General features: G+C 42.3%; 54 protein-coding genes (2 of these 54 cut by a window edge). 32 read left to right on the plus strand and 22 right to left on the minus strand.

Going from position 1 to position 57,671, the window contains the following annotated elements:
- The 3 genes from AC0KVP_RS05280 to AC0KVP_RS05290 form a co-directional block, all read left to right on the plus strand.
- On the plus strand, window positions 1-603 hold the 3' end of the coding sequence (locus AC0KVP_RS05280) for an NCS2 family permease (RefSeq protein ID WP_004696144.1). The gene continues 720 nt to the left of window position 1, outside the view; the window shows 603 of its 1,323 coding nt (coding positions 721-1,323); its start codon lies beyond the left edge, outside the window; the stop codon is at window positions 601-603.
- 67 nt (window positions 604-670) lie between these two features.
- Window positions 671-1,672: an adenosine deaminase gene (locus AC0KVP_RS05285; RefSeq protein WP_178927684.1), complete on the plus strand. Its 1,002-nt coding sequence runs from the start codon at window positions 671-673 to the stop codon at window positions 1,670-1,672.
- A gap of 54 nt (window positions 1,673-1,726) precedes the next feature.
- Entirely contained in the window at window positions 1,727-2,089 is a 363-nt protein-coding gene (locus AC0KVP_RS05290; RefSeq protein WP_005400570.1) for a hypothetical protein, read from the plus strand.
- Window positions 2,090-2,115: 26 nt separating this feature from the next.
- Here the strand turns inward: AC0KVP_RS05290 and AC0KVP_RS05295 are convergent, their stop codons facing one another.
- Window positions 2,116-2,670, minus strand: a complete 555-nt coding sequence (locus AC0KVP_RS05295; protein ID WP_159152877.1) for a cytochrome b — start codon at window positions 2,668-2,670, stop codon at window positions 2,116-2,118.
- Between the two features lie 236 nt (window positions 2,671-2,906).
- Between AC0KVP_RS05295 and AC0KVP_RS05300 the strand changes: the two genes are divergently transcribed.
- The 3 genes from AC0KVP_RS05300 to rnhB all read left to right on the plus strand — a co-directional run bounded on the left by AC0KVP_RS05300 (window position 2,907) and on the right by rnhB (window position 4,431).
- Window positions 2,907-3,287: a hypothetical protein gene (locus tag AC0KVP_RS05300; RefSeq protein ID WP_473339472.1), complete on the plus strand. Its 381-nt coding sequence runs from the start codon at window positions 2,907-2,909 to the stop codon at window positions 3,285-3,287.
- Window positions 3,288-3,426: 139 nt separating this feature from the next.
- Complete coding sequence (locus AC0KVP_RS05305) at window positions 3,427-3,789, plus strand: hypothetical protein (protein ID WP_004696154.1); 363 nt, start codon at window positions 3,427-3,429, stop codon at window positions 3,787-3,789.
- A gap of 63 nt (window positions 3,790-3,852) precedes the next feature.
- Complete coding sequence (gene rnhB / locus AC0KVP_RS05310) at window positions 3,853-4,431, plus strand: ribonuclease HII (RefSeq protein ID WP_473339474.1); 579 nt, start codon at window positions 3,853-3,855, stop codon at window positions 4,429-4,431.
- A gap of 57 nt (window positions 4,432-4,488) precedes the next feature.
- Here rnhB and csrA read toward each other — a convergent pair whose 3' ends face one another.
- The 3 genes from csrA to alaS all read right to left on the minus strand — a co-directional run bounded on the left by csrA (window position 4,489) and on the right by alaS (window position 9,057).
- Entirely contained in the window at window positions 4,489-4,743 is a 255-nt protein-coding gene (gene csrA, locus AC0KVP_RS05315) for a carbon storage regulator CsrA (protein ID WP_004982340.1), read from the minus strand.
- A gap of 273 nt (window positions 4,744-5,016) precedes the next feature.
- Window positions 5,017-6,297 (minus strand): aspartate kinase, encoded by a 1,281-nt coding sequence (locus AC0KVP_RS05320; RefSeq protein WP_005400573.1) that lies wholly within the window; start codon window positions 6,295-6,297, stop codon window positions 5,017-5,019.
- 66 nt (window positions 6,298-6,363) lie between these two features.
- A complete protein-coding gene (gene alaS / locus AC0KVP_RS05325) occupies window positions 6,364-9,057 on the minus strand; it encodes an alanine--tRNA ligase (protein WP_473339478.1) in 2,694 nt (897 codons plus the stop codon).
- 391 nt (window positions 9,058-9,448) lie between these two features.
- Here alaS and gap point away from each other — a divergent pair, with 391 nt between their 5' ends.
- Both gap and AC0KVP_RS05335 read left to right on the plus strand, forming a co-directional pair.
- Window positions 9,449-10,483, plus strand: a complete 1,035-nt coding sequence (gene gap, locus AC0KVP_RS05330; RefSeq protein WP_473339480.1) for a type I glyceraldehyde-3-phosphate dehydrogenase — start codon at window positions 9,449-9,451, stop codon at window positions 10,481-10,483.
- Between the two features lie 113 nt (window positions 10,484-10,596).
- Complete coding sequence (locus AC0KVP_RS05335) at window positions 10,597-10,902, plus strand: hypothetical protein (protein ID WP_126037229.1); 306 nt, start codon at window positions 10,597-10,599, stop codon at window positions 10,900-10,902.
- Between the two features lie 9 nt (window positions 10,903-10,911).
- Here the strand turns inward: AC0KVP_RS05335 and AC0KVP_RS05340 are convergent, their stop codons facing one another.
- Window positions 10,912-11,211 (minus strand): AzlD family protein, encoded by a 300-nt coding sequence (locus tag AC0KVP_RS05340; RefSeq protein ID WP_005400577.1) that lies wholly within the window; start codon window positions 11,209-11,211, stop codon window positions 10,912-10,914.
- Window positions 11,208-11,954 carry an AzlC family ABC transporter permease gene (locus AC0KVP_RS05345; RefSeq protein WP_473339483.1) on the minus strand — a complete coding sequence of 249 codons (747 nt, stop codon included), beginning with the start codon at window positions 11,952-11,954 and terminating at the stop codon, window positions 11,208-11,210. Before AC0KVP_RS05345 ends, AC0KVP_RS05340 begins: the two co-directional genes overlap by 4 nt.
- A gap of 163 nt (window positions 11,955-12,117) precedes the next feature.
- Here AC0KVP_RS05345 and AC0KVP_RS05350 point away from each other — a divergent pair, with 163 nt between their 5' ends.
- On the plus strand, window positions 12,118-12,573 hold the full coding sequence (locus tag AC0KVP_RS05350) for an Lrp/AsnC family transcriptional regulator (RefSeq protein ID WP_473339486.1): 456 nt from the start codon (window positions 12,118-12,120) through the stop codon (window positions 12,571-12,573).
- 87 nt (window positions 12,574-12,660) lie between these two features.
- On the opposite strand, the gene AC0KVP_RS05355 is transcribed toward AC0KVP_RS05350, so the two are convergent.
- Window positions 12,661-13,173 carry a hypothetical protein gene (locus AC0KVP_RS05355; RefSeq protein ID WP_201702871.1) on the minus strand — a complete coding sequence of 171 codons (513 nt, stop codon included), beginning with the start codon at window positions 13,171-13,173 and terminating at the stop codon, window positions 12,661-12,663.
- 429 nt (window positions 13,174-13,602) lie between these two features.
- Here AC0KVP_RS05355 and AC0KVP_RS05360 point away from each other — a divergent pair, with 429 nt between their 5' ends.
- The 4 genes from AC0KVP_RS05360 (at window position 13,603) to AC0KVP_RS05375 (ending at window position 17,624) form a co-directional block, all read left to right on the plus strand.
- A complete protein-coding gene (locus AC0KVP_RS05360; RefSeq protein WP_473339488.1) occupies window positions 13,603-14,769 on the plus strand; it encodes an ATP phosphoribosyltransferase regulatory subunit in 1,167 nt (388 codons plus the stop codon).
- Window positions 14,770-14,838: 69 nt separating this feature from the next.
- Window positions 14,839-16,158, plus strand: a complete 1,320-nt coding sequence (locus tag AC0KVP_RS05365) for an adenylosuccinate synthase (protein ID WP_004696178.1) — start codon at window positions 14,839-14,841, stop codon at window positions 16,156-16,158.
- Window positions 16,159-16,358: 200 nt separating this feature from the next.
- Complete coding sequence (locus tag AC0KVP_RS05370) at window positions 16,359-16,664, plus strand: hypothetical protein (protein ID WP_473339492.1); 306 nt, start codon at window positions 16,359-16,361, stop codon at window positions 16,662-16,664.
- A 186-nt stretch (window positions 16,665-16,850) separates the two neighbouring features.
- The gene (locus AC0KVP_RS05375) at window positions 16,851-17,624 is read left to right on the plus strand and encodes a M48 family metallopeptidase (protein WP_004982314.1); all 774 of its coding nucleotides are present in this window, start codon (window positions 16,851-16,853) and stop codon (window positions 17,622-17,624) included.
- A gap of 110 nt (window positions 17,625-17,734) precedes the next feature.
- Here AC0KVP_RS05375 and AC0KVP_RS05380 read toward each other — a convergent pair whose 3' ends face one another.
- Window positions 17,735-18,784, minus strand: a complete 1,050-nt coding sequence (locus tag AC0KVP_RS05380) for an NADP(H)-dependent aldo-keto reductase (RefSeq protein ID WP_473339498.1) — start codon at window positions 18,782-18,784, stop codon at window positions 17,735-17,737.
- Window positions 18,785-18,971: 187 nt separating this feature from the next.
- A complete protein-coding gene (crp, locus tag AC0KVP_RS05385) occupies window positions 18,972-19,679 on the minus strand; it encodes a cAMP-activated global transcriptional regulator CRP (RefSeq protein WP_332476898.1) in 708 nt (235 codons plus the stop codon).
- 147 nt (window positions 19,680-19,826) lie between these two features.
- On the opposite strand from crp, the gene AC0KVP_RS05390 reads away from it, so the two are divergent.
- The 3 genes from AC0KVP_RS05390 to AC0KVP_RS05400 all read left to right on the plus strand — a co-directional run bounded on the left by AC0KVP_RS05390 (window position 19,827) and on the right by AC0KVP_RS05400 (window position 24,733).
- Window positions 19,827-20,249 carry an OsmC family protein gene (locus AC0KVP_RS05390; protein WP_473339503.1) on the plus strand — a complete coding sequence of 141 codons (423 nt, stop codon included), beginning with the start codon at window positions 19,827-19,829 and terminating at the stop codon, window positions 20,247-20,249.
- Window positions 20,250-20,638: 389 nt separating this feature from the next.
- The gene (gene clpB / locus AC0KVP_RS05395; protein ID WP_473339507.1) at window positions 20,639-23,218 is read left to right on the plus strand and encodes an ATP-dependent chaperone ClpB; all 2,580 of its coding nucleotides are present in this window, start codon (window positions 20,639-20,641) and stop codon (window positions 23,216-23,218) included.
- A gap of 228 nt (window positions 23,219-23,446) precedes the next feature.
- Complete coding sequence (locus AC0KVP_RS05400) at window positions 23,447-24,733, plus strand: DUF945 family protein (protein WP_473339509.1); 1,287 nt, start codon at window positions 23,447-23,449, stop codon at window positions 24,731-24,733.
- A 123-nt stretch (window positions 24,734-24,856) separates the two neighbouring features.
- On the opposite strand, the gene rlmKL is transcribed toward AC0KVP_RS05400, so the two are convergent.
- Window positions 24,857-27,061 (minus strand): bifunctional 23S rRNA (guanine(2069)-N(7))-methyltransferase RlmK/23S rRNA (guanine(2445)-N(2))-methyltransferase RlmL, encoded by a 2,205-nt coding sequence (gene rlmKL / locus AC0KVP_RS05405; RefSeq protein ID WP_168158935.1) that lies wholly within the window; start codon window positions 27,059-27,061, stop codon window positions 24,857-24,859.
- A 231-nt stretch (window positions 27,062-27,292) separates the two neighbouring features.
- Between rlmKL and AC0KVP_RS05410 the strand changes: the two genes are divergently transcribed.
- The 5 genes from AC0KVP_RS05410 to AC0KVP_RS05430 all read left to right on the plus strand — a co-directional run bounded on the left by AC0KVP_RS05410 (window position 27,293) and on the right by AC0KVP_RS05430 (window position 32,950).
- On the plus strand, window positions 27,293-27,646 hold the full coding sequence (locus AC0KVP_RS05410; RefSeq protein WP_234964545.1) for a hypothetical protein: 354 nt from the start codon (window positions 27,293-27,295) through the stop codon (window positions 27,644-27,646).
- 286 nt (window positions 27,647-27,932) lie between these two features.
- Entirely contained in the window at window positions 27,933-28,949 is a 1,017-nt protein-coding gene (locus tag AC0KVP_RS05415; protein WP_148825756.1) for an aspartate carbamoyltransferase catalytic subunit, read from the plus strand.
- A 10-nt stretch (window positions 28,950-28,959) separates the two neighbouring features.
- Window positions 28,960-30,195, plus strand: a complete 1,236-nt coding sequence (locus tag AC0KVP_RS05420) for a dihydroorotase (RefSeq protein ID WP_279734849.1) — start codon at window positions 28,960-28,962, stop codon at window positions 30,193-30,195.
- Between the two features lie 160 nt (window positions 30,196-30,355).
- The gene (locus AC0KVP_RS05425) at window positions 30,356-31,813 is read left to right on the plus strand and encodes an OmpA family protein (protein WP_473339513.1); all 1,458 of its coding nucleotides are present in this window, start codon (window positions 30,356-30,358) and stop codon (window positions 31,811-31,813) included.
- Window positions 31,814-31,927: 114 nt separating this feature from the next.
- Complete coding sequence (locus AC0KVP_RS05430) at window positions 31,928-32,950, plus strand: DUF1311 domain-containing protein (protein ID WP_473340427.1); 1,023 nt, start codon at window positions 31,928-31,930, stop codon at window positions 32,948-32,950.
- 101 nt (window positions 32,951-33,051) lie between these two features.
- Here the strand turns inward: AC0KVP_RS05430 and AC0KVP_RS05435 are convergent, their stop codons facing one another.
- The 8 genes from AC0KVP_RS05435 to AC0KVP_RS05470 form a co-directional block, all read right to left on the minus strand.
- On the minus strand, window positions 33,052-34,461 hold the full coding sequence (locus AC0KVP_RS05435) for a short-chain fatty acid transporter (RefSeq protein WP_473339514.1): 1,410 nt from the start codon (window positions 34,459-34,461) through the stop codon (window positions 33,052-33,054).
- A gap of 133 nt (window positions 34,462-34,594) precedes the next feature.
- Entirely contained in the window at window positions 34,595-35,224 is a 630-nt protein-coding gene (locus AC0KVP_RS05440; protein ID WP_010327116.1) for a CoA transferase subunit B, read from the minus strand.
- A 3-nt stretch (window positions 35,225-35,227) separates the two neighbouring features.
- On the minus strand, window positions 35,228-35,932 hold the full coding sequence (locus AC0KVP_RS05445; protein WP_473339518.1) for a CoA transferase subunit A: 705 nt from the start codon (window positions 35,930-35,932) through the stop codon (window positions 35,228-35,230).
- 26 nt (window positions 35,933-35,958) lie between these two features.
- Window positions 35,959-36,861 carry a hydroxymethylglutaryl-CoA lyase gene (locus tag AC0KVP_RS05450; RefSeq protein WP_473339519.1) on the minus strand — a complete coding sequence of 301 codons (903 nt, stop codon included), beginning with the start codon at window positions 36,859-36,861 and terminating at the stop codon, window positions 35,959-35,961.
- Window positions 36,858-38,849, minus strand: coding sequence for an acetyl/propionyl/methylcrotonyl-CoA carboxylase subunit alpha (locus AC0KVP_RS05455; protein WP_473339521.1), 1,992 nt, complete (start codon window positions 38,847-38,849; stop codon window positions 36,858-36,860). Before AC0KVP_RS05455 ends, AC0KVP_RS05450 begins: the two co-directional genes overlap by 4 nt.
- Before the next feature lie 20 nt (window positions 38,850-38,869).
- Complete coding sequence (locus AC0KVP_RS05460) at window positions 38,870-39,664, minus strand: enoyl-CoA hydratase/isomerase family protein (protein WP_473339523.1); 795 nt, start codon at window positions 39,662-39,664, stop codon at window positions 38,870-38,872.
- 10 nt (window positions 39,665-39,674) lie between these two features.
- Window positions 39,675-41,276: a carboxyl transferase domain-containing protein gene (locus AC0KVP_RS05465; RefSeq protein WP_062033822.1), complete on the minus strand. Its 1,602-nt coding sequence runs from the start codon at window positions 41,274-41,276 to the stop codon at window positions 39,675-39,677.
- Window positions 41,277-41,312: 36 nt separating this feature from the next.
- Window positions 41,313-42,485: an isovaleryl-CoA dehydrogenase gene (locus AC0KVP_RS05470; protein ID WP_279677874.1), complete on the minus strand. Its 1,173-nt coding sequence runs from the start codon at window positions 42,483-42,485 to the stop codon at window positions 41,313-41,315.
- A gap of 148 nt (window positions 42,486-42,633) precedes the next feature.
- Here AC0KVP_RS05470 and AC0KVP_RS05475 point away from each other — a divergent pair, with 148 nt between their 5' ends.
- From AC0KVP_RS05475 to AC0KVP_RS05505, 7 genes are all read left to right on the plus strand, one after another.
- Window positions 42,634-43,260 (plus strand): TetR/AcrR family transcriptional regulator, encoded by a 627-nt coding sequence (locus AC0KVP_RS05475; protein WP_004982268.1) that lies wholly within the window; start codon window positions 42,634-42,636, stop codon window positions 43,258-43,260.
- 100 nt (window positions 43,261-43,360) lie between these two features.
- Window positions 43,361-45,049, plus strand: coding sequence for an AMP-binding protein (locus AC0KVP_RS05480; protein WP_005400597.1), 1,689 nt, complete (start codon window positions 43,361-43,363; stop codon window positions 45,047-45,049).
- A 74-nt stretch (window positions 45,050-45,123) separates the two neighbouring features.
- Complete coding sequence (gene bioB / locus AC0KVP_RS05485) at window positions 45,124-46,116, plus strand: biotin synthase BioB (protein ID WP_348924245.1); 993 nt, start codon at window positions 45,124-45,126, stop codon at window positions 46,114-46,116.
- A 70-nt stretch (window positions 46,117-46,186) separates the two neighbouring features.
- Complete coding sequence (locus AC0KVP_RS05490; protein ID WP_473339526.1) at window positions 46,187-46,861, plus strand: class I SAM-dependent methyltransferase; 675 nt, start codon at window positions 46,187-46,189, stop codon at window positions 46,859-46,861.
- A 53-nt stretch (window positions 46,862-46,914) separates the two neighbouring features.
- Window positions 46,915-47,712: a thioesterase family protein gene (locus AC0KVP_RS05495; RefSeq protein WP_087012169.1), complete on the plus strand. Its 798-nt coding sequence runs from the start codon at window positions 46,915-46,917 to the stop codon at window positions 47,710-47,712.
- 90 nt (window positions 47,713-47,802) lie between these two features.
- A complete protein-coding gene (locus AC0KVP_RS05500) occupies window positions 47,803-48,576 on the plus strand; it encodes a Rossmann-like and DUF2520 domain-containing protein (protein WP_473339527.1) in 774 nt (257 codons plus the stop codon).
- Window positions 48,577-48,703: 127 nt separating this feature from the next.
- Window positions 48,704-49,489 carry a fatty acid desaturase family protein gene (locus AC0KVP_RS05505; protein WP_473339528.1) on the plus strand — a complete coding sequence of 262 codons (786 nt, stop codon included), beginning with the start codon at window positions 48,704-48,706 and terminating at the stop codon, window positions 49,487-49,489.
- A 53-nt stretch (window positions 49,490-49,542) separates the two neighbouring features.
- On the opposite strand, the gene trmB is transcribed toward AC0KVP_RS05505, so the two are convergent.
- Window positions 49,543-50,259, minus strand: a complete 717-nt coding sequence (trmB, locus tag AC0KVP_RS05510; protein ID WP_473339529.1) for a tRNA (guanosine(46)-N7)-methyltransferase TrmB — start codon at window positions 50,257-50,259, stop codon at window positions 49,543-49,545.
- A gap of 192 nt (window positions 50,260-50,451) precedes the next feature.
- Between trmB and AC0KVP_RS05515 the strand changes: the two genes are divergently transcribed.
- Window positions 50,452-52,908: an ExeM/NucH family extracellular endonuclease gene (locus AC0KVP_RS05515; protein ID WP_473340429.1), complete on the plus strand. Its 2,457-nt coding sequence runs from the start codon at window positions 50,452-50,454 to the stop codon at window positions 52,906-52,908.
- A gap of 63 nt (window positions 52,909-52,971) precedes the next feature.
- On the opposite strand, the gene AC0KVP_RS05520 is transcribed toward AC0KVP_RS05515, so the two are convergent.
- On the minus strand, window positions 52,972-54,414 hold the full coding sequence (locus AC0KVP_RS05520) for a SulP family inorganic anion transporter (RefSeq protein WP_473339531.1): 1,443 nt from the start codon (window positions 54,412-54,414) through the stop codon (window positions 52,972-52,974).
- Between the two features lie 219 nt (window positions 54,415-54,633).
- Here AC0KVP_RS05520 and AC0KVP_RS05525 point away from each other — a divergent pair, with 219 nt between their 5' ends.
- The 3 genes from AC0KVP_RS05525 to AC0KVP_RS05535 all read left to right on the plus strand — a co-directional run bounded on the left by AC0KVP_RS05525 (window position 54,634) and on the right by AC0KVP_RS05535 (window position 56,310).
- Complete coding sequence (locus AC0KVP_RS05525) at window positions 54,634-55,245, plus strand: glutathione binding-like protein (protein ID WP_473339532.1); 612 nt, start codon at window positions 54,634-54,636, stop codon at window positions 55,243-55,245.
- A 156-nt stretch (window positions 55,246-55,401) separates the two neighbouring features.
- On the plus strand, window positions 55,402-55,983 hold the full coding sequence (locus AC0KVP_RS05530; RefSeq protein ID WP_473339534.1) for an NAD(P)H-dependent oxidoreductase: 582 nt from the start codon (window positions 55,402-55,404) through the stop codon (window positions 55,981-55,983).
- A 15-nt stretch (window positions 55,984-55,998) separates the two neighbouring features.
- Window positions 55,999-56,310, plus strand: a complete 312-nt coding sequence (locus AC0KVP_RS05535) for a putative quinol monooxygenase (protein ID WP_473339535.1) — start codon at window positions 55,999-56,001, stop codon at window positions 56,308-56,310.
- 40 nt (window positions 56,311-56,350) lie between these two features.
- Here AC0KVP_RS05535 and AC0KVP_RS05540 read toward each other — a convergent pair whose 3' ends face one another.
- Both AC0KVP_RS05540 and AC0KVP_RS05545 read right to left on the minus strand, forming a co-directional pair.
- Window positions 56,351-57,076, minus strand: coding sequence for a hypothetical protein (locus AC0KVP_RS05540; RefSeq protein WP_473339537.1), 726 nt, complete (start codon window positions 57,074-57,076; stop codon window positions 56,351-56,353).
- Between the two features lie 184 nt (window positions 57,077-57,260).
- On the minus strand, window positions 57,261-57,671 hold the 3' portion of the coding sequence (locus tag AC0KVP_RS05545; protein WP_005400610.1) for a thiazole synthase. The gene runs 375 nt beyond the window's last position; only the last 411 of its 786 coding nucleotides appear in the window; its start codon lies beyond the right edge, outside the window — the gene reads right to left on this strand; it ends in the stop codon at window positions 57,261-57,263.

Raw genomic sequence — 57,671 nt, forward strand, 5'->3', positions numbered from 1 at the left:
GACTTTGAAGGTCTATTTACGGCAAGCTTAGTGGGTGTCATCTTTGTATTTTTCTTGGTCGATTTATTTGACTCAACAGGTACATTGGTGGGTGTGTCACATCGTGCAGGCTTACTGAAAGATGGCAAGCTTCCACGTTTGAAAAAAGCATTATTTGCAGACTCAACCGCAATTGTTGCAGGTGCAGCATTAGGTACATCTTCGACGACACCATATATTGAGTCGTCTGCGGGTGTTGCTGCTGGTGGCCGTACAGGTTTAACCGCAGTTGTGGTCGGTGTATTATTTATCTTATGTTTGTTTTTAGCACCCTTAGCTCAATCTGTACCTGGTTTTGCAACAGCTCCAGCATTGTTATTTGTTGGCGTGTTAATGATTCAGGGGATTACCCATATTGATTGGGATGATATTACTGAAGCCGTTCCTGCGTTCTTAACCATTGTATTTATGCCATTTACCTATTCAATTGCAGATGGTATTGCGATGGGCTTTATTAGCTATGCATTGGTTAAATTGTTCACCGGTAAAGCGGCGACTGTACCGTACATGGTGTGGATTGTAGCTGTGCTTTGGGCATTAAAATTCGCGTTATTTGGTGGCTAATTCATCAAATAGTGATAAGGGTGTAAACTCAGTTTACACCCTTTTTTATTTTTAAAGAGGAAAAGATATGAGTCAATTGGAGCTCATTCGTGCTTTACCAAAAGCTGAATTGCATGTGCATATTGAAGGGACATTTGAGCCAGAACTCATGTTTGCAATCGCACAGCGTAATCAAATAGACATTCCTTATAAGTCGGTTGAAGAAGTAAAACAGGCTTATAATTTTCACAATCTACAATCATTTTTAGACATCTATTATGCAGGCGCAAATGTACTGATTCATGAGCAAGATTTCTATGACTTGGCTTGGGCGTATTTTGAAAAATGTGCCGAAGACCGTGTAGTGCATACCGAAATGTTCTTTGATCCACAAACACATACAGACCGTGGTATTGCTTTTGAAACAGTGATTAATGGTCTGCAACGCGCATGTGATGATGCCAAGGCAAAATTCGGCATTAGCTCGCATTTGATTATGTGTTTCTTGCGTCATTTAAGTGAAGAAGCAGCCCTTGAAACTTTAGCACAGGCATTGCCTTATAAAGATCAAATCATTGGTGTGGGCTTGGACTCAAGCGAAGTTGGGCATCCTCCTTCAAAGTTTGAACGTGTCTTTGCTAAAGCGCGTGAAGCAGGCTTTTTAGTGGTTGCGCATGCGGGTGAAGAAGGTCCAGCAGAATATGTGTGGGAAGCTTTAGATTTGCTTAAAGTGAATCGTATTGACCATGGTGTGCGTTCTGAAGAAGATCCTGTATTAATGCAGCGTTTGATCGCGGAGAAAATGCCACTGACAGTTTGTCCACTCAGCAACTTAAAGCTATGTGTCGTTAACGATATGGCACAGCACAATATCCGCCGTTTGTTGCAACAAGGTGTGCAAGTGACGGTAAATTCAGATGATCCATCGTACTTTGGTGGTTATATGAATGATAACTTTATTGCCATTACAGATGCGTTAGACTTAACAGCAGCTGAGCTAAAACAATTGGCACTGAACTCTTTTGAGGCGTCGTTTATTTCGGCAGAAGAGAAGCAAAAATGGGCGGCTGAAATTGCAGCCATTGCTTAATCTAATGTCCTTTTAAAGACAGGGTTCGCTCTGTCTTTTTTATGTGAGATCAATATGAAAAAAATCATTGCATTGCTTGTGGTTATTTTTGTGCTCTTTGCAGTTTATTTGCTCAAAACGGATACAGGGTTAACTCAAAAACTATTAAAGCCAGTGGTGGTGTATCAGTGCGGTGTTGAGCTTGAAGCGACAAGGCTGTGGAAAGTCAGTACAGCATTGCTTGGTGAAGAGAAAAAGAATCAGCTCCAAACGCAAATCTGTGGTTGCGTGGGTGAAAATGCGTTAAAGGATATTCCAGCAACAACTTTGTTGCGCGCAGTGGTTGATGAACAAGTCAAAAAACAGGTGGTACAACAGGGTGTGTTGAATACGCTGAAAGGATGTGTGGTGGATGAAGTCCTAAAAGCAACAGATTGATGCTTTTAGGCTAATTAAACTTGGTCTTACTTTGCTTGTTTGGTCATGCTATTTAACACATTATCTTTATCAATAAAGTGGTGTTTCAGTGCTGCTGCAATATGCCCTACTAACAGCAATCCAGCTGCCCATGAAATCCAGATATGTAAAGGTTTTACGATCGCGAGTAATTCAGGGTTATCTTGTACTAAACGGGGAATTTCAAAAAGGTACAATACAGGCGCAGGGTGCCCAGCACTCCAGCTAAATAAACAGCCAGTAATTGGCAAAGCCAACAAAATGAAATATAAAGCCAAATGACCGAGGTGTGCCATTTTTTGCATGAACGGTGACATACTGTCTGGAAGTTTGGGTGCAGGGTGGGTATAACGCCAAAAGATACGAATCACTACCAGAAAGATAATCGTGGTTGCAATGTTCTTATGTAAGGTAATGACATCCCCTTTAAAGCTACCGTCAGCATCATAGCTGAGGAAGTTTCCGCTATAAAAACCAATCAACCAAGCAGCAATAAAGATAATTGCCATGAGCCAATGCAGGATTTGAGCAGTACGCGTGTAATGGGTATTTGCCGAGTTCATTAGATTCACATCCATTTTTATGTTGCGCTATTTTATAGAACTATAGATAGGTCAAAAATGTAGTAGATGCAACATAGCGTTGATATTCTGCAACGCTGCACAGACCAATGGCGCATGACTGATCTAAAACTGTGCAATAAGCGAAAGATATTAAAATGGCATGGAAATAGTGTTTCCGTAAATAGCAAAGATTCGGCAAAATACGCGCACTTTAACTGTTATAAATGGATAACTCCGTGAAAAAAATGATTGCAGTGCTTGCTCCTTTGGCTTTGATCCTTTCGGCTTGTACAACGACTGATATGGCAACGACCAATAATACGACGACCACCACGCAACAACTGGGTACAGCGGCGCTTAAAATTGCCATTAATGCAAAATGTACGACTGAGTTGAATAATCTACCAGCATGGAAAACAGCAACCAAATTTATGACGGCTGATCAAAAAACCGATATTCAAACCGAAATTTGTGGTTGTGTCAGTGAGAAAGCCCCACAAAATATTACCGCTGTCGATGTGGCAACAGCGGCCATTGACCCTGCAGCGCGTACAACCATTATTAGCAATGCTGTGACCAAAACCATCAATGCATGTGTGGCTGAAGCGGTGAATTAAGTTGTGATATATCAAAGAAGCGGGGGGACATGCCTCGCTTCTTTGCGGTTTTTTTGTACTTTTTGGTGTTTATCTTTTATATTGATGTGAATAATAACAATTGAAGCCTGATTTCTTTTACAACAAAGGGTGTATCTGTATGAAGAATGATAAGTTAATTCTCTGTTTGTTTGGCTCGCTTATGCTTTCCGCGTGTGTGTCGAATCCTTTATCTAGCTCAGATGATGATGGAATCTCGGCTATTAAAATGGCCTCACATGCAAAATGTATGGATGAAATCGAAACTAATCCGACATGGATCATGGGCAGTAAGCTGTTATCAGAAGACCAAAAACAAAAGAAAAAACGTGAAGTATGTAACTGTGTAGGTGATAACTCTCCCAAAGTATTGTCTAAAGAGCAGTTGGCTTTGGCGGCAATTGATCCCAAAGCAAAGGCAACCTATGGCGCTTTAGCCGCAACAAAAACAACAGCCACATGCGCCTCTGAAATGCTAAACTAAGCCGAATAAATTGTTAAGTTTTTAAAATGGCTGTTGATCAGCCATTTTTTATGAGAGTAGAAAATGCAAATTGCAGGTGCAGATGAGGCAGGGCGCGGCCCTTTAGTGGGTTCAGTGGTCGCTGCTGCGGTAATTCTAGACCCGAATAACCCGATACAAGGGTTGAATGATTCCAAAAAACTGACCGAAAAAAAACGTGAAAAACTTTTTGTCGAAATTAAGGAAAAAGCATTGGCATGGGCGATTGCTGAGGCGAGTGCTGCTGAAATTGATGAGATCAACATTTTACAAGCATCTTTGCTTGCGATGCGCCGCGCGGTTGAACAGCTTGCAATACAGCCCGAACATGTCTTGGTTGATGGTAATAAAATTCCACAAGGCTTAAGCATGAGTTGTGAGGCAATTGTGGGTGGTGATGCTTTGCATGCTGAAATCTCAGCAGCAAGTATTTTGGCCAAAGTGACACGTGACCATCAAATGATTGAGATGGATCGAAAATATCCTCAATTTGGTTTTGCCAAACACAAAGGTTATCCAACCAAAGCGCATTTTGAGGCGATTGCTGAACATGGGGTCATTGACGAGCATCGTCGTAGTTTTGGGCCTGTAAAGAAAGTGATTGAGGCACTTGAGCAAAAATAGACTGTATAAAAATTTAAAGCGGCCAATCGGGCCGCTTTATATCTGAATGTTTCAATCTTAACGATTGAAATTATTCTGCTGTGCACCTTCATCTTCAAATGCAGGCTGGTAATCCTGATCAAGATGTTGAAGATGTTCATGCATTGCACGTTCATGCTGAATGCGTTGATAAATCTCTTCACGATGTACAGATACTTCTTTGGGAGCATTGACACCAATACGAACTTGGTTGCCTTTGACACCAAGTACAGTAACACTTACTTGATCCCCAATCATTAATGTTTCACCGACGCGTCGGGTCAAAATCAGCATGTTTATCTCCTTGCAAAACGCTAAACCTGCAGTTGTACTAAAGTAAAATACATAATTTTTTGTATTTAAAAAAATTTAAACAAATGTTTAATACAACCGCATGACACTTGAATTTTTAGATATCTAGTGACATTAGGTATAACATTCATCTAAATTTAAGAAAGCCTCGGGCTTAATATAACAGAGCCACTATAGAAAAAACTATAGTGGCTTCTGATTTTTGTAGTCTTTTGCAAAAACTGTCAGACAATGACAAGTTTTTCGCAAGATTGCTTAAGCACGTGCGCTTGATTCACCATGTTCACGGTCTAAACCGAAAGCAGTGTGTAGAGAACGTACAGCAAGTTCTAGGTAGTTTTCTTCAATAATCACAGAAATTTTGATTTCTGAAGTTGAGATCATCAAAATGTTGATGCCTTCATCAGCTAGGGCAGTAAACATTTTACTTGCAACGCCTGCATGCGAGCGCATACCAACACCTACGATTGACACTTTAACAATGTCATCACGTGTAGCAACTTCGCGCGCACCAATGGCTTGAGCCGTTTCTTGAAGAATTTTTGTTGCTTTTGCAAGTTCGCCGCGGTTTACCGTGAAGGTGAAGTCAGTCGTACCATCTTCTTCAACATTTTGGATAATCATATCCACTTCAATGTTGGCATTACCAATAGGCGATAAAATTTTAGATGCAATACCTGGTTCATCAGGAACACCTAGAATCGTAAGTTTAGCTTCGTCACGGTTAAATGCGATACCAGAGATAATTGGTTGTTCCATGTTGTCTTCCGCCTCAGTGGTGATTAGTGTTCCGACGTTCTTTTTAAATTCTTCGTCGAATGCGCCATCATCGTCATTATCAAAACTTGATAATACGCGTAAAGGCACTTGGTATTTTCCTGCAAATTCAACCGAACGAATTTGTAGAACTTTTGAACCAAGTGATGCCATTTCCAGCATTTCTTCAAATGAAATACGGTCTACTTTTTTCGCTTTTGGTGCAACGCGTGGGTCAGTGGTATAAACGCCATCTACATCTGTATAGATTTGGCATTCATCTGCTTTTAATGCCGCAGCAAGTGCTACACCAGAAGTATCTGAACCGCCACGGCCGAGGGTGGTAGTGTTACCATCGGCATCGAAGCCTTGGAAACCAGCAACCACGATCACACGACCAGCATCTAAATGTGCAGTCATGGTATCAGTATCAATTGACTCGATACGTGCTTTGGTAAACGCATTGTCCGTTTTGATACCGACTTGGCGACCCGTAAGTGACTTAGCTTCAACGCCAATAGAATTGAGCGCCATTGCTAACATTGAAATCGTTACCTGTTCACCCGTAGAAACCATTTGGTCTAATTCTCGTGGGTCAGGGGTTTCGGTAATGGCTTTCGCTAAAGCAAGTAGACGATTGGTTTCGCCACTCATTGCTGATACAACCACTACAACCTTGTGGCCGTGGTCATGCCAACGCTTTACACGACGAGCAACATTTAAAATGCGCTCTGGAGTACCCATAGAGGTACCGCCATATTTTTGAACGATTAATGCCATAGTTGTTCCATATAAACCATGACCCTGAATGCATCATTCAGGGTCAGTTACACAAAAGGTGAAGTTTTATTTCGCTTCAAGCCAAGCAGTTAAATCTGCCATCACTGTTGCAAACTTCTCGTTTAGTGGCGCGCCACCTTGTGCTAAGTCAGGTTTGCCACCACCTTTACCACCGAGCTCAGTTGCTAGATGTTTGATGATGTCACCTGCTTTAATAGAAGCAGTAAAGTCTTTTGCTACAGAGGCGATCAGGCTAACTTTGTCACCTTCAACACCAGCAAGTACAATAACTGCATTTTCTAATTTTGATTTCACACCGTCATGTAGGTTGCGAAGTGATTTCGCATCCATGTTTTGAACAGTAGTGATCAGCGTTTGACGACCCGCAAGCGTTTGAACTTGGCTAAGCAGTTCAGCAGCTTGGAAGCTGGCAAGTTTTTGATTGAGTTGCTCAATCTGTTTTTGCAAGCTTGATGCTGTGTCGACTAAGGCTTCAACTTTTTCTAAAGTTTGGTCCTTTTGAGCTTTCAATAAACCATTGATGGTATTGATATCACGGTCGGCTTTTTGAGTAACTTCAATGGCTTTCGTACCTGTTACCGCTTCAATACGACGTACACCCGCAGCTACACCACCTTCAGAAGTGATTTTAAACAAGCCGATGTCGCCTGTACGTTTAACGTGAATACCACCGCACAGCTCGATTGAGAAGTTTTTCTCTTCAATGATTGAACCCATTGAAAGTACACGAACTTCATCGCCATATTTTTCACCGAACAACATCATCGCACCTTTTGCTTTCGCAGATTCGATGTCTAGAAGTTCAGTACTTACTGCTGTATTTGCAATCACTTCAGCATTGACCAAACGCTCAATTTCTTGAAGTTGTTCAAACGAAACAGGCTGATCGTTGGCAAAGTCAAAACGTAAGATGTCTGACGCAACCAATGAGCCTTTTTGTTGCACGTGTTCGCCTAAAATTTGACGTAGTGCAGCATGCAAAAGGTGAGTTGCAGAGTGGTTACGTGCAGTTGCAGCGCGGATGTCTGCTTTAACTGTTGCTTCAACATTTTGAGCAAGCTTAATGCTACCTACAGTGACGATACCTTGGTGAACAAAAGCGCCGCCCGATTTTTTGGTGTCTTGGACTTCAAAAATACCTGTGTCATTTTTGAAAATACCCGTGTCACCAATTTGACCGCCGCTTTCTGCATAGAACGGGGTTTGGTTCAGTACGATGAGGGCTTCATCACCTTCAACCACTTCATCAACTTGTTCGCCATCTTTATAGATCGCGATAATTTGACCTTCGCCAACCGTTGCATCATAGCCGTCAAACTGAGTTTCGCCTTCAACTTTAACAACAGAGTTGTAGTCAATTGCGAATTTACCAGCATCACGTGCACGTTGACGTTGCGCAGCCATTTCAACTTCAAAGCCTGCTTCATCAATGGTTAAATCGCGTTCACGTGCGATGTCAGCAGTCAGGTCAGTTGGGAAACCGTAAGTATCATACAGTTTAAACACCACTTCACCTGGAATCACAGAACCTTTCAGTTGAGCCAATTCACCTTCAAGCAATTTCAAACCTTGCTCTAGAGTTTTAGCAAATTGTTCTTCTTCTTTCAGTAATTGCGCTTCAATACGTACTTTCTGTGCTTCAAGTTCTGGGTAAGCTTGACCCATCACTTCAATTAAAGGTTGCAACATTTTATGGAAGAATGAGCCTGTTGCACCCAGTTTGTTACCATGACGAACTGCACGACGAATAATACGACGTAGTACATAACCACGGCCTTCATTTGATGGGTTTACACCATCAGCAATCAGGAATGAACATGAACGTGCGTGATCTGCAACCACTTTAAGTGATGCAGGATATTGAACTGGTGTACCTTTTTCGCGAGCTTCTGCTTCAAGTGCAGCGGTATCTAAACCAATAATTTCAGCGGCTGCTTTGAGTAAGTGTTGGAACAGGTCAATTTCGTAGTTTGAGTTAACGTGTTGTAAAACTGCAGAAATACGCTCTAAGCCCATGCCAGTATCAACAGAAGGTGCTGGAAGAGGGTGTAATACGCCATCCGCAGTACGGTTGAACTGCATGAAAACGTTGTTCCAAATTTCAATGAAACGGTCACCATCTTCTTCAGGTGTGCCTGGTAAGCCGCCCCAAATATGGTCGCCATGGTCAAAGAAGATTTCAGAACATGGGCCACAAGGACCTGTATCACCCATTGCCCAGAAATTATCTGATGCGTATTGGCCACCTTTGTTGTCGCCAATACGGATAATACGGCTAGCATCTAAACCAATTTCTTTGTTCCAGATGTCAAATGCTTCGTCGTCAGTGTGGTAAACCGTTGCATAGAGTTTGTCTTTAGGCAGAGCTAACCAAGCTTCACCAGTGAGAAAATCCCATGCAAATTTGATTGCATCACGTTTGAAGTAGTCGCCAAATGAGAAGTTACCTAACATTTCAAAGAAGGTATGGTGACGTGCGGTATAACCGACATTGTCTAAGTCGTTGTGTTTACCACCTGCACGGACACACTTTTGTGAAGACACTGCACGTACATAATCACGTTTTTCTAGGCCTAAGAAACAATCTTTAAATTGGTTCATACCCGCGTTGGTAAACAACAAAGTAGGGTCGTTGGCGGGAACTAGAGAACTCGACGCGACACGTGTATGCCCTTGCGATTCAAAGTAGCTTAAAAAAGCTTCGCGAATTTCAGCTGATGTCATAAAACGAGTACTCACAACCAAGTCACTCCATAATTTCGATTTGGCTAATAGTAGCTGAAGAAAGTCTTATTCTAAATACGCTGACTTCAGATACTGGCTTAAAAATTTTAAAACGCCAAATTATAACGGAAAAAGGATGTTGCACCAATCACTTTAAGGCGAATTGATGACATTTCTATGTATTCGATAGTTCTAAGATTTTGCTTGTTATTGTTGGATATTTATATCATTTCGTGGAAATGAGTTGATTAGTGCGAGGTGGTCAGGCTGGTCAATTTATGACTTAAGGGTTCATATTCATCATCTTCACTGATGGGTCATAGAAAAAGAAAGCTTAACCAAATCTGTATAAATCCATTAATATAAGCCTGCTTATCTTTCATCATTTTATAAATAAGGGCAAGTCATGCAACGAGTGGCGATAAATGGATTTGGTCGAATCGGACGTAATGTACTACGCGCTTGGTTTGAAAATCCAAAGAACTTTCAGTTTGAAATCGTCGCGGTAAATGATGTAGCAGATGTAGAAACCTTATTGCATTTATTTAAATATGACACCACGCATGGGCGCTTTCCGGGAAAAGTCGATTTAAGTTATGAAAATGAACGTATTTATCTGCATTTATCAAATAATCAAGCACAACTTAAAGTTGAAGTCTTGCGTCAGGAAAATCCGCAAGATTTGCCTTGGGCAAGTCTCCATGTAGACGTGGTTCTAGAGTGCACAGGTTTATTTCGCTCGCGTGAAGCTGCAACAGGGCATATCAGTGCAGGTGCAAAGCGGGTCATTATTGGCGCGGCACCTTTTGACTCAGTTGATGCAGCAATTGTGTATGGGGTGAATCACCATGAGGTCAAAGCCAGTGACCAAATCATTTCCAGTGTGTCATGTACCACACAGGCCTTAGTGCCTTTGGTTAAAATCATTGATGATGCTTTTGGAATCGATACTGCACTGATGACTGAAATTCATGCAGTGACTGCAGATCAGTCTGTATTGGATCATGCGCATCGTGATTTAAGACGTGCTCGTGCTTCAGGTCAAAATATTATTCCCACCACATCATCAGCGCTTGGTGCTTTAAAACAAGTTATGCCAAAAATGGCCGATCGTATCGATGGTTATTCGATTCGTGTGCCAACCATTAATGTGGCGGCGATTGATTTAACTTTTATTTCACAAACTCCGATTACCGATCATAAAATCAATGAAGTACTGATTCAGGCGGCGAAGTCAGACTACCGTGAAATTATGGATGTGACGGATGAACCTTTGGTGTCTTCAGATTTTAATCATTCACCCTATTCACTTATTGTTGATTTAACGCAAACCATGGTGGTGGGGCATCAAGCTAAAGTCTTTGCGTGGTATGACAATGAGTGGGGCTATGCAAACCGCTTATTAGATTTGTGTGAATCTTTTAGTGCGTCAACTACCTAAAGGTCTTTATTTTTAAGCATCTTTTACTCTGAAAACAAGATGATAGGCATAGACCGAATACAGACTTGTGGTTATCATGAATTCATAAACGAAAATAATGTAGAGCGGTGCTTATGTTGATCTTAATTTGGGGATTTATTTTGTTGTTGGCGGTCGCTGTCATTTTTTTAATTTGGTTTCAATTTAAAAATCAGGCAGATAAAACCGATCCAAGCGTAGAACAAAATCAGCTGCAAGAAAAAGTACATCATCTTGAAGAAAATTTAAAAAAGACCTTGGAAATTATGCAAGATCTTGCAAAAAAGATGCATGTGCAACAGGAAGTGATCGAACAGACCACGTCTAAGTTGCAAAAAGTTGAGCTACAAAACGCTGAGTTGGTGAATATTCTTGCTAAAGCCGTACAACCAGAACGCTAAAAATTAAGTTTAGATGAGCACGGTACGTAATAATGCCGCGCTCAGCATACTAATCACGACGGTTGGTAAGAGTGAAAAGCGTGAAGCTGCAATTAGAGTGATGGCAATGGCGAGTAGGTCTGCGACATTGTCTTTGACAAAATAAGGTGCAATTACTGAAATAAGTACGCAGCCCGGAACAACTTCCAAAATCTTTCGTTGTTTGTTGCTTAAAGTTTTATTTTTCAGCAAAACATAGCCCAATATACGCGTCAGATAAGTGGTTGCTGCGACCAATAAAATCGCGATAAGTGTTGTGCTGTGGATCATAGCTCATCCTCCTGAATAAATAAGAAAGCAGAGGCGATGCCACAGATTGCCCCAATAGGCACATACCAACCCGTCGGTAAATATAAATAAGCAATCGCTGCACTAATGAGACTAACCAGCCAAGGGCGTGCGGCGCTAAAGCCTTTACACATACCACGCAGTAAAACCAAAAATACTGCAGCAAAGGCCATATCAAACCCATAACGGTGAACATCGCCTAGCAAAGGACCAAGAATGGCGCCTAAGCTGGTAAAACTGACCCACATCAAGTACAGGGCAAAACAGATACCTGCGTAGTAGGACATGCTAAAGGCCTGTTGTAGCCCAAATCTTTTCTTCTTTTCTGCATCGGCAAGCGCTGCGGCCCAACTTTCATCACACATGAAAAACAGGGCAGGGAAAACCTGTCGATTGGGCAAATGGCGTAAATAGGGCACGAGACTTGCACCCATGAGCAAATGACGGCTATTGACTAGGAACGTAATGAAAATTAAAACGAGAAAATTTGGTGGATTGGTCCAGACTTCGAGCACGGCAAACTCGGAACCGCCCGCAAAGTTTAGGCCAGTAAATAATGGAACTTCTAAATGGCTAAAGCCTTTTTGAGTGGCTTGTGTTCCTAGGACCAAAGCAAAAGGAATAATGCCCAGCAGCATGGGGATAGATGTTTTAATACCACGTTTAAACTCGACGTAGTCTGTGGAGTCATTGAGTTCTTGAGTCGTATTTCTAAGGGAGAACATTTAAAATCGCCTATGCGTGCTAGGTTTTGGTGCAGTAGGTGAATAAGTTTAGGCTTTTTCCGAAGATATTTTTTGCTTTATTTAGCTTAATATAGATATTGTTTGGAATAATATGCTGTGATTGGTTAAGTCTGAGCAAAATTATGCTTTAAGGATGGAATTTATGGATCAAACAGATAAGCGGATATTGCAAGTACTACAAACCGACGGAAAACTTCAAAATAATGAGCTGGCTCAGCGCATTGGACTGTCTGCCTCACCGTGTTTAAGACGAGTAAAACAACTAGAAGAAGACGGAATTATTCGGGCTTATGTGGCTTTGGTTGATCCTGTTAAAGTGAATCTGAGATTGACCGTGTTTGCACGCATTTGGCTAAAAAGTCAGGATCCGCAAACGGTGAACCAATTTGTTGAATCGATTCGTGAAGTTCCTGAAGTGGTCGAGTGTCATTTAATGGCAGGGGATTGTGATTTTTTTTTACGTATTGTGGTTGCAGACTTAGACGCCTATCGACAGTTTCAAATCCATCGTCTAAATAAAATCCCCAATATACAAAGTATTAAAACAGAAATTCCGTTGCAAAATATCAAACAAACCACAGAATTGCCGATTTGGTAGCTCAAAAGTTGATAGCGAAATCGCCCGTGAATGCGACAGCATGACTCAAAGTGATAGACTTGCACTCTAGTCATGCTGCTTAGGGTGTTATGACTCTTCGTTTAAAAAGCCTTCTTTAATTTCTTTAGGTAGATCTGCGTGCCACCATGCATAAATACTGGCTTTAATTTCTTCATCTTCTTCAGGATCATTTAGAGGTTCATCATCTTCACGAACCAGTTCATCACCTTCAAATTTGAACCAAAACTCCCAAGGATCATCATCACCGCAACCCCATGCTTGCGCATGGATGTCTGGAAGCAAGGCTTTCAGGAAGAATAAAATCGCTTCCATGAACTCATCACCTGATGAACCATGGACAAAGTGTGCGATGGAATAACCCGCGAGGGAGTATAGTGATTCAGGACCTAAGTCAAACTCGATATTATCGACGGTATTTAAAATATCTTCGGCCAGTTCAGCACCATGTTCTGGATTGATGTCACAGACTAAAGCTGTAAATTGACTCGCATCGCCGCGATGTTCTTGAAATAATCGGTCTAACTTTGACATGATTTGAGCATCTGCATGCTTGTAATATAAGTTGCTATGCATTTCCATCGAATTTTCCCCAAGTAAAAAATATGTGATTAAAAGTGCTATCGGTATAACGCCGTTGTATTTATTTTTGCTGTCAAATTGAGCTGAAGTATAAAAGAATGTGCCTTTTGTGCAAGCATAGGTATAATTGGAAATAAAATATAAAACAAAGTCTTATATGAATTTTTCCAATCTGTGCAGAGCACTAGGATGAGTTAATATTATTGATTCTGATACTTGGGCATTGTCTAAAGCCATGTTTTGAATGGCTCGCTCAAAATCGGTAAGAATGTATAAAGTTGTTAACGATGACATCGAAACGATAAATTAAATTTTCCGAAATTGTCTAATGCACAGCACATTGTATCGTGATAGACTAAGAGAAATCGGGTGTGCCCCGATTTTTTTATGCGGATTCGTTCCGCGCAGACAAGATTTTAGGTTTACAACATGCCCATTTCAGAGACATGGTTATTACCTGATGGTGTAGCTGATGTACTACCAGAACAGGCGCAAGTGATTGAAACTTTGCGTCGTCAAGCATTAGATTTCCTCGCAACTCGAGGTTATCAGTTGGTGTACACGCCATTCATTGAATACATCGAATCGTTATCTTCTCTATCAGAATCGAATCAAGATTTAGACTTAGCCACTTTTAAAGTGATTGACCAGCTTTCTGGTCGTTTGCTTGGTGTGCGTGCCGATATGACACCACAAGTGGCTCGTATTGATGCGCATGTACATCCAGTTGAAGGCGTTGCTCGCTATTGCTATGCAGGAACAGTCCTACATACCAAACCACAGGGCTTTAATACCACGCGTACACCTTTGCAGTTAGGTGCCGAGTTATTTGGTTCAGACAGCATCGATGCCGATGTGGAATTGATTGATGTGATGATCAGCCTGCTTGAAAAAACAGGTTTTGTAGACGGTATCCATTTGGATTTAGGCCATGTGGGTTTATTCCGTAGTATGGTGAAGTTTGCGGGGTTAAACAAAGCGACTGAACGCCAACTCTCTGATTTATACCAACGTAAAGCTCTGCCAGAATTGGCAGAATTTACCCAAGATTTAAATTTTGGTGCAGACTTTTATACTTTAGGTCGTTATGCAAGTGACTTAGCTGCCTTGCAAACGCATTTAAGTGCAGAAGTCATTGCCGATACTGAATTTAAGCAAGCTTTTGATGCATTAAAAACCACACAATCTGAGATTCAAGCGCGTTGGCCAAATCTTCAGATGGGTATTGATGTGGTTGAGCTACGTTCGTATCACTACCATACAGGCTTAATGTATGCCGTTTATGCACCAAACCGTGCTGCGCCATTGGCACAAGGTGGACGCTATGACGGGATTGGTGAGCACTTTGGGCGTGCACGTCCAGCAACGGGCTTTAGTTGTGACTTATATGCACTTAGTGCAGGTCGTTTTCAGCAAAACAGTCTTGTGGTTGCACCCAAAGGTACCCAAACAGATTTGATCCAAGCGATTGAACACACGCGTGCTCAAGGCATGAGCGTGATTCAACTTTTGGGGCAGGATGATTTAACTACACTTCCGTATGCAACGCACCAGTTGGTGAATGTTGCAGGTCAATGGACTGTAGAACAGATTTAATCACTTCTTCAGGTAAGCTAAAACCTGAGAAGTTCTTCAATTTTAACAGCATGATGCAATGAGGCTATTATGGGCAAGAATGTTGTGGTACTCGGTACCCAATGGGGCGACGAAGGTAAAGGTAAAATCGTCGACCTGCTCACAGATCAAGCGGCTGCGGTCGTTCGTTATCAAGGCGGACATAACGCAGGTCATACACTTGTCGTTGGTGGTAAGAAAACTGTATTACACCTCATTCCATCTGGTATTTTACGTGAAAACGTACTGTGCTTAATTGGTAACGGTGTGGTACTTTCTCCTGAAGCGCTCATCAAAGAGATGGACATTCTTGAAAAAGAAGGCGTGCCAGTTAAAGAGCGTCTACGTATTTCTCCGAACTGTCCACTGATTTTGCCAAATCATATTGCTCTTGACCAAGCGCGTGAAATCAAGCGTGGTAATGCAAAAATTGGTACCACTGGTCGTGGTATTGGCCCTGCGTATGAAGACAAAGTTGCACGTCGTGCAATTCGTGTTGCAGACTTGGTTCGTGGTGGCGAGCATCTTAAAGCTCAGTTAACTGAACTTCTTGAGTACCATAACTTCCAATTAACACAATTCTACGGCGTAGAAGCAGTTAAATTAGAAGATGTACTTGCGCTGTGTGATCAATGGCGTGAAGTGGTTGCACCACTTGTGATTGATGTCACTACAGAGCTGCATAATTACCGTAAAAACGGTGATAACATCATGTTTGAAGGTGCTCAAGGTTCACTTCTAGATGTTGACCATGGTACATATCCGTATGTAACGTCTTCAAACACGACTGCTGGTGGCGTAAGCTCAGGTTCAGGTTTGGGTCCATTACATCTTGACTATGTGTTGGGTATTACCAAAGCATACACAACACGTGTAGGTGCAGGTCCGTTCCCAACTGAGTTGGTTTATGACGCTGCAAATGACGTAGGTGATGCTATTGGTAAGCACTTAGGAACTGTTGGTTCTGAATTTGGCGCTTCTACGGGTCGTCAACGTCGTTGTGGTTGGTTCGATGCTGAAATCCTTCGTCGTTCTGTAGACGTAAACTCACTTTCAGGTATTTGCTTAACTAAACTTGATGTTCTTGACGGTTTAGAAGAAGTGAAAATCTGCGTAGGTTACGAAGCTGCTGATTCTGGTTGTGTTGGTTCTTCTGATGCGCTTGCATTTGAAACTTTAAAACCAATTTACGAAACGATGCCGGGTTGGTCTGAGTCTACCTTTGGTGCGAAATCAATGGATCAATTGCCACAAGCAGCGATCAACTATGTAAAGCGCATTGAACAATTAATCGAATGCCCAATCGATATCATTTCTACAGGTCCAGACCGTGAAGAAACGATTGTTTTACGTCATCCATTTGACGCTTAAGCGATAAAGCATTGAGTGAAAAACCCTGTCTAGTACAGGGTTTTTTATTTGTGCGATACATTTGTACATGAGCTTGACAGATATTGATTTAAGCTACTGAGCTGGAATAATTTTCCCGACTAAAGTTGCATGAATAAGCACGACATAATGCATAAGTGCTTGTTAGAATAAAATGCACAATAAACAGATGAGCAGGCAGGATGCAAAAGAATATCGCGGGAACTATTTTTTACTCACTACTTTTTGCTATGGGTGGTGCGCCAACAATCGCGATGATGATTATTCAAGGGCAAACCACCGATCCAGACGTGATTTATAGTGCGCTCATTGGATTGTCTGTGATTATTGCTTGTATCTTGGTGCCAATCATATTGCTCCAAAATGCATTTCTGTTTGCAAAGCGTAAAAGTGCGATCCTTGAAAAAAAAATTGAACCCTTAAGCCATCTGTATTTAGGTTTAAATATCCTCTGTTTGGTTTATTGGCTTTTGATTCAGTTTATGTAAGTAAGTTTAAGGTGGTGTGTAGATAAGGTTCTACAACTGAAATTTGGCATATTGTGCTTAATTGTGAAGATATTTTTACATAATTGCTATGATAAAACGCGGTGATGATATTTAACACTTTAAATCTATTCAATATAATTCAGCACATTATGTAAAATGCTTTGAGATGGATGGAGTTAAGCAATAATGAAAAATAAAATATTAATGAGTTTGTGTGCAGCTAGTGTGGTTACCATTTCAGGTTGTGCAACTTTTGCGGAAGTGGCAGGTGCAGACACTGCAACATTAAATGCAGCAGCAACCCAAGGCTTCAACAAAACAGTGAATGAAGCACGAAGCACAAAGACCTTAGATACCTCATCTACGACCTATAAGCGTATTTATGGTGTATTCAATCGCTTGAAGCCATATGCTGATCAAATGAATCAAACTGGAACGAAATTTGACTGGCAGTTGGCAGTACTTAAGTCAAATCAGGTCAACGCCTATGTTGCACCTGGTGGTAAGGTGGTGTTCTACACAGGTATTGTAGATAAATTGAACCTAACTGATGCTGAAATTGCAGCGGTGATGGGACATGAGATGGTGCACGCTTTGGAAGAACACTCGAAGAGTAAAGTGGGTGCTCAGGCATTAACGGATTTGGCCTTGGGAATTGGTCTAAGTGCGGCAGGTGTAGGTCAAACGGGTTCAGCAGCAGCGCAGTTAGGTAGTCAAATTGGTATTGGCTTGCCATACTCACGTAGCCTAGAAAGTCGTGCAGACCAAGGTGGTTTAATGTTGATGGCTAAAGCAGGCTATAACCCTCAAGCTGCAATTAGTCTGTGGGAAAAAATGAATAAGCTTGATGGAGCAGGCGGTTCTTCATTCCTGTCGACGCACCCATCAAATAGTCAGCGTATTGAAGCAATGCGTAAGAACTTAGCTGCTGCTCAAGCGGTTTATAATCAAAGACGTTAATTCGTTTTTGAGTAAAAAAGGACGCCAAGGCGTCCTTTTTTAATATCAGTTGATGATTTTGAAAATCATCAATTATTTGTGACAGATGAAGCAGTGCTTTATTGTATGACTCAGGGTGCTGGATTAGGTTGTTGCTGATGGATAGCTTGAATACCCTGTAAAACATCTTCGGATAAATCAATCTCAAAGGCTTGAATATTTTCTTTCAACTGGTCTAAGTTGGTCGCCCCAATAATCGTACTGGTCACAAAAAATTGCTGCTTGATAAAGGCTAGAGCCAGTTGTGTCGGCGTTAAACCATGACGTTCAGCTAGTTGTGCATACTGTTCTGTTGCCCATTCACTCTCTGGGTTGCTGTAACGACTAAAGCGGCTGAAAAGTGTCACGCGAGCATTGGCTGGGCGTGCACCATTGCGGAATTTACCTGTGAGATAGCCAAAAGCAAGTGGGGAGTAGGCGAGTAAACCAATGCCTTCATATTTCGCAATTTCCGACATACCAATTTCATAGGTACGGTTCAGTAGACTATATGGATTTTGCACAGTGACAAATTTAGATAGACCAAGCTGTTCTGCAACCTGTAGAAACTTCATAGTGCCCCATGGTGTCTCATTAGATAAGCCAATATAACGGATACGTCCTTTTTTAATCTCTGCTTCTAATGCTTGTAGTGTTTCTTGCAAAGAGGTCACGGTTTGCATGTTATTGGCTTCACTGTTTTCGTAGCCTAATTTGCCGAAAAAGTTGGTTGGGCGTTGTGGCCAGTGTAGCTGATATAAATCGATATAATCGGTCTGTAAACGCTTTAGGTTACCATCTAGGGCCGAAGAAATGTCACTTGCATTAAAACGAGTCTGTCCATCACGAATATGACTACCGCCTTGAGATGGCCCCGCAATTTTAGAGGCTAGAAAGAGCTTGTCCCGACCGCCACGCTGGGCAATCCATTGACCAATAATACTTTCGGTTGCACCTTGGGTTTCAGGTTTTGGAGGAACAGGGTACATTTCCGCAGTGTCCCAAAAGTTGATGCCTTGTGCCAAAGCATAGTTAAGTTGTTCAAAGGCTTCAGCTTGAGTGTTTTGCTCACCAAAGGTCATGGTGCCGAGACAAATTTCAGGAACCAAAATGCCTGTATTGGCTAAGGGTTTAAATTGCATTCAACATTTCCTTTTATGGACTGCGTTTTTTCGGTCGAATTAGGTTACACAGTTATGCCCAGTAGGTTAAATCACTATTTTTACAAAGTTTGTCATGATTTTGTCAAAGCAGAAGCAGATTTAAAGACATAAAAAAAGCAAATCCTAAGATTTGCTTTTGGCTGTATCAGCTACGAAGAAAAACGTCTTATTCTTCGTCTTCATAGTCATCAGTATTTGCTTTTGACTCTTCTAAAGAGGCATCAAAAATTAAGATGGCTTTACCATCAGTTTCGATCATGCCTTGCTCTTCTAGTGTTTTTAAAACACGACCAACCATTTCACGTGAACAACCGACAATACGTCCAATCTCTTGACGCGTAATACGAATTTGGCGGCCATTTGGTAAAATCATCGCTTCAGGTTGCGAAGATAAGTCGATTAGGCAACGTGCAATACGGCCTGAAACATCGATAAAGGCAAGGTCAGTTACTTTACGGGTAGTATTTTTTAAACGGCGTACCAGCTGTGCAAATACTGCATAGCTCAGGTCAGGGTATTGTTTGCTGAGTTCATGGAAGTTTTCATAAGTCACTTCAGCAATTTCGCAAACATCACGGGTACGTACTTCAGCAGTACGTTGTGAGTTTGCTTCGAATAGGCCCATTTCCCCAAAAAAATCACCCGCATTTAAATAAGCGACCACGATTTCACGTTCATCGTCTTCACGCAGAATAATGGAGACCGAACCTTTTAAAATCAAATATAAAGATTTAGATTCTGAGCCTGCATCTACGATGGTGGTACGCTTAGGATAACGATTAATATATGCGCGTTTTAATAATGCTTTGACTGACTCGGGGAGTTGACCTGGAGACAGCGCATCAGTGCTTAATTGTGAAAAGCTTGAAGTCATGCTAACGGTTCCGAAAATGGATAAAATATAGATCGCACAGACCTAGGGTGAACTTGTCACACAGTCAGAGCTGAAATTCCTTATCAACTCAATTTATGTTAGTGTACAGTCACTTCGTCAATCTATAGCTTTTTTTAGGTACTTGCAATGCAAACAACTGTTCATTGGTTAGAGAATGTTGCTTTCGAAGCAAAAACTCAAAGTGGTCACAGTGTTATCATGGATGGATCTCCAGAATATGGTGGTGAAAACCGTGGTCCAAGACCAATGGAATTGATCCTGACGGGACTGGGTGGTTGTGCCTCTTTTGACATCGTGACTATACTTAAAAAATCACGCCAAGAAATTAGCGATGTACGCTGTGAACTCAAGGCAGAGCGGGCAGATAGCATCCCTGCAGTGTTCACAAAAATCCACTTACATTTCGTTATCACGGGTTATGCGGTGAAGGAAAAACAAGTCGCAAAAGCTGTGGAATTATCGGCAGAAAAGTACTGTTCTGCGAGCAAAATGTTGATGGATGGTGGGGTTGAAATCACCCATGATTTTGAGATTATTGCAGCAAATTAAACGCTGACTTTTAAGTCATTTGAGGCTGATCTAGTGATCGGCCTTTTTCATGCTTCACGCTTTTGTTTTGATTCCGTAAACTGGGACACAATTCATCACACGAATAAATATAAAAATGAGTTGTTTGTTTGATTGATAATTGATCAAATGATTTTGGTGGTCACTCATTCATACCTAGTCGTGGTCTTTAATATATAAATAATCTAGGTTGACGCTTGAAAATAAGGCGGAGAAGACCCATCTTATAACCGAGTCTTATTGGTTTATTGTTAAGATAAGCTAATGAAAAATAACTTAAAATGTAGAAAGATTAATAAATTTGAATTGAATTTTAAGCAACTGTTCCCATATATCCATCAAGTTCGAAATTTGTTGTGAGGAAAACAAGAATGCGATTTGAAAAATTCACAAACCGCTTACAGCAAGCTCTCTCAGATGCTCAATCACTTGCAGTGGGGAAAGACCATACCGCAATTGAAGGTATTCATATCTTATCAACATTGTTAGAAGAAACCTCCAATCTGAGTTTGTTGCAACAAGCGGGTGCCAATTTACCTGCTTTACAAAGTAAATTAAAACAAGCGTTAGCTGATGCACCAACACTGACGAATCCTACAGGGGACGTCAACTTAAGTTCAGAGGCAGTCAAAGCACTGAATTTGGCAGATAGCTTTGCGCAAAAAGCAGGCGATGAGTTTTTGTCTACCGATTGGGTGATGCAAGCCTTGGCCGAAGTGGGGGCAACTAAAACGCTACTCAACAGTGTGGGCGTGCAAGCAGAAAGCTTACGCAAAGTCATTTTAAAAATTCGAGGTGATGAGAAAGTCATGAGCAACAATCATGAAGATCAACGTGATTCTCTGAATAAATACACCATTGATTTAACTGAACGCGCACTTGCAGGTAAGTTAGATCCTGTGATTGGGCGTGATGATGAAATTCGTCGTACCATTCAAGTTTTGTCGCGTCGTACCAAAAATAACCCAGTGTTGATTGGTGAACCAGGGGTGGGTAAAACAGCCATTGTTGAAGGCTTGGCACAGCGGATTATTAACCGTGAAGTACCTGAAAGCCTACAAGGTAAACGTGTTTTATCCTTAGATTTGGGTTCTTTGCTTGCGGGTGCCAAATACCGAGGCGAGTTTGAAGAGCGCTTAAAAGCAGTACTGAAAGATTTGTCTAAACAAGATGGTGAAGTCATTTTGTTCATCGATGAATTACACACGCTGGTAGGCGCTGGTAAAGGCGATGGTGCGATGGATGCAGGTAATATGCTCAAACCTGCTCTGGCACGTGGTGAGCTACGCTGTGTTGGTGCAACCACATTAGATGAATATCGCCAATTCATTGAAAAAGATGCTGCGCTAGAGCGTCGTTTTCAAAAAGTGTTGGTCGATGAGCCGAGTGTGGAAGATACCATTGCGATTTTACGTGGGTTGAAAGAGCGCTACGAAGTGCACCATGGCGTGAAAATTTTAGACTCTGCCATCATTGCAGCAGCGAAAATGTCACATCGTTATATCACCGACCGTCAATTGCCTGATAAAGCAATTGATTTGATTGATGAGGCTGCTTCTCGTATCAAAATGGAGCTGGACTCTAAGCCAGAAGCTCTGGATAAACTTGAACGTCGTTTGATTCAATTGAAACTACAACTTGAAGCAGTGAAAAAAGATGAAGATGCAGGTAGTCGTGCGGAAGTCGCTCATCTTGAAAAGCAAATCAGTGAAGTTCAACGCGAATACAATGATTTAGAAGAAGTTTGGAAAGCTGAAAAAACCTTAGTTGAAGGTACCAAACAAGTTCAAGCTGAATTGGATCAGGCTCGTATTGCGTTGCAAAAAGCGCAGCGTGAAAACGACTTGGGTGAAATGTCGCGCCTTCAGTATGGTGTGATTCCAGAGCTGGAAAAACGTCTCAATGAAGAAGAAGTCGTTGAGGAAAAAGAAGAGCCGAAACTACTGCGTAACAAAGTCACTGACAATGAAATTGCAGAAGTCGTTAGTGCTGCTACGGGGATTCCAGTAGCCAAAATGATGCAAGGTGAACGTGAGAAACTTCTGCATATGGAAGAGTTCTTACATAACCGTGTCGTTGGGCAGGATGATGCTGTAGTTGCAGTATCCAATGCAGTTCGTCGTTCGCGTGCTGGCTTGTCTGACCCGAACCGACCGAGTGGCTCGTTCTTATTCTTAGGTCCAACGGGTGTTGGTAAAACAGAGTTGACCAAAGCACTGGCAAACTTCTTGTTTGATAGTGACGATGCCATGATTCGTATCGACATGTCCGAGTTTATGGAAAAACACTCTGTCAGTCGTTTGGTGGGTGCGCCTCCTGGTTATGTCGGCTACGAAGAAGGTGGTGTGTTAACCGAAGCTGTACGCCGTAAACCGTATAGTGTCGTACTGTTCGATGAAGTAGAAAAAGCACATCCCGATGTGTTTAACATCTTGCTCCAAGTGTTGGATGATGGTCGCCTAACGGATTCACAAGGTCGCGTGGTTGACTTTAAAAATACCGTAATCGTTATGACATCGAACTTAGGTTCGAGTGATGTGCGTGAGTTGGGTGATAATCCTTTGGATGAAGAAGTGCGAGCAGTGGTGATGAATGCCGTGACGCAACATTTCCGTCCAGAGTTTATCAACCGTATTGATGAGTTAGTGGTTTTCCATTCACTCAAAAAAGCGCAAATTCGTGGTATTGCAGATATTCAATTGGATCGTTTACGTGATCGTTTGGTTGAAAAAGATATGCGCTTAACGGTGGATGATCAAGCCTTTGACTTATTGATTGACGCTGGTTTTGACCCAGTTTACGGTGCTCGCCCATTGAAACGTGCCATCCAACAACAGGTTGAAAACAACTTAGCGCAAAAAATATTGTCTGGTTACTATGTGGCTGGAGACAATATTATGATCACTGCACATGATGGTCAGTTGAGCTTTGATAAAGTGAAAATGAGTTAATCATTTACATGGTTCATTGAAACTAAAAAACCCAGCTTCGGCTGGGTTTTTTATTGCGGGACAGAAATGTTAAAAGATGACATTTTTAAGCCAAAATGTGACGTAAGTTTTCACATTTATGTGATGGGTGTGGCATCTAAGTAGTTTATTTGCAAAACAATTATCTTTATTTGAAGATTCTCTTTATAATTTATATTAATAAAAAACAAACAACTTGAGATAGAAGAAATGACTCAATTGAAGTGGGGTATTGGAGGCGTACTTACGCTTGCTGTGGTCGCAGTAGGGGGTAATCTTTATGCAGATAAAAGTTTGAAGGCTTATTATCAACACAGCACCAAACAGTCGAATGATTTAAATTTGCAATATCAACAATTTCAAATGGGTGCTTTAAATGGCAGTGCGAACTGGACCGCTGAATTAGTACTAGACCCATGTAAACCGAAAGAAGTGATCCAATTGAAGGGGCAGGATCATATTCAACGGAGTTGGAATGGATATGCGATTCGTTCAGATATTAATATTACGCAAGCACCTGGCGCACTTCAGTCTTTGTTGAAGGAACCACTTAAAGTACAAAGCAAAGTGAATTGGTTGGGTACTTTGAATAGTACCTTGACTACGCCAGTGATTACCCGCAATGAGGCTCAACTCCAGTCTAGATTAGATCCGATGACATTAAAGTTTCGGGCAAAACCGATCGAACAACAGTTAAAGATACTGGATTTACAGCTTGAAATTCCGAATCTCACAGTCACCGATCCAAATATACATTTGCAAATGGTGGGGCTAAAGCTAGAAAGTAACCAAGGGCTGAATGGTGAGTATCTTGAGGCGGGTGAAACCAAAATTAAGATGGATCTACTGAAAATGTCAGATCGAGATATCAATAAACCTACCAATGCCGAACTAAAGAATTTTAGTATAGAAACGCAAAGTGAACTGACAGACCGAGTTGTAAACACTGAAATGTTATTGCGTCTAGATGAAATGAAAATGCCTTCAGCGCCCGCTGTCCAAAACGTACAGTTTAATTTTAATGTACTCGATATAAACCGACAAAAATTGCAGACGTTGTTTGATATTTTGGCGAAAAGTGAAAACAGTTGTTTGGCAAAAGAGGCAATGGAAAAAGATATGGAGCCTGCTTTATTGGCAGTGATTAATGAAGGTTTCCGTTTTGAATCAAAAGAGAACCAATTTGCTATTGGGGAAGGGGTTGCACAAGCGAGTGTGACGGGGCGTATTATGCCGAGCCACCAATCGACGGTGATGGGTATGGTGAAAATGATGCCGAGTTTAATGGAATACAGAGCAGATATTCAGTTTGATAAAAATATGATCTCGCGCATCATGAATAATTATCTGCAAAAAGGAGGCATCAGCATGTCTGATCAAGAGATCGAAAGCATGCTTTCGACGATGCAGAGTTCAGGGCAGGTGAAACGTGAAGGGAGTGTCATGAAAATGTCAGTTGATTACAAATATGGGCAAACCAATTTCCTGACTGAATAATGTAAAAGATGATGATCTAACATAATAAAAGGGACGTATTTCGTCCCTTTTTTATATCTGAAAATTGTCTAATGCAAAATTTAGCGAAGATGAAAGACCTGCTGGTATTTCATCTTCAGTGCATTAGTTTTTTGGATGGGTAATTTTCCATGCACGGTGGATTTTTTGATTGCGCTTGAAATCAGGCCCAATGGTTTCACTGGTAATTTCTTCGACATCAAAGAATGCTAAAATTTCTTCGTCCATTTCAAAACCACGGTAGTTGTTCGAGAAGTACAAAGTACCATCCGTAGTTAAACGGTTCATCGCGCGTTTGAGCAATGATAAATGGTCGCGTTGTACATCAAAGGTACCGTAGAACTTCTTCGAGTTTGAGAAGGTTGGTGGGTCAATAAAGATCAGCTCATACTGTTCATGACCTTCTTTTAACCACTCAAAACAATCACTAGCAAAGAACTGATGTTGTTCATCGGCATGATCGACTGTTAAGCCGTTCAAGACGAAGTTCTCTTTAGACCAGTTCAAATATGTATTTGAAAGATCAACGCTGGTGGTACTTGCCGCACCGCCTAAAGCTGCATGTAAGCTGGCTGTAGAGGTATAGCTATAGAGGTTCAAAAAGTGCTTACCACGCGCTTCTTGCGCAATGCGTAAGCGGATTTGACGGTGGTCGAGGAACAAACCTGTATCTAAGTAATCGGTTAGATTGACTAAAATTTTTGCTTTGCCTTCCTGCACGATAAAACGCTTAGAAGCAGTACTTTGCTTGGTATACTGGTTTTTACCTTCTTGGCGAGCACGTGTTTTGATAAAGATCGCATCACGGCCTAAACCTGTTACCGCACGAATCGCCTGTAAAGCAAGGTTGAAACGCTTTTTGGCTTTTTCAGGATCGATTTTTTTCGGTGGCGCATATTCTTGGACGTGTAAACGTTCACCATACAAATCGACTGCGACGTTAAAGTCTGGAAGGTCAGCATCATATAAACGTAAACAGTGAATGTTTTCTTTTACTGCCCATTTCTTTAAGGTCTGCATGTTCTTTTGTAAACGGTTAGCAAAGTCTTCAGCACCTTCAATCGCTTCAAACTGTTGCGGTTGCCATGTTTCCAAGAAAGGTTTGACTACTGCAACTGGCTTAACTGAACCTGAACGTACGTAAATTGGCAGTTTACCATTCATCAAACGCATGGTTTGCGGGTCATTCAGCGCCAATACATCGGCTTGCTCGACGGCTGCGGCGATAACTGCTGCGGTTTGATTTGGGAAGTTCTTTTGCAGCAAAGCAGATAAGCCTAAATATAAAGCACGGTTTGAGGCTTTATCACCCAAACGCTCACCGTAAGGTGGGTTGGTCACAATAAAGGCTGTTTTTCCTTCGGCTTCAAAGTTTGGCCAATCGGCTAAAGTTCGTTCTTCGATTTGGATCTGGTCAAGTACACGTTCAAAACCAGCAGCAATAATATTTTGCTTGGTGGCTTTTACCGCTTCCCAGTCTGCATCAAATGCGTAGAACTTAGGGAGAGGTTGTTCCAAGGCTGTTTGATGGCGTTCAGCTGCTTCCGCTTTAATGCTCATCCACAGATCATGATCATGGCCATTCCAGCCATTGAAACCGAAACGACGAACTAAACCAGGTGCGCGGTCAGTCAGCATCATCAATGCTTCAATAATAAACGTCCCAGAACCACACATTGGGTCAAGGAAAATATCGGGTCTTTTTGCAAGGAGCTTAGCTTTTTGTAAAATCGCAGCGGCTAAGTTTTCTTTAATTGGGGCATCGGTCATATAACGACGGTAGCCACGTTTATGTAATGAATCACCAGATAAGTCTAAACAGTAGGTGTGTTCAGTTTTTCCTGCGAGTGCATAAATGGTAATTTCAGGTTGCTTAATATCAATACTTGGACGCTTACCAACAGCTTCCATGAATGAATCCACGATACCGTCTTTTACACGTAGAGTTGCAAACTGGCTGTTCACCTTAATTTCACGTTCAATATGTAAACGAACGGCGAAGGTGCTTTGTGGTGCAAAAATCAGCGACCAATCAAAGTTCATTGCACCTTCGTAGAGCTCTTCAGCAACATCACGTGCGTCATGGCTAAATTCCAGCTCATGGACATGAATTGGTGCGAGTACACGCGACGCAAGACGCGACCACATACAAATGCGATAGGCATGTTCCAGTGTACCTTTGAAAACTAAACGCCCAGGAAAACGTTCAATGTTTTGAACACCTAAACCTTCTAATTCTTCTTGGAGTAAGGTTTCTAAGCCATCGGCACACGTAACCCAATAGCTGCTTAAACGCGAAGCGGTTTTCATAAATTTGAGAGACCAAAATAAAACAAAATAAACTCGCTAAAGTTTAACGTATTTTGCCTCTGAATGGTTTTTTAAATATGCCTCTACTCAGCGGAAATATTAAAATAAATGAATCACCATGTGAACAATAACGTTTTTGGTACGTATTTTGCTAAATCCTTGCAAGTTTAATTTACTGACTGATTTCTGATAGATCGTCAGTAAATATTTTTCACTTGAAAGGGGATGAATATGTCGACCAAGTTAGATCGCGGTGTTGTAAGTCATGCTGATGCTTTTTCAATTGCAACTTTACTTTATGCACGTCTGCGCCGTGTATCGGGGCGTGTAATTGATGTGATGTATTTGGTGGAAAACCCAAGTTATGCACGTCAGATGGCAGAGCTTGCTTTAAGTACAGAAGATGCTGAACTGATTCGATTGGTGAGCCGTTTAGACAGTGTCATGGATATTTTTAACTATGAAGAAGCCGCTGTGATCGAAAAACCTAAACAGGTCGACACGACACGACATGAGTTGGAAGCCACTGAAGAAGAAATCTACCGTGCCCAAGTGTCACATCACTATATTGGCGCTTTAAGATAAGAATCGCTGAAGTTGGATCGCTCTCGCAAGAGAGCTTTTTTAAATGTCCGCTTGGGATAAATGAGATAAGAAACTCTATAGAATTGATATTTATAGCAATTTGATGAACTCTGAATTTGGCTAATTTAGCCTTTGATGGTTTAATTTAACTGGTTGAAATAATAGATAAGAATTTCATAATCTTAGTTTTGAAGCCGATGATAATTAAGGCAATTGTTTTAAACTGAGGTCCAAATCAAAAAGAAAATCTGTATAATGCGTTAACTTAACGTACAAGGAATCTCTCATGCACTTGGCAGCATTGCATACTCCGAGTCAGATTCAACTCAACCAAGATGGTCATCTCAAACACTTCCTCACCATCGAAGGCCTTTCTAAAGAAACTCTTACAAAAATATTGGACACCGCGCAGTCCTTTTTTAATGACCAAAATCAGCTGATTACCAACAACCTCTTAGAAGGTCGAACGGTAATGAACCTTTTCTTTGAAAACTCAACCCGTACTCGTACTACTTTTGAAGCAGCGGCAAAACGACTTTCTGCAAATGTATTAAATATCGATATCGCACGTTCAAGTACTTCCAAAGGGGAGACGCTCAGAGACACTTTGTGGAACTTAGAAGCGATGGCTGCGGATATTTTTGTGGTACGTCATTCTTCGTCGGGTGCGGCACATTTTATTGCCCAAACCGTTTGTCCGCATGTTGCAATTATCAATGCAGGTGATGGCCGTCATGCGCATCCAACACAAGCTATGTTGGACATGCTGACCATTCGCCGTGAAACCAAAAAGAAATTTGAAGATATTTCAATTGCCATCATTGGTGATATTAAACATTCACGCGTGGCGCGTTCAGATGTTGCTGCATTACAAACACTGGGGTGTAAAGATATTCGTGTAATTGCACCGAATACGCTGCTGCCATATGGTTTTGACGAATATGGTGAAGGTGTACGTTTATTTAATAACATGGAAGCAGGGATTCAAGACTGCGACGTGATTATTACCTTACGTATTCAAAATGAACGTATTGATTCGCCTGCGCTGTCATCTCAAGCTGAATTCTACAAAATGTACGGTTTAAACAAAGAACGTCTTGCGATGGCAAAACCTGATTGCATCGTGATGCATCCGGGACCTATGAACCGTGGTGTAGAGATTGATTCCAGTATTGCTGATGGTCCACAGTCTGTGATTTTAAATCAGGTGACCAACGGGATTGCTGTACGTATGGCAGTTTTGGCGCTTGCAATGCAAGGTCAACTGCAAGAGCAAGGTTTGTTAGACGCGATTGCGGTATAAGGAATAAGTCATGACTGTTGTAAAAATTGAAAATGTACGTGTTCTTGACCCAATTCATCAAACAGATGCGGTTCAAACAGTGTATATCGAAAATGGCAAGTTGGTTGCTGAAACAACCAATGTCACTGAAACAATTGATGGTCAAGGCAAGTGGTTAATGCCAACCATGGTGGACTTATGTGCACGCCTACGTGAACCAGGTCAGCAACAGCACGGGACATTAAAATCAGAAGGTCGTGCTGCGCGTGAAAATGGTATTTTGCATGTGTTTACACCGCCAGACTCAAAACCGATTGTGCAAGACAATGGTGCTTTGATTCATGGTTTGATGGAAAAAGCCATGTTGGATGGCGGCATTTATCTTGAAGTGATTGGTGCTCAAACCCAAGGCTTACAAGGCAACCAACCTGCAAATATGGCGGGTCTTAAAAAGGGCGGTTGTAAAGCAGTTTCAAATGCCAATGCGCCTTTTGCAGATGACGATGTGGTGCTGCGCACTTTAGAATACGCAGCAGGCCTTGGTATGACGGTGGTGTTTTATGCCGAAGAACCGCAAATTGCCAAAGATGGCTGTGTCCATGAGGGCTTTGTGGCATCGCGTCAGGGCTTACCGACCATCCCAGCGATTGCCGAAACCATTGCCATTGCCAAGTATTTGTTAATGATTGAAGCGACGGGTGTTCGTGCCCACTTTGGTTTATTGTCTACAGGTGCTTCTGTTGATTTGATTAAAATCGCTAAAGATAAAGGTCTACCAGTCACATGCGATGTGGCGATGCATCAGCTGCATTTAACAGATCAGCTGATTGATGGCTTCAACTCACTTGCACATGTCCGTCCGCCGTTACGTGCTGAGTCGGATAAAGAGCTCCTTCGCCAAGGTGTGAAAAGTGGAGTGATCGATGCGATTTGTACACATCATGAACCGTTAAGCAGTTCTGCAAAGCTAGCACCATTTGCTGAAACACAACCGGGCATCACTGCTTTTGATACCTATGTAGCTTTTGGTGTGCAATTGGTACGTGAAGGTTTATTTAGTCCTTTGGAATGGGTCGAAAAAGTCACGATTGCACCTGCCACGGTAGCCAATATGCTTGAACGTTGGACTGCTGAAGCAGGCTGGGTATTGGTTGATCCTGAGTTAGACTGGATTGTGAATAAAGACAATATTTTGTCGCAAGGTAAAAATACACCTTTGATCAATCAAGTGGTGAAAGGAAAAGTTCTAAAAACTTTTGCAGCTTAAATATTGCATTAAATGTGGATTAAAAAGTCAGCTTCGGCTGGCTTTTTTATTGGGCCTAGATAAAACTGATGCAAATACAATATTTTACAAAGTATAAAAAATGAACAGATAAACTGGAAAATGACGATGAAAACAATGAGAAAAAGTGGGGTAAGGCTTCATGAATGTCGATTTTATGGATTTACTAAAACAAAATGTCTCTGCAATTGTTTTAGAGGGTGATACACAACATTTACTTGAAAAAAATCAAGCAATTCAATCCTTTTTACCAATTTTACTGTCTATATTAAAGTCAAAGTCTGAACTGATTCCTGCATTTCAGCAGCAGTTGAATCCACGTCTTAATGATGCTTTTGCATCGAATGTCAGTCTCAAGCAACAGTTTTTGGAGCATGTCCGCGGGGCAGCACCCGCAGATGAAATTGAAAGTACCTTGAGCCGTTCGATTACACCTGCATTAGCATTTTTAGCCACAGAGGCAGGCTCTTCAGAACCTGAAGCGATTTCCCATTTACTACAGGTCAACACAGATTCCATTAGTCGTGCCTTACCTGAGTGGGCAACTGCATTACTGGCCGGATTGGGGGTAAATATCTTACAAGGACAAGCTACACATGTTGCACCTGCAAGCGTACATGCTACAAAAGTAGATGAGAAACGGTCATTTTTACTGCCAGTTTTGGCTTTAATTATTTTTGCGGCATTGTTTGCTTTTATTTTTAGAGCCTGTACCGAAAAGGCCACAACTGAAACAGCACCTGCTGCAAATGTGAATGCCAGCCAACCTGCTAAATTTCAAATCACCACAGGGGCAACAGGAGATTTGGTCACTTGCCAAATTTTCTCAGCCAATGCGGCTTATGTTGAAATTTTGCAAAAAGAAGTAAAGCAAATTTTTAATAACAGCATCGGCTGTGGTGCAGATATGCAGAGTATGTATCACACTGAATTTATCGACCAAGATGCGATACCCAGTGTAATCAGTGCATTGAAAGGTGTGCCAAATATAAATTTAACATGGTTTGGCAATCAGTTATCGATTCAATCACAAGATCCAGCCAATGCACTTAAAGTGGCAGATCAAATTAAACCTTTACTGCGTAATATGACAGTTGTGACGCAGCAACCACTGGATGTAAACCGTGCCGTGGATACCAGTATTAGTGATGCTGAGCGTGCACTGGCAGAAATTAATCCTGAGCAAGTTCGAGCACTAGACGTTGCCACGGCATTGAATTTGCAAATTATTAACTTTGATACAGCTTCATCGACGATACCTGATGTCAATAAGTCGATTTTGGATCAGGCCGCGGCGCTGATGCAAAAATCCCCTCAAGTTAAACTGACCGTGATGGGGCATACAGATGCAACGGGAGATGCGGCAGTCAATAAAACTTTGTCGCAAAATCGAGCGCAAGCGGTGGTGGATTATTTAATTTTTAAAGGCGTCGATCCTGCGCAGTTGAGAGCGATTGGTTATGGGCAAGAAAAGCCAATAGCAGACAATCAAACTGATGAAGGCAAGTTTAAAAACCGCCGTATCGAGTTTGAGGTTTTAAATACAGACTCGGGTGTGGTGCGTGAAGTGGATGATCGTGGTGTTGAAAAGGTCAACTAAGCGATGTTTTAACCCTGCTACGGCAGGGTTCTTTTATTTAGCTACTCGCATAAAAGCTTATTTTTTGGTTAAATACGCTGCGAAAAACAACAGCCTTATGGTTTTATAACAATGATGAAGAAAACAATTTTTGCCAGTCTAATCTTGAGCAGTTTATTTTTAAGTGCTTGTAACCGAACCGAGAATAAAACAGAAACGGTTGCTGAACCGCAAGAAATGTCAGATTGGAGTTGTACGGCTCCTGCCAACGTTGAACAAATTCAAGCGCATTTAAAAGCTGAATACTTAAAAGCCCTAGACCGTCGTCTGCGTGATAGCCGTGAATATGAGGCCGATGAAAAATTATTAACGCAGATTAATAACGGTATTCGCTTTGAAATTAAAGGGATTTCAACAACTACAGAAAAACCTGAAACTGCGAAGCAATTGGACTGCGAAAGCCAGTTGGTGGTGATTTTCCCGAAAGGGTTACAGAAACGTGCTGAAAATGCGTTTTTAGCGCGTCCATGCGAAGAGTGTGAGGACGGTTATCAAAGTACTTTACGTGATGTCTTAGAAGAGGGTGAATATTCACTCAACTTAGACAATGATCAGCTACAAGGTGCATTTAGCTATAACATTATTAAAACGGATAAAGAAGGCATTAGCCTCAATGTACCAAATCAAAATGGCGTGATTGATGGTGTGGTTTTGGTGACGCAACATGCGGTGCAGTTTGCGGCATATGAAAAAGCCAATTTAGAGCAGCAAGAAAACATCAAACAATATAATGAGCAAGAAGTTGCGCAGATGGAACTGGCACAGAAAGCCATGAATATTCGTAAGAAGGAACTGGATGCTGACCAAGTCAAAGTGGTAGAACGCCTGAACCAAACTTGGGACAATTTCACTGAGGAGCAAAAACAGCAGCTACAACAAGACCAAACCGAGTGGTTTGAAAAACGTGATGTAGACTGTAAAGTGATTTCTCAAAAAAGTGTCTACCAAATGACGGATAGTGAAAAAGAAACCTATCAAAAGCAGTCGCAATATTGGGATGAGGCTTTACGTGCCCAAGATCAACAATTGCAATATACCAAGTGCTTTAACCAAAAAACCAATGAGCGCATTGTGTATTTAAATAATGTGTTTAATTAATTGGGCTAGGTAAAAAATACGCTTTATTGAGTATTTTATAGAATGAGAAAAGGACGAATATGATTCGTCCTTTTTTATTTAGATTGTTTTTTGTCTCTCGTTTAAAAGGTAGGCGGCATATAGGTCAGGCTACGGCCTAAAATCCAAAGTAGGAACAGCACCAAAGGCAGGTGGAAAACCAATTGAGTGACGGTAAAGCCGATCACATCTTTGGCTTTTAATTTGAGAATGCCGAGCATTGGCAGCATAAAAAATGGGTTGATTAAATTCGGCAAGGCTTCAGCAGCATTATAGATTTGCACCGACCAGCCCAAATGCACTTTTAAATCATGTGCCGCTTGCATGACATAGGGGGCTTCAATAATCCATTTACCACCGCCAGAAGGAATGAAAAAGCCTAAAATGGCAGAATATAAGCCCATCACAATGGCAAAGGTTTCTTTGGAGGCAATTGAAACAAAAAACTCAGCAATATAATGTGATAGCGATAAATCATGACTATTCAAGGCTTGCGTCATCATAAAGGCGATACTGCCATACAGTGGAAACTGAATCAGAACACCTGAGACAGCTGGCACGGCTTTAGTGACAGCATTGAGGAAATTTCGTGGCGTACCATGTAGTGCAATACCCAGCATGAGGAAAATAAAGTTGTAGGTGTTTAGGCTTGAAATAGCCAAGATCGGATTGCTTTTGCTGAACTCATTGAACATCCAAACCAGACCCAAGAGCACAATCAAGATACTCAATAAAGGCGAGTTCTCTAACCAGTCACCTGGGCGTTTTGTGGTTGGTGTCGGGTTAGTTTCTTCCTCAAACTGAATGGGGAATTGATCAATGGTTTTAATGTCTTGCCCTTTGGGTGCAGACCAGAATGCAATAGCAATCGAGGCAATAATCAATACAGCCGTCATGATCATGGACTGTGGCAAGAAAATGGTTTCGGTAAAGGGAATCACACCGGTTAGATTGTAAATCGATTCGGGCAGGCTGGCTTTGTTGGCTTGCAGTTGTGCTGCAGAAGAACTAATACCTAAGGCCCACGTTGCTCCCATCCCAATAATCGCGGCGGCGGCGGCAGCACGATAGTCCATATTCAGTTCTTTGCGTTTAGCTAAAGCAATCACCAGCAGGGCAGTCAGTACCGTACTCATGGCCCAGTTAATCAGCGAAATTAATAAACTGACCGTGGCAACAAGAACAATCGCACCGCGACCACTATGGGGAATTCGGGCCATTTTTTGAATCAGTAGCTCCACAGGTTTTGAAACAGAAACCACATAACCAACCACAATCAGCATACACATTTGTAAGGTAAAAGGGATCAGACTCCAAAAACCATCTCCGAAGGAAACCGCGACATCTTTGGCAGGCGCACCAATAATGATAGAGGCAATCGCAACGATCACGACACCCAATAGGGCAAAAATATAAGAGTCTGGGAACCATTTCTCCGACCAATCACTGACACGTAGTGCAAAACGTTGCAAAATATTTTGAGAGTTTTCCATGCATTGATTCCATTTTTATCTATGAGGTATGAATTTTTGATTCAGCCTATCCGTGCTGATAGAAATGCCTTTAAAACAGGATCGCTGCTTTAAAGGCATTGGATTATTTTTCTATTGTATAAATGATGTCGAATTAGCGGATGAGGGGAACACCTGTCACTTTTTGAATATCTTCAAAACTGACATCTTTCGCCAGTTCAACCAATTTCACACCTTCCTGCGTAATGTCCATGACACCGAGGTCAGTAATCACGCGATGTACGACATTTTTGCCTGTCAGGGGCAGGCTACACTGCTCGACAATTTTCGGCGTACCATCTTTTGCAGAGTGTTCCATGAGCACCACCACTTTTTGTACTCCAGCAACCAAATCCATCGCACCGCCCATGCCTTTGACTTTTTTACCCGGAATCATCCAGTTGGCCAAATCGCCATTTTGTGAGACTTCCATTGCCCCTAAAATGGCGATATTGACATGACCTCCACGGATCATGGCAAAAGAATCTGCACTAGAGAAAAATGCGGCGCCCTGACGTGCAGTAACAGTTTGTTTTCCAGCATTGATTAAATCGGCATCGACTGTTTCGGCTGTTGGAAACTCGCCAATACCTAACAATCCATTTTCAGACTGCAACCAGACGTTGACGTTTTCAGGAATATAGTTGGCCACCAGTGTGGGTAAGCCAATGCCTAAATTGACATAAAAACCATCTTCCAGCTCAAGCGCTGCACGTTGTGCCATTTCATTACGAGACCAAGCCATGGGTTAAGCCTCCTCTTTTAATGTGAGTTGTTCGATACGTTTTTCAGGGTTTGCATTCAGCACAATGCGATTGACATAAATACCCGGCAGGTGAATTTGGTCTGGATCTAAAGCGCCAATTTCAACAATTTCCTCAACTTCGACAATGCAGACTTTTCCAGCCATCGCACATACAGGATTAAAGTTTTGTGCGGTTTTACGGAAAATTAAGTTACCTGCAGTATCGGCCTTGTAAGCCTTCACGAGTGCAATGTCAGCGGTGAGCGAGTTTTCTAGAATATATGGTTTGCCATTAAACTCACGCTCTTCTTTGCCTTCGGCAATAAGCGTACCGACGCCTGTTGCGGTAAAGAAAGCGGGAATACCTGCACCTCCAGCACGGAGTTTTTCTGCCAGTGTACCTTGAGGGGTGAGCTCCACTTCAAGCTCACCATTTAAGAACTGACGTTCAAATTCTTTGTTTTCACCCACATAAGAAGCAATCATTTTTTTGATTTGTTTGCTTTCTAATAACAGTCCTAAGCCGAAACCATCAACGCCTGCATTGTTTGAAATACAGGTGAGGTTTTTCACACCCGTTTGTTTTAAGGCTGTAATTAGACTTTCTGGAATACCGCATAAACCAAAGCCACCAACCGCTAGGGTTTGACCATCTTGAACTACATCTTGCAGTGCATCCTTTGCACTTGAATAAACTTTATTGACCATAGTGTTCTCGTTATCAATTGAATGGCTTAGGCACAGCGCTTTTGCCAGTAGGCATTGGCATAGTTAGATGGATTGGTGCGTTGTAGCACTTGGCTGATGTTTTGGCTGGCAATCATCAGTGCATCAAGATCAATCCCTGTGTCATAACCCATGTTGGAGAGTAGGTAGTAAAGGTCTTCTGTGGAGACATTGCCCGATGCACCTTTGGCATAAGGGCAGCCACCTAGACCTGCAATCGAAGAATCAAATACACGAATGCCTTGTTCTAAAGACTGGTAAATGTTGGCAATGGCCATGCCATAGGTATTATGAAAATGTCCTGCTAAACTCGCGGCATCTATTTCAGCTAAACATGCCTGCCAGACTTTTTTCACGCGGTCTGGTGTCGCCGTGCCAATTGTTTCACCTAAGGACACTTCATAGCAGCCCATGTCCAGCAAACGTTGACTGACGTGTGCAACTTTGCTCGGTGCAATTGCGCCTTCATAGGGGCAGTCGACAATACAAGACACATAACCACGCACTTTGATGTTATGGGCTTTAGCGGCAGTCATAATGTCTGCAAATTTTTCAAAGCTTTCATCAATGGAGCAATTGATGTTTTTTTGGGTAAAGCTTTCGGAGGCTGCGGTAAAAACTGCAACCTCCTGACAGCCGACTGCCAGAGCAGACTCAAACCCTTTCAAGTTCGGAGTCAGTAAACTAAAACTGATATTCGGATCTTTGGGTAAGCTGGCAAAGAGTTCATCACTCTGTGCCATTTGTGGAACCCACTTTGCAGAGACGCAAGAACCCACTTCAATGGCACTGAGTCCTGTTTGCATTAAATCTAAAATCAGTTTGCGACGGTCATCCAAAGTGAGCGGTGTCTTTTCATTTTGCAAACCATCTCGCGGCCCGACTTCGACAATTTTGACAAATTCATTCATGCGGCACCTTCCAAGCTTGAAAACTCAACCAATTCATCGCCTGCTTTGACCTGATCACCGACTTGGAAGTAAGCCGTAGAGACAATGCCGTCATGTGGAGCACGAATTGAATATTCAATTTTCATCGCTTCCAGCGTGAGTAATACATCATCTTTTTTCACTGCGCTGTTGTTTTGTACCAAGACTTGCGTGATCACACCCGGCATTGGTGCTTTTAAGTTGTTGGCATCAGAAGCATCATCTTCCGTATTAAAGTTAGGCTTAATATGTGCAAACTTATAGCTTTGACCATCTGCATACAGGGTTAGGCCCTGTGCATTTGAACTATAAGCATAGGTCTTTTTGCTTGTTGCACATTCAATTTTAGCTAAATGTGCCTCTAACAATTCACCCTGAATGAAAACGCTCTTTCCATTGTACTTCGCTGTAAAGCCTTTTGCTGTTGGGCTGAAATAGACTTTATGTTCTTCATCGTTCAGTGCAAGTTTAATGGCATAGCTGGCATTAATATTTAAACGCCATAGAGACTCGGCTTGCCACACAGGATTTGCAGCTGTTTTATTGCTAGCAAAGCGAGATAAGAGTTCAATCAATGCCGCCGTGATGATGAGCTCTAAAGAGGCTGTTTCATTGTGTTGCAGTAAAAACGCTTCTTCACGTTGAATTAAGTTGGTGTCTAGGTTGGCGGTTTTAAAAGACTCTGAACGGACCAAACGGTCTAAGAATGCAATGTTATTGCCCAAGCCATCGACATGGAATTGACTCAGTGCATGGTGCATTTGGGTGAGTGCTGCTTCACGATTCTTTGCCCAAACAATTAATTTGGCAATCATTGGGTCGTAAAAGGTCGTGATTTCATCCCCTTCAACAATGCCACTGTCTACGCGGACATGCTCATTTTGCTGAGGGTAGTGCAGGTAGTGGATTTTCCCAATCGCAGGTAAGAAACCTTTTTCAGGTTCTTCAGCATAGACACGCGCTTCCAGCGCATGACCATGAATACTGAGTTCGTGCTGTTGTTTAGGTAGTGGTTCACCAAAAGCTACACGAAGTTGCCATTCCACCAAATCTTGCCCTGTAATCATCTCTGTTACAGGGTGCTCAACTTGCAGGCGAGTATTCATTTCCATGAAATACGCCGTGCCGTCTTGTTCCACAATAAACTCAACTGTCCCTGCGCCGACATAATCCACTGCACGTGCTGCATCAATAGCGGCTTGGCGCATGGCTTCGAGTTTTAGCTCTGCCATTTTGGGTGCAGGCGCTTCTTCTAGTACTTTTTGATGGCGACGTTGTACCGAACAATCGCGTTCAAATAGGTGCACATAGTTACCATGTGTATCACCAAAAACTTGTACTTCAATATGGCGCGGTTGTACTACATAGCGTTCAACCAGTACATCGTCATTGCCAAAGCTTGAACGCGCCTCACTTTTACATGAAGCCAAATGACTTAAAAAGTCTTCGCCACGATCCACCAAGCGCATGCCTTTACCCCCCCCACCAGCACTGGCTTTAATCAGTACAGGGTAGCCAATGGCATCGGCTTGTTGTTTTAAAAAATCAGGATCTTGGTTGGTGCCATGGTAGCCCGGTGTCAGCGGTACACCTGCTTTCTCCATTAAGGATTTAGAAGTGGCTTTGAGGCCCATGGCTAAAATGGCATCTACAGGTGGACCAATAAAGACAATGTTGTTTTTTTGGCAGGCATTGGCAAATTGGTCATTTTCAGATAAAAAGCCATAACCCGGATGAATTGCTTCTGCACCTGTATCTAAGGCAGCTTGGATAATACGTTCAATTTGTAGATAGCTTTGTGCAGCAGGAGATTCGCCGATATAAATGGCTTCGTCGGCTTGTTGCACGTGCTGTGCCTGAGCGTCAGCATCTGAATAGACTGCAACGGTGGCAATGCCCATTTTTTTTGCAGTTCGGATCACACGACAAGCAATTTCACCACGGTTCGCAATTAAGATTTTATTAAACATATCGATATCCTTTCTTGTTGTTATGCCGTTGTCTTGATCCAGACTGGACTGTGTTTATTTAAAAAAGCATTTAAGCCATTTTTCGCCTCTGATCCTTGGCGTACATGGGCAATATGTTGTGCTGTTTGCAACAATAATGCTTCGGTTAACACTTGTTGGTCGACCATTTGGATGAGTTGTTTTGAAGCCGTTTGTGCTGCTGGTCCACCCAAAAGTAAGGCATCGACCATTTCTGCGACTTTTTCATCTAACTGTTCAGCATCGGCAACCACATGCGCCAGACCAATGTGTAGGGCTTGCTCCGCAGAAATACGCTCTGCGGTTAAAAAGTAGCGTGAAGCCTGGCGTGCACCAATCGCACGAATCACATAAGGGCTAATGGTTGAAGGGGCTAAACCTAAGCGCACTTCAGAGGTTGCAAACTTAGCATCGCTGCTTGCCACACAAATATCACAGGCAGAAGCCAGTCCCATGCCACCACCAAAAGCAATGCCTTGTACACGGGCGATGGTCGGTTGTTTTAAAGTCGCTAAACTTTGTAGCATTTTCGCTAGTTTTAATGCATCGGCTTCATTTTCAGCCTGTGAGGCTTGTCCCGCTTCTTTCATCCAGTTCAGGTCAGCACCTGCAGAGAAGCTTTTGCCACGTCCAGCTAAAATCATGACACGAACATCATCACGCGTGTTGAGTTCGCTAAAGCAGCGGTGCAGTTCTTCAATCACTTGAGTATTGAAGGCATTATGCATTTCTGCACGATTAATCCATACCGTTGCCACTTGGTCGCGTTGTTCGAGTTGTAAATATTGAAAGCTCATCGCTCATCTCCTACATGCGGAACACGCCGAATTTGGTCGGTTGGATGGGTGCATTTAAGGCTGCGGCTAAACTTAAACCGAGCACCTGACGGCTTTGTGCAGGGTCAATCACACCGTCATCCCACAAACGTGCCGATGCATAATATGGATGGCCTTGACGTTCAAACTGATCGCGGAAAGGTTGTTTAAAATCATCTTCTTCTGCCGCAGACCAAGACTCGCCACGTTTTTCGATTTGATCACGCTTTAGGGTCGACAATACACTTGCCGCTTGTTCACCACCCATGACCGAAATACGCGAGTTCGGCCATGTCCACATGAAGCGTGGAGAATAGGCACGACCACACATACCGTAGTTGCCTGCACCAAATGAACCACCAATCACAAGAGTGAGTTTCGGCACGTTCGCGGTTGCAACAGCCATGACCAGTTTAGCGCCATTTTTAGCAATGCCTTCATTTTCGTATTGGCGACCGACCATAAAGCCAGTGATGTTTTGGAGGAACAGTAGGGGAATATTGCGCTGTGTACATAGCTCAATAAAGTGAGCCCCTTTTTGTGCAGACTCTGAAAATAAAATACCGTTGTTGGCAATAATGCCAACGGGCATGCCATAGATTTTGGCAAAACCTGTGACTAAGGTGGTGCCAAAGCGAGCTTTGAATTCATCAAAACGTGAACCATCGACAATGCGCGCAATCACTTCACGAATATCGAATGGTTTACGGGCATCACTTGGCACAACGCCATACAGTTCTGTTGCATCAAATAACGGTTCTTCAATCTCTGTTGCACGCGTATGTGGTGTTTTATTTAGGTTGGCTACGATATTACGAGCAATGGCAATGGCATGTTCGTCGTTCTCAGCCAAATGATCCGCTACACCAGACAGGCGAGTATGCACATCACCACCGCCTAAGTCTTCACTGCTAACCACTTCACCCGTTGCTGCTTTCACCAATGGTGGGCCACCTAAGAAAATCGTCCCTTGGTTACGCACAATAATGGTTTCATCAGACATGGCAGGTACGTATGCACCCCCAGCTGTACAACTGCCCATTACCACCGCAATTTGGGCAATCCCCATGCTCGACATGCGTGCTTGATTATAGAAAATACGGCCAAAGTGATCACGGTCAGGGAAAACTTCATCCTGCATCGGCAAATATGCACCACCTGAGTCCACCAAATAAATACAGGGCAGATGGTTTTGCTCAGCAATCTCTTGAGCACGTAAGTGTTTTTTCACAGTCAGTGGGTAGTACGTACCGCCTTTAACCGTAGCATCGTTGGCGACAATCATGCAGGTCACACCATTGACCTGACCTACACCAGCAACGACACCAGCCGCAGGCACATCGTCTGCATAGACGTTTTGTGCTGCCAACTGACCAATTTCAAGGAATGCCGTGCCTGCATCAATTAACTGATCAATACGATCACGTGCTAACAGTTTTCCGCGTGCCAAATGTTTTTGTCGCGCCGCTTCACCGCCGCCTAAAGCAATTTGTTCTGCTTTTTGCTTTAAGTCATCGACCAAGCTTTGCATTGCGGTTTGGTTGGTTTTGAAGTCTTCACTTCGAATATTGATCTTGCTATGTAATTGATTCATCACGAACATCCTTGTCATTTTTATTGTTGTGGAGGATTAAGCTGTTTCATTAAACAGTTCACGGCCAATCAACATACGGCGAATTTCAGAAGTTCCCGCGCCAATTTCATAGAGTTTTGCATCGCGCCATAGACGGCCTGCAGAAAATTCATTGATATAACCATTTCCACCTAAGGTCTGAATGGTTTCACCCGCCATCCACGTGGCTTTTTCCGCAGCATATAAAATTGCACTGGCTGCATCTTTACGTAGGCTACGGCTATGGTCGGTCTTGTCGCACTCAGCACCCACGGCATAAACCAACGCTTTACATGCCAACCAAGTCGAATACATATCTGCAATTTTTCCTTGCATTAACTGGAACTCACCGAGCGCTTGGCCGAATTGTTTACGGTCATGGATATAGGGAATCACGGTGTCCATGCAGGCATCCATAATGCCTAAAGGACCTGCGCTTAAAACCGCACGCTCATAGTCCAAACCACTCATGAGCACTTTCGTGCCGTTTCCTACACCGCCCATCACGTTTTCTTTTGGCACTTTCACGTTGTCAAAGAACAGCGGGTAAGTGTTCGAACCACGCATACCCAACTTGTCTAAATGTGTGCCGTGGCTAAAACCTTCCATGTCTTTTTCTACAAGGAAAGCCGTCATGCCTTTAGCGCCTGCATGCAGATCCGTTTTGGCATACACCACAAGCACATCAGCATCACCACCATTGGTGATCCACATTTTTGAACCATTTAACAGGAAGTGATCGCCACAATCTTCAGCTTTGAGTTTCATGCTGACTACGTCTGAGCCTGCGTTTGGTTCAGACATTGCGAGTGCACCGACGTATTCACCTGAAATTAGCTTCGGTAAATAGCGCTGCTTTTGTTCCTCGCTACCATTTCGGTTAATTTGATTCACACATAGGTTAGAATGTGCACCATAAGAAAGACCAATCGAAGCTGAAGCACGTGAGATTTCTTGCATGGCAATGATATGCGCTAAATAACCTAGACCTGTACCGCCATATTCTTCACTGACGGTCAGACCGAGTAAGCCCATATCGCCAAATTTTTTCCACAACTGAGCTGGAAATTCGTTGTTCTGATCGACTTGTTGCGCAATGGGGGTAATTTCCTTGGCACAAAAAGCCGCAACGGAATCACGCAGCGCAATGAGTGTTTCATCTAAACCGAAATTTAAGCTTTGTAGGGTCATTTCTTCATTCGTCCTATGAGTGTATTTATTGTTCCTGATAAAGCATTTTTGTTGTGCTTGATTTTTACAATACATCGAATTTTTAAAAAAGTGAACTAAAATTCACAAATTGATTTACAATTCATTTTATCTGGTTGAGAATAGAATTATGAGTTATAAAAGATCATCATTGATGCAAGAACGAATGGAACAAAATCGTGAAGCGATTTTGCAATCCGCTCGTGAACTTATTGCTCAAGGGGGGATTAAAGACGCGCAAATTCAAGCAATTGCTGAACGCGCGGGTGTTTCGAGTGGTTTGGTGTATCGATACTTCGATAACAAAAGCCAAGTGTTAATTGAGGTTTTGTCTGAGGCCATTCAGCATGAGGTGAAAATTTTAAATCACATTGCTGAAAGTGAGCTCTCGTCAAAACAGAAATTGGACAAGGCGGTAACCACGTTTGTGAAACGTGCCATGAATAGCCCCCAACTTGCGTATTCACTCATGTTTGAACCAGTCGATGCTGAGTTAGAACATGAACGTTTTCGCAGTAAACAGCTGATTAAACAGAGCATCAAAGAAATACTGGCCGCAGGGAAAATTAACGGTGAGTTTGGATTTGAAGATTTAAATACTGCAGCACTTTGTGTGGTCGGTGCCATGACTTTTGTGGTGATTGAGCCTTTAAATCCGTCTCGAAATGTGATGTTTGATCAAAACTATAAAGACTACTTTGTGAAACAAATTGCCGAATTTTGTGTCAATGCAGTTCAGGTTCAGGAGGAAAAATAGTAGCAGGTGTGAACACAAAGGCTTGGTGTTTGAAGGGAAGTAGTCATAGAACAATTAAAGTTGAATAACAAGATTACAATGAATCAAGGAGATCGATTCGATGACACAAGAACGGTTAAGTTATGCCTATGGAACGAGCAGTCAGCCTCTATTAGGAATGACGATTGGTGAGAAATTTGATCAGGCGTGTCAGCAGTATGCGGAACAAGATGCTGTTGTCAGTCTGCATCAAAATGTCAGACTCACGTATAAGGAATTACAAGCTCAGGTCAATGCGTTTGCCTGTAGTTTACTAAAACTGGGCTTGAAAAAAGGCGATCGACTTGCGATTTGGTCACCGAACTGTGTGGAATGGACGATCACCCAGTTTGCTGCGTTTAAAGCAGGCATCATTTTAGTCAACTTGAACCCTGCCTATAAAAGTAATGAGCTCGAATATGTGTTGAATAAAGTCTCTTGTAAGGGCTTGGTCATTGCATCGCAATTTAAAAGCACGAATTATCAAGATATTCTAATGAAAATTGCACCTGAAATTAAAGGTGCTGAAAATAAAGTGTTAAAGGCAGAACGACTGCCACATTTGAAATATATTATTAAAATTGATGAAGAAGAACATACAGGGCTGCATCGTTTTAGCGATTTGCTTACTCCCCCCAGCAAGAGACAGCTCAATCAATTAGAGCTTGTTGCAAGCGAATCGCAGTTTGATGAAACCATCAATATCCAGTTTACTTCGGGCACCACAGGTAACCCGAAAGGCACAATGCTGACACATAATAACATTCTCAATAATGGTTATTTTGTTGGTGAAGCCATTCACTTAAGTCCTGCCGATCGTGTTTGTATTTCTGTACCGCTCTTTCACTGTTTCGGTATGGTGATGGGCAATTTGGCCTGCATTACGCATGGTTCAACCATGGTCTATCCATCGGCGGTGTTTAATCCTTTAGAAACGTTAAAAGCCATCCAGCAAGAAAAATGTACGGCTGCATACGGTGTGCCGACCATGTTTATTGCCATTTTAGAGCATGAACAGTTTGATGATTTTGATCTTTCCAGTTTACGTACAGGCATTATGGCGGGCAGTCCTTGTCCACGTGAAATTATGCAACGTGTCATCGATCGTATGCACATGTCCGAAATTACCATTTGCTATGGTATGACTGAAACGGCACCTGTCAGTGCACAAAGTTCAACCTCGGATTCAGTTGAACAAAGGGTCGGAACTGTGGGGCGCGTCCATCCACATCTTGAAATTAAAATTGTAGATGAACAAGGCAAAGTTGTGCCGCGCGGTCAGTTGGGTGAACTGTGTGTGCGTGGTTATTCGGTAATGTTGGGTTATTGGGAAGACCATGAGAAGTCACAAGAAGTGATTGATTCAGCACGTTGGATGCATACGGGCGACATCGCAGAAATGGACGAAGCCGGTTTTGTAAAAATTAAAGGCCGGATTAAAGATGTGGTCATTCGTGGCGGAGAAAACTTATTTCCGAAAGAAATCGAAGACTTTTTATACACCCATCCTGATGTCAGCGATGTCCAAGTCATTGGTCTGCCAGATGCACGTTATGGTGAAGAGTTGTGTGCATGTATTATTTTACATGAGCATCATGAAATTACGGAAGAGTCGATCCGTCAGTACTGTGCAGAACACATTTCACACAATAAAGTTCCACGTTATGTCCGGTTTTTTAATGAGTTCCCAATGACGGCTTCGGGCAAAGCGCAGAAGTTTAAATTGCAGGAATTTATGCGTAATGAACTGGACTTGAAAGAAATCGCATAAGGTTGAAGACGGACTTTCCTTTGCTGGGTTAAAGCCAAAGGAAAGTCCGAAGTGAAAAGCAAAAGGAATAGCATATGCACCTGAGAAATGATTGGACTCGCGCTGAAATACAAGCACTCTACCAACAGCCTTTTTTAGATTTGGTCTTTCAAGCACAGCAAATTCATCGTCAGTACTTTGAAGCGAATGCCATTCAAGTCAGTACTTTACTGTCGATCAAAACAGGAAAATGCCCTGAAGACTGCAAATACTGTTCACAGTCTGCGCGCTATGACTCAAAGCTTGAAGCTGAAAAAAGAATTGCGGTTGAAAAGGTTATTAGCGAAGCACAGCAGGCGAAGGCCTCGGGTTCTACACGGTTTTGTATGGGCGCGGCATGGCGAAATCCACATGAGCGCGATATGCCTTATGTCTTGGATATGGTGCGTGAAGTCAAAGCTTTGGGTTTAGAAACCTGTATGACCTTAGGCATGCTGAATGCCTCCCAAGCCGAACGATTAAAAGGTGCAGGACTCGATTATTACAATCATAACTTAGACACGTCGCGTGAGTACTATCCAAATGTGATTAGTACCCGTAGCTTTGACGACCGTTTAGATACCTTAAGTCATGTCCGAGAGGCAGGCTTAAAAGTGTGTAGTGGCGGGATTGTTGGCCTAGGTGAAGAGACCAAAGATCGAATTGGCTTGTTGTTTGAATTGGCGACTTTACCGATACATCCTGAGTCTGTGCCGATCAACATGCTGGTCTCAATGCAGGGTACGCCTTTGGCAGAAGTTGACAAGTTAGATGTGACTGAATGGATTCGCACTATTGCGGTAGCGCGAATCATTATGCCGAAAAGTTATATTCGTCTGTCCGCGGGACGTGAATCGCTGTCCGATGCAGATCAAGCTTTGGCTTTTATGGCCGGTGCAAACTCATTGTTTTCTGGTGAAAAATTGCTGACTACGCCAAATACAGCACAAGGCAAGGATCAACAACTCTTTCAAAAACTGGGTTTACATGCAGAAAAAGCCAAACCCCAACTTGCTGAGTTAACAGTCGATGCTATGGCTGTGGCTTAAGTGCTAGAACATGCGGTCATGAATGTGTAGATTTAGGGCGACGATTAAAAGTAGATGAGTGAACAATAAAATGGCGAAAGACTTTCAGAGTCAAACTGTAGTGGATGGTTATGATCAACATATTCGTAAGCTCATTCCAGGTTATGAGTTGGTTCATCTGCAAATTCAAGCCATTTTAAAAACACATCTACCAAAACATGCGCACGTATTGATTGTGGGGTGTGGTACAGGTTATGAGCTTTCATATTTGTTGGCGCAGCATCCGACGTGGAGTTTTACCGCTGTTGACCCATCTTTGACCATGATTGAAAAAGCGCAGCAGTTATTGAGCGAGACCCATAGTGATTTAGCACGGGTTCACTTTGTGCATGGTGATACGACGGCATTACAGGAAAGTGCACAGTTTGATGCCGCTTTAGCCATATTGGTGGCGCATTTTATTCCACTTGAAGCAAAGCCATTCTTCTTTGCCGATATTTTACGCTGTCTTAAAACACAAGCTATTTTACTGAGCTATGACCTGATGAGCTCTAGTGATGACACTGAACTCAATATTTTACAAACCTTATGTCAGAGCAATGGTTTGACGGTGGGACAGAGTGAAAAAATGATTGAGCGCCTGCAACAAGATTTTTATTTGGTTTCGGCCAGCCAGATGCAAGAGCTTCTGACTAAAGTTGGATTTCATGAAGTACGAGCTTATAGTCAACTGTTGAATTATTATGGTTTTTTTGCACAAAAGTAAAAACCAATAACAGTGAAAAAATACATTTTAAAGATAAGAATGAAGGAATACACATGGCAGCCTATTATCAACTTTTAAATCGTGAACAGCACAGTGATGGGAGCTGTACGGCGTCTTATCTTTCCAATATTCATGCACAAGGCGCATGGAACCCGCATGAACAGCACATGGCACCTGCAACAGGGGTTTTATGTGCGGAGTTAGAGCAGTTTCAACCACGCGATGAGATGCGCATTGGACGCGTGAGTTTAGATATTTTTGGACTGATTGCTTTTGGTGAGTTTACCGTGCATACCCGTGTCATTCGTGCTGGAAAAACCATTGAACTGATCGAGGCAGAAATGCAGGCAAACGGGAAGACTTGTATTGTGGCCCGTGCTTGGAAAATGATGAAGCAAGATACCAGTGCAATTGCAGGGCTAGAAGATCAATCGATTGTACATCCTGAAACTTTGCCAGTATGGGATGGGATGAAATGTTGGCCGGGTGGTTATATTCAGAGTATTGAGACACGTGCGGCAGAAGGGCACCGTGCTGGTAAAGGCATTGTCTGGTTACATAATGATTTGGACATGGTGGAAGCTCAGAAAACATCAAGTTTTGTGCGCTTATTGGGTATGGTGGATACAGCCAACGGTATTGTGCCACGTCAAAATCCAGCATCTGGATGGGGCTTTCCCAATTTAGATCTACAACTGCATTTATACCGTTTACCTCAAGGGAAATGGTTAGGTTTGGAAGCGACTCAGCAATATGGTGATGATGGTATTGGCTTAACCAGTGCGGTTTTGCACGATGAGCAAGGCCCATTTGGTCGTAGTGAACAGATTTTGACCCTGCGTAAGTTTTAGTTGGTCAGTGTCAATTTAATAAAAAAGGATGAATTGCTTCATCCTTTTTTTATTGGCATGCTGTAGGCACTTTAAAATAGTGAAATGAAGATGCGGATCAGTTTAATTGGAGCGGGGCGGGTGGCTCATCATTTGGCCAAAGCCCTGATGTCTCAGCATGAAATCGTCAATATTTATAGCCGAAGCTTCGACAAAGCTGCGGATTTGGCGCAAGTCGCACATGCAAAGGCGGTCAGTCATTTTCAGCAGTTAAATGCTGATGTTGATTTGGTGATGATTGCAGTAAGTGATCAGTCTATTCCGAGTGTGATTTCGGCATTGACTGAATATCTGCCGAATGTGTTGATTGTACATACTTCAGGGAGTACAGCTCTTTCAGTTTTGTCGACGAAACATGCACGTGCAGGAGTTTTTTATCCCTTACAGACCTTTAGCTTAGAACGTGAAATTGATTGGTCAAATACACCGTTGTTTGTAGAAGCCACTGAAAATACGGATCTTCAAAGACTACATACACTGGCAGAAAGCCTGAGCCAACGCGTGTATAGCTACAGCTCTGCGCAGCGTCTAAGTTTGCATTTAGCGGCCGTTTTTGCCTGTAATTTTAGTAATTATTGTTATGACATGGCGAAACAAGTGGTGGATGCAGAGCAGGTCGATTTTAGTCTGCTATACCCCTTGATCTTAGAAACTGCGCAGAAAGCGACACAGAATGATCCGAAGCAGATGCAAACTGGCCCTGCGATGCGTCAAGATCAGAATATTTTACAGATGCATCAACAGATGCTTGCGCAAGATCAACGAGCGGATCTTGCTGAAGTGTATGCCTTAATGAGTCAGCAGATCAGTCAACGTCACAGTTGACATTCAATATAATAAACGAAGAAGTGAGTCACAAAGAACAAGCAAAGCCACTGAAAACGTGGCTTTTTTTATGCCCTAAGATTCGGTACAGTGTTGCTTAAAATAAATACAAACAAATAGAGGGTATATGCGTTCACATTCATTATTAGAACAAGTGCAGTGGAAAGATCTCGTTCATTTAGGCCGTACCGATGTTATTAGTGAATTATTTATCTCTTTGCCATGGTTGATCGTCTCTTTCATTTTTGCAAGCTTACAGTGGTATGTCTTGGCGCTGTTTTGCTCATTTATGTTTTTCTTAACAGGGCTCAGACAGGTGCATAACGCCTTTCATTTTGCCTTAGGCATTAGCCGACCTGCGACCCATTGGGTGATGTTTGTTTTGAGCATCGTCATGCTCGGCTCGATGCATGCGGTACAAATTAATCACCTCCGCCACCATCAGCACTGTATGCAGGACGAAGATATTGAAGCGAAAAGTGCAACCATGAAGTGGTGGCAAGCTTTGCTTTTTGGCCCAGTCTTTCCATGGATGTTGCATAAAAAAGCCTTTGAGGTTGGGACTAAAACCCAGAAAAAATGGATGTCTGCTGAGCTTGTTGGCAACGTCATTGTATTGTTTTTGGTTTTTGTGATCTTGGATATCAGTATTTTAAAATACCATGTCAGTGCCATGTTGATTGGACAATGTATGACAGCATTTTTTGCGGTGTGGACGGTGCATCATGATACGGAAGATCATGTGTATATGGCGCGTACTGTGCGTAATGAGTTTAAACGAGTCGTGACTTACAACATGTTTTATCATGTGGAGCATCATTTGTTTCCCGCAGTGCCGACACGACGTTTACATATTTTGGCAAAGCGTTTGGATGAACATGATCCAACGGTTGAAATTAGGCATGTGTTCTAACATTTTAAGCATAAAAATAGGGCACTAGGCCCTATTTTTTGAAGATCTAAAATTTATTTAATTTTCTTAAATAAGAAGTCGTTGATCTTATGACCTTCTTCGAGTCCACGACGTTCAAATTTAGTTTGTGGACGCCAGTCTGGACGTGGGTAACTGTTACCTTTACCTGCCATATTTTCAAGATTTGGACGGTTGTCGAGTACATCAATCATCCATTCTGCATACGGTTCCCAGTCTGTCGCTGCGTGGAATGTGCCACCCATTTCTAGCTTTTGCTCAACCAGTGGCATACGGTCATGTGATACGAAACGACGTTTGAAGTGACGTTTTTTCTGCCATGGGTCTGGGAAGTACAGTTGCACAGCATTGATGCTGTTATCTGGCATTTCACGTAATACTTGAATGGCATCTGCATCTAAAAGACGAAGATTAGTTAAACCTGCAATTCCAGCTTCATACGCACATTGCGCAATCCCTGGAACATGCACTTCAATCCCGACATAGTTACGTTCAGGGTTGGCCTGTGCCATCAAGACCAATGAACGTCCCATACCAAAGCCAATTTCAACTGTGAGTGGGCGCTCTGGATGTTCAAACTGCTGACGTAGGTCACCTACAGGATATTCCAAAATCATGTGACCATATTGTTCAAGCGCAGTGCGTTGCGAGGTATTCAGCGGAGATGAACGACGCATAAATGTCACAATTTCGCGGTGTTCATTTAAGTTGTCTAGCTCGACGACTTGCTGGTCTAATTGATCATTCGTCATAATTTTGGCAGATGTAGAAATTCGAAAGCGGTATTGTAAGTCCTGAGCAGGACAAGTCAAATTTTTTACTCAGAATTTATTAAATTCAGCACCATTGAGTGTGCGCAGCCTAGAAATTGTCATCATTTATTAATCATGATGTAACGAATAAAAATTAACCTGCCAGCTGATTTAACCAACTGATAAAAAATGATGAAAAATTTTAAGCCACAGATATTAAGCCTGAGCCTGATTTTGGCGGGTTGTTCTTTTCCTGCGTATGCACAACTCTTATTGAGTCAGTATGTAGATGGAAGCAAAAATAAGAAAGGATTGGAAATTTATAATCCAGACCCGACGACAGTCAATTTGGCAGAATATCAGATCAAGCAATACGCAAATGGCAGTACCAGTGCAAATTTGACAGTGAATTTGACAGGTCAATTGGCGGCAAAGGGGCATTACTTGGTCGGGCATTCTGCTTTAAAAGAAGCTCTGGGCGATGCGGTACAACAGCAGGCGAACTTAGCTTTCAATGGTGACGACACTTTGGTGCTTTATCATAATGGCGTTGCGATTGACCGCTTTGGTACAGTGGGCGAAAGACCAAGCACTGGATGGGGTGGTGTTGCAACAGCGAATAGTTTTAAACGCACTTTATTAAGCAATAATGTTTCTAGTAGGGGGATAGACGTTACCGCACCATTTGACTTGGCGTCGGCATGGGAAAAGTGGTCAGATCGAGATGCCTTTTCCAGTTATCTTGCTGGAAATACAGTGGTACCACCATTGAACACCGTGAGCTGTAGTACGACAGCTACCCCAATTGCGACATTGCAAAGTGCAGCGCAAGATGAGGAATATGTGGTGAAAGGCGTAATCACGGCTGATTATCGTTATAGCAATGGTTTCTCAGGTTTCTTTGTACAAACACCTGATGTTCAAGCCCAAGCCAATACCAGTAATGCGGTGTTTGTCTATGTTCCCTCTTCAAGTCGCGTGACAGGTGGGCAAGTCGGGCAGGAAGTCATTTTCAAAGGCAAGTTAAAAACCTATCAAAACCAACTGCAGCTTCAAGATTTAAGCAGTGATATTAATGTCTGTAATCCTTCGGCGAGAGATTGGGTTAAGCCAATGGCGATCAATTTGCCCTTTGATAATTTGACTGAAATGTCAGGCCATGTACCAAAACGCTATCAAGGCATGTTGGTCAATATTCCTCAAACGCTCACGGTAAGTGAAAACTATGACTATGGGCGTTATGGTCAGTTGGCTTTAAGCCCCGCGCGTTTATATATCCCAACCAATTTATATCCTGCTCATTCAACCGAGGCCAAAGCACTGGCACAACAGAATTTACGTTCTAAACTCATTTTGGATGATGGCTATAACAATCAGAACAGAACGCCGTGGTTGCCAACTTCCTTTAGTGCTAAAAACACCCTACGTACAGGTGCACAACTGCAAAATGTACAAGGTATTTTAGAATACCGTTATAACCAATGGCGAATTCAACCTGTGCTTGGTGCAACAGCGCCACAAGTCTTAGACGCGCCAAACCCACGTACGAGCGTTCCAGCAAAGGCCACACAACAAATTCGTGTTGCAGCATTTAACGTACTGAATTATGACAATGGTTTGGCACAAGGTTTTCCGACGGAACGTGGTGCAAGTTCCGAAGCTGAGTTTAAAAAACAACATCAGAAAATTGTCAGTGCATTAAAAGCGATTGATGCAGATGTTTATGGTCTGATGGAAATTGCCAACAATGGTTATGGCGAGCGTAGTGCAGTTGCATTTTTAGCCCAAGCGCTTGGAAGCGACTGGAAATATGTGATACCTCCGAATGCTGACAAACTTGGAACCGATGCGATTGCTGTTGCCATTATTTATAATGCTAAGCGGGTCAAACCAATCAATGTTGCAGCGGTCTTTGATGACCAGAGCCAGAAAAATCGAGTCACGATGGCACAAACTTTTCAAGCCTTATCTGGCGGGAAGACTTTTACAGTTATTCCGAACCATTTGAAGTCTAAAGGTAGCTGTCCAGATGATAAAAATTCGATAGAGGCAGATCAGGGCGATGGTCAAGGTTGCTGGAATCCAACCCGCGTTAAAGCGGTACAAGCGTTAATGCAATGGGTCGCGAAAAATCCAACACAGGTAAGTAAACCGAATGTCTTACTGTTAGGTGATCTGAACAGTTATGCCAAAGAAGATCCAATTTTGGCGCTTGAACAAGCCAACTATAAAGTACTGTTGAATGATGAAAAAATTGGTCAGGGGAAAGCAGCTTATAGCTATGTTTTCGGCGTAGCCAGTAATGCTCAAGGTTATGGTGGTGCAGGAAATCTAGATCATGCGATTGCCGATGCAGCACTTTATCCTTTGGTGAAAAAAGCATTTGCATGGCATATCAATGCGGATGAGCCGACGGCACTAGACTATAACGAAGAATATAAAACGGAGGAGCAAATTGCTGCATTCTATGCAGACGATGCTTACCGCTCTTCTGACCATGATCCTGTGATTGTGGATTTAGACTTAAACGATGCAGTGGTTAACGATGATGATAAAACCCATGCCGGAAGTACAGGGCTGTGGTCTGCATTAGGATTAATTAGTTTGGCCTTGTATGGCAGTTTAAGACGTCGCAAGAATCAGTCTTAATCCGCTTTATGGATAATAATAAAAGGGCGTCATCGCCCTTTTATTTTGTCTATGGTTTCAACTTTATGAGCTGATACGGTCAATGAGGGTGCTGCTGGCTTCATTTAAGCCTAACACCTCGACCACAACACCGTGGACTTCAAACTTTTCAACTACCGCATTTAACATGTGGACTGAAGTCATATCCCAAATATGTGCATTACTGAGTTCAATTTCAACCTTCTGAATATGTTCGTTAAAGTCAAAAAACTGAAAGAATTTCTCTGAACTGCTAAAGAAAATTTGACCGCTCACCAGATAGCGACGGGTATGGTTATGCAGTTCGGACTGAACATGAACCGTACTTTCCAGTTTATTGATGAAAAATAATGCGGACAGTAAAACTCCGACAAAGACACCCAAGGCAAGATTATGTGTGGCTAAGACAATCATCACGACACTGAGCATCACCACATTACTTTGTAGCGGATGTTTAGAGAAGTTTTTAACCGAGTCCCATTGAAAGGTTGTAAATGCCACCATGATCATAATGGCAACCAAAGCTGCCATTGGAATATAAGACAGCCAGTCTTTAAAAAACACCACCAAACACAGTAAAAACACACCAGCCACTAAGGTTGAAAGCCGAGTACGTGCCCCAGAGCTGACATTAATCACAGACTGTCCAATCATGGCACAGCCTGCCATACCGCCCATAAAACCGCTCACAATATTGGCCATGCCTTGTCCGCGACATTCTTGATGACGGTCACCTTCAGTGCCTGTAACTTCATTTACCACCGTGGTGGTCATCATTGTTTCAAGCAAACCGACGGTCGCTAATGTGATGGCGTAAGGGAAGACAATTTGCAGCGTTTCAAGGGTTAGTGGAATATCAGGTAGTAGAAAAATAGGTAAAGTATCGGGGAAATGACCTAAGTCACTGACCATACGCATGTCTGTGCCTAAAAACAGCGCCAAAGCGGTCAGGACAAGAATACAAATAAGCGGTGAGGGAATGGCTTTCCCTACTTTAGGCAGATAGGGAAACAGATAAATCACCGCGAGGCCAAGTACAACAAATGTATAGCCCCAGTAATTCATTTGGCTGAGTTCTGGAAGTTGCGCTATGAAAATTAAAATCGCCAGCGCATTTAAAAAACCATACACCACAGACTGCGACACAAAACGCATCAGTTTGGCGACTTTAAAATAACCCGCAACGATCTGAATGACCCCAGTGAGAATGGTTGCCGCCAGTAAATACTGTAGGCCATGCTCTTTGACCAGTGTGATCATGAGTAGGGCCATCGCGCCTGTTGCTGCTGAAATCATGGCTGGACGGCCACCAAAAAAAGCAATGCTCACTGCGATACAAAAGGAGGCATACAGTCCGACTTGAGGGTCTACACCTGCAATTGCTGAAAAAGCAATAGATTCGGGAATCAGTGCAAGTCCTACCACTAAACCTGCTAGAACATCGGTACGAATGTTAGAAAACCATTCATCTTTTTTAAGGCTAATCACAGATCAAATTCATTTTAGGGACAAGGGAGCTATGTTAAAACAACTCTGTTGCAAATTGCAGTGTCGTTGTACTTGAAAAAAAATGTGAATTAGACAATATTCAATAGGCGAACGAATGATTTTTCGTTTACGCTTTTTTGCAATTTACAGGTTTTGATCACTTGAAAGTTTGTTAGAAGCCATTTAAAACAGAGAATAGAGTTATAACAAGGATCAGATATGAAGCTTTATTATGCACCGGGTGCGTGCTCGCTTGCGGCGCACATTATCCTCAATGAAATTAATGTTGACTTTGATTTAGTCCGAGTAGATTTAAAAACACATAAAACAGAAAAAGGTGCTGATTATTACGAAATTAATCCAAAAGGATATGTCCCCGCTTTAGAAATTAATCCAGGTTTGATTCTGACTGAAAATGTAGCCATTTTGCCATTTTTAGCACAACATGATCCAAAGCAAGATCTTATTCCGCCATCGGGTTTGGGGCGTGCCAAAGTTTTAGAATGGTTAGGTTATTTAAACTCTGAATTGCACGATGCTTATGCCGTTTTCTTTGGTGCGCCATTAGATGCTGCTGCCAAAGAAAAAGCCTATGCAGAGATTGATCGTTTACTCAGTTATATCGATAAACAAATTGGTGAGTCAGATCATGACTTTTTGGTCGATGATAATTTTGGCCCCGCAGATGCATATTTATTTGTCCTCACCAATTGGTCAAATGGCATCGAACATGATTTATCACCATATAAAAATATTATCTTTATCCGTAATAAAGTAGCTGAACGTCAGTCAGTACAAATTGCAATGCGAGATGAAGGTCTAATTCCATAATTCTGATGCATTGCAGAAGCGCCGAAAGGCGCTTTTTTTATACTTTAAAGTTTATTGTTGATATTTAGTCAATAATATTTTGCAGACTCACTACTTTTTAGCGCAGAACAGAGTCTTTATAGTGCCTGCATAGATTTTGGCTTTTAGGCTATTCCCATGAAAAATATTTTATTAGTTAACGGTGCGAAAACTTTTGCACACTCGAATGGTCAGTTAAACGATACCTTAACTCAACTTGCACAAGAGGTCTTGTCAGGCTTAGGACATCAGGTTCAAGTGACCCGTGCCGACAGCGAATATGATGCAAAAGCTGAAGTGGAGAAATTTCTGTGGGCAGACACCGTGATTTACCAAATGCCGGGTTGGTGGATGGGTGCACCATGGACTGTGAAAAAGTATATCGATGATGTCTTTACCGAAGGGCACGGTAGTCTGTATGCCAATGATGGTCGCTCACGTGCAGATGCTTCAAAAAGATATGGTTCAGGTGGTCTGATTCACGATAAAAACTATATGCTGTCGTTGACATGGAATGCACCGATGGATGCATTTAATGATGCTGAACAATTTTTCCATGGGGTTGGGGTCGACGGAGTTTATTTACCTTTTCACAAAGCCAATCAGTTCTTGGGGATGCAAACCTTACCGACGTTTATTGTCAATGATGTGATTAAAGCACCTGAAGTTGAAGCCTATATGGCACAGTACCGTGACCATTTGACGCAAGTTTTTGCTTAATCGGGAGAAGCGAGTATGTTAACTGTCATTGCTGAAATTATTTGTCATTCAGAGCAAGATTTTACAACGGTTCTTGATTCATTCAACAACATCCGTGAGCAAGTATTACAAGAGCCCGGTTGCCATCTCTATGATGTGCATATCGACCATCCTGCTGTTGAGAGTGCATTACAAACCAAAGTACCGTTTTCAATCATGATGTATGAAAAATGGGAAAGCATGCAGCATTTAGAAACACATATGCACAGTATCAATATACAGCAGCATGCTCAAGCAACTGAAGGTGCAGTTGCTCATGTACAAATTCGTATTTTAGAAGCGCAATAAGCTACGCATATGAGTTTGACAGCGCTTTTCTTCGCTCTGTTTATTTAAACTCTAGTGGCTCATTGAACTGAACCTGTTCGAGTTTCAATGTGTAGCGCTGTTTGAGTGTTGTCCATTGAACTTTGACAGGTTGTGTTGTTTCAGCAAACTCATTTTCACCTGTCGTAATTTTTACTTTACCTGTCATAAAGTTGATACTTCGCGCCGTGATGTCGCCTGATGCACGGTGGAAATCATCGACATCATAACCAATCAGTTTAAATGCACGGTCTTGGTATCGGAAAGTATACGTGTGATTGGTCACATACCACGAACCACAGCTTAACCAGTAGTGCAGATGAATTTTGAGCACGCCTTTTTGAATGCTTAACGCTTCAGTCTCACCCATTGGATCAGCGAGGCAAGGGGACTCTATGTCACCTTCTGTCGGCAAAGTAGTATTAGTCGCCGCAAGTTGATAACCATGCGTTTGCTTCAATAAAACCAAAAGCTTTCGTTCATTGATATTGAGGACATCACTCCCTAAGCGATCATTTTTAACAATATGTTCAGGATTGGTGTCTTCAATAATCAGGGCAATATCCGCTTGACCATCTTGGTTTAAATCACTTTGGACTTTTTCTAAAATCTTCCAGTTTTTTGGCACAAAAGATTGGTAGCTTGTTTTGAGAGTCGGTTTTTCCTCTACTTTGGCCCAAGCATTGCTTGTGAGTGTTATGAAAAATAGGGCGTTGAGTATGAGTGTTGGTCTGATCCATTTTTGCATGGGCATCGTTTCCTCTCATTTTTATATGGTTATAGATGTTTGAAGGTGGATATTGCTGAGTGTATCAAAGCGTGTGGCGAAATGTCCCTACAATCTAGGTCATCATAAAGTGTTGTCCTAGTGTCGAAATAAATAAAAAAGGACTCCGAAGAATCCTTTTTATCGCTTAAAATAGATTAAGAGATTATTTAAAGAAATAACCTGTTTCTGGTGAGCTTGCATTGGCCATACGTTTGCGAGGCATACGACCTGCGAGGAACGCCTCTCGACCCGCTTCAACTGCTTTTTTCATTGCAGAAGCCATTAAAATCGGGTGTTGAGCGGCAGCAATCGCGGTATTCATCAACACGCCATCACAGCCGAGTTCCATGGCAATGGCTGCATCGCTTGCCGTTCCCACACCTGCATCCACCAATACTGGCACTTTGGCATTTTCTTTAATAATAGAAATCGTGTGTGGATTCAAAATTCCTAAACCAGAGCCAATCAAACTGCCTAAAGGCATGATGGCAACGCAGCCCATGCTTTCAAGTTCTTGTGCCACAATTGGGTCATCCGAGGTATAGACCATGATTTCAAAACCATCGTCAATCAA

The organism is Acinetobacter sp. DL27, assembly GCF_055810995.1.

What these genes read in the sequence shown, in the direction of transcription:
- AC0KVP_RS05440 (WP_010327116.1), bottom strand. Translation starts at nt 35,224, where the DNA reads ATGGCTTGGTCTCGTAATGAAATGGCACAACGTGCAGCGCTTGAGCTG.
- AC0KVP_RS05305 (WP_004696154.1), top strand. Translation starts at nt 3,427, where the DNA reads ATGAAGAATGATAAGTTAATTCTCTGTTTGTTTGGCTCGCTTATGCTT.
- AC0KVP_RS05525 (WP_473339532.1), top strand. Translation starts at nt 54,634, where the DNA reads ATGAAGCTTTATTATGCACCGGGTGCGTGCTCGCTTGCGGCGCACATT.
- rnhB (WP_473339474.1), top strand. Translation starts at nt 3,853, where the DNA reads ATGCAAATTGCAGGTGCAGATGAGGCAGGGCGCGGCCCTTTAGTGGGT.
- AC0KVP_RS05340 (WP_005400577.1), bottom strand. Translation starts at nt 11,211, where the DNA reads ATGATCCACAGCACAACACTTATCGCGATTTTATTGGTCGCAGCAACC.
- trmB (WP_473339529.1), bottom strand. Translation starts at nt 50,259, where the DNA reads ATGACGAATGATCAATTAGACCAGCAAGTCGTCGAGCTAGACAACTTA.
- AC0KVP_RS05360 (WP_473339488.1), top strand. Translation starts at nt 13,603, where the DNA reads ATGCCCATTTCAGAGACATGGTTATTACCTGATGGTGTAGCTGATGTA.
- AC0KVP_RS05435 (WP_473339514.1), bottom strand. Translation starts at nt 34,461, where the DNA reads ATGGAAAACTCTCAAAATATTTTGCAACGTTTTGCACTACGTGTCAGT.
- AC0KVP_RS05345 (WP_473339483.1), bottom strand. Translation starts at nt 11,954, where the DNA reads ATGTTCTCCCTTAGAAATACGACTCAAGAACTCAATGACTCCACAGAC.
- AC0KVP_RS05335 (WP_126037229.1), top strand. Translation starts at nt 10,597, where the DNA reads ATGTTGATCTTAATTTGGGGATTTATTTTGTTGTTGGCGGTCGCTGTC.
- AC0KVP_RS05505 (WP_473339528.1), top strand. Translation starts at nt 48,704, where the DNA reads ATGCGTTCACATTCATTATTAGAACAAGTGCAGTGGAAAGATCTCGTT.
- AC0KVP_RS05365 (WP_004696178.1), top strand. Translation starts at nt 14,839, where the DNA reads ATGGGCAAGAATGTTGTGGTACTCGGTACCCAATGGGGCGACGAAGGT.
- AC0KVP_RS05415 (WP_148825756.1), top strand. Translation starts at nt 27,933, where the DNA reads ATGCACTTGGCAGCATTGCATACTCCGAGTCAGATTCAACTCAACCAA.
- AC0KVP_RS05530 (WP_473339534.1), top strand. Translation starts at nt 55,402, where the DNA reads ATGAAAAATATTTTATTAGTTAACGGTGCGAAAACTTTTGCACACTCG.
- AC0KVP_RS05295 (WP_159152877.1), bottom strand. Translation starts at nt 2,670, where the DNA reads ATGAACTCGGCAAATACCCATTACACGCGTACTGCTCAAATCCTGCAT.
- AC0KVP_RS05535 (WP_473339535.1), top strand. Translation starts at nt 55,999, where the DNA reads ATGTTAACTGTCATTGCTGAAATTATTTGTCATTCAGAGCAAGATTTT.
- crp (WP_332476898.1), bottom strand. Translation starts at nt 19,679, where the DNA reads ATGACTTCAAGCTTTTCACAATTAAGCACTGATGCGCTGTCTCCAGGT.
- AC0KVP_RS05420 (WP_279734849.1), top strand. Translation starts at nt 28,960, where the DNA reads ATGACTGTTGTAAAAATTGAAAATGTACGTGTTCTTGACCCAATTCAT.
- clpB (WP_473339507.1), top strand. Translation starts at nt 20,639, where the DNA reads ATGCGATTTGAAAAATTCACAAACCGCTTACAGCAAGCTCTCTCAGAT.
- AC0KVP_RS05285 (WP_178927684.1), top strand. Translation starts at nt 671, where the DNA reads ATGAGTCAATTGGAGCTCATTCGTGCTTTACCAAAAGCTGAATTGCAT.
- AC0KVP_RS05450 (WP_473339519.1), bottom strand. Translation starts at nt 36,861, where the DNA reads ATGAATGAATTTGTCAAAATTGTCGAAGTCGGGCCGCGAGATGGTTTG.
- AC0KVP_RS05290 (WP_005400570.1), top strand. Translation starts at nt 1,727, where the DNA reads ATGAAAAAAATCATTGCATTGCTTGTGGTTATTTTTGTGCTCTTTGCA.
- bioB (WP_348924245.1), top strand. Translation starts at nt 45,124, where the DNA reads ATGCACCTGAGAAATGATTGGACTCGCGCTGAAATACAAGCACTCTAC.
- AC0KVP_RS05380 (WP_473339498.1), bottom strand. Translation starts at nt 18,784, where the DNA reads ATGCAATTTAAACCCTTAGCCAATACAGGCATTTTGGTTCCTGAAATT.
- AC0KVP_RS05475 (WP_004982268.1), top strand. Translation starts at nt 42,634, where the DNA reads ATGAGTTATAAAAGATCATCATTGATGCAAGAACGAATGGAACAAAAT.
- rlmKL (WP_168158935.1), bottom strand. Translation starts at nt 27,061, where the DNA reads ATGAAAACCGCTTCGCGTTTAAGCAGCTATTGGGTTACGTGTGCCGAT.
- AC0KVP_RS05390 (WP_473339503.1), top strand. Translation starts at nt 19,827, where the DNA reads ATGCAAACAACTGTTCATTGGTTAGAGAATGTTGCTTTCGAAGCAAAA.
- AC0KVP_RS05370 (WP_473339492.1), top strand. Translation starts at nt 16,359, where the DNA reads ATGCAAAAGAATATCGCGGGAACTATTTTTTACTCACTACTTTTTGCT.
- gap (WP_473339480.1), top strand. Translation starts at nt 9,449, where the DNA reads ATGCAACGAGTGGCGATAAATGGATTTGGTCGAATCGGACGTAATGTA.
- AC0KVP_RS05515 (WP_473340429.1), top strand. Translation starts at nt 50,452, where the DNA reads ATGAAAAATTTTAAGCCACAGATATTAAGCCTGAGCCTGATTTTGGCG.
- AC0KVP_RS05500 (WP_473339527.1), top strand. Translation starts at nt 47,803, where the DNA reads ATGCGGATCAGTTTAATTGGAGCGGGGCGGGTGGCTCATCATTTGGCC.
- AC0KVP_RS05480 (WP_005400597.1), top strand. Translation starts at nt 43,361, where the DNA reads ATGACACAAGAACGGTTAAGTTATGCCTATGGAACGAGCAGTCAGCCT.
- AC0KVP_RS05355 (WP_201702871.1), bottom strand. Translation starts at nt 13,173, where the DNA reads ATGGAAATGCATAGCAACTTATATTACAAGCATGCAGATGCTCAAATC.
- AC0KVP_RS05430 (WP_473340427.1), top strand. Translation starts at nt 31,928, where the DNA reads ATGAAGAAAACAATTTTTGCCAGTCTAATCTTGAGCAGTTTATTTTTA.
- AC0KVP_RS05425 (WP_473339513.1), top strand. Translation starts at nt 30,356, where the DNA reads ATGAATGTCGATTTTATGGATTTACTAAAACAAAATGTCTCTGCAATT.
- AC0KVP_RS05490 (WP_473339526.1), top strand. Translation starts at nt 46,187, where the DNA reads ATGGCGAAAGACTTTCAGAGTCAAACTGTAGTGGATGGTTATGATCAA.
- AC0KVP_RS05410 (WP_234964545.1), top strand. Translation starts at nt 27,293, where the DNA reads ATGTCGACCAAGTTAGATCGCGGTGTTGTAAGTCATGCTGATGCTTTT.
- AC0KVP_RS05445 (WP_473339518.1), bottom strand. Translation starts at nt 35,932, where the DNA reads ATGGTCAATAAAGTTTATTCAAGTGCAAAGGATGCACTGCAAGATGTA.
- AC0KVP_RS05495 (WP_087012169.1), top strand. Translation starts at nt 46,915, where the DNA reads ATGGCAGCCTATTATCAACTTTTAAATCGTGAACAGCACAGTGATGGG.
- AC0KVP_RS05320 (WP_005400573.1), bottom strand. Translation starts at nt 6,297, where the DNA reads ATGGCATTAATCGTTCAAAAATATGGCGGTACCTCTATGGGTACTCCA.
- AC0KVP_RS05465 (WP_062033822.1), bottom strand. Translation starts at nt 41,276, where the DNA reads ATGAATCAATTACATAGCAAGATCAATATTCGAAGTGAAGACTTCAAA.
- AC0KVP_RS05400 (WP_473339509.1), top strand. Translation starts at nt 23,447, where the DNA reads ATGACTCAATTGAAGTGGGGTATTGGAGGCGTACTTACGCTTGCTGTG.
- AC0KVP_RS05375 (WP_004982314.1), top strand. Translation starts at nt 16,851, where the DNA reads ATGAAAAATAAAATATTAATGAGTTTGTGTGCAGCTAGTGTGGTTACC.
- AC0KVP_RS05540 (WP_473339537.1), bottom strand. Translation starts at nt 57,076, where the DNA reads ATGCAAAAATGGATCAGACCAACACTCATACTCAACGCCCTATTTTTC.
- AC0KVP_RS05470 (WP_279677874.1), bottom strand. Translation starts at nt 42,485, where the DNA reads ATGACCCTACAAAGCTTAAATTTCGGTTTAGATGAAACACTCATTGCG.
- AC0KVP_RS05455 (WP_473339521.1), bottom strand. Translation starts at nt 38,849, where the DNA reads ATGTTTAATAAAATCTTAATTGCGAACCGTGGTGAAATTGCTTGTCGT.
- AC0KVP_RS05460 (WP_473339523.1), bottom strand. Translation starts at nt 39,664, where the DNA reads ATGAGCTTTCAATATTTACAACTCGAACAACGCGACCAAGTGGCAACG.
- csrA (WP_004982340.1), bottom strand. Translation starts at nt 4,743, where the DNA reads ATGCTGATTTTGACCCGACGCGTCGGTGAAACATTAATGATTGGGGAT.
- AC0KVP_RS05350 (WP_473339486.1), top strand. Translation starts at nt 12,118, where the DNA reads ATGGATCAAACAGATAAGCGGATATTGCAAGTACTACAAACCGACGGA.